The sequence below is a fragment of the Rheinheimera sp. WS51 genome (assembly GCF_050936095.1).
Classification (GTDB): domain Bacteria; phylum Pseudomonadota; class Gammaproteobacteria; order Enterobacterales; family Alteromonadaceae; genus Alishewanella.
In genome coordinates, this window is sequence record NZ_JBOTRC010000015.1 from 1 (window position 1) to 50,627 (window position 50,627).

General features: G+C 42.3%; 48 protein-coding genes, 1 tRNA gene and 1 pseudogene. 21 read left to right on the plus strand and 29 right to left on the minus strand.

What is annotated here, in order from left to right; genetic code table 11:
* Positions 1-216 (plus strand): hypothetical protein (locus ACRCA4_RS13290; RefSeq protein ID WP_433189504.1); only part of this gene is annotated, 216 nt, incomplete at its 5' end.
* Positions 213-458 (plus strand): GlsB/YeaQ/YmgE family stress response membrane protein, encoded by a 246-nt coding sequence (locus tag ACRCA4_RS13295; protein ID WP_313907618.1) that lies wholly within the window; start codon positions 213-215, stop codon positions 456-458. The genes ACRCA4_RS13290 and ACRCA4_RS13295, both read left to right, overlap by 4 nt.
* A gap of 17 nt (positions 459-475) precedes the next feature.
* On the opposite strand, the gene ACRCA4_RS13300 is transcribed toward ACRCA4_RS13295, so the two are convergent.
* Positions 476-718, minus strand: coding sequence for a DUF1289 domain-containing protein (locus ACRCA4_RS13300; protein WP_433189507.1), 243 nt, complete (start codon positions 716-718; stop codon positions 476-478).
* A 408-nt stretch (positions 719-1,126) separates the two neighbouring features.
* Between ACRCA4_RS13300 and ilvG the strand changes: the two genes are divergently transcribed.
* From ilvG to ilvA, 4 genes are all read left to right on the plus strand, one after another.
* A complete protein-coding gene (gene ilvG / locus ACRCA4_RS13305) occupies positions 1,127-2,779 on the plus strand; it encodes an acetolactate synthase 2 catalytic subunit (RefSeq protein WP_433189510.1) in 1,653 nt (550 codons plus the stop codon).
* Positions 2,779-3,033 carry an acetolactate synthase 2 small subunit gene (gene ilvM / locus ACRCA4_RS13310; protein WP_433189513.1) on the plus strand — a complete coding sequence of 85 codons (255 nt, stop codon included), beginning with the start codon at positions 2,779-2,781 and terminating at the stop codon, positions 3,031-3,033. Before ilvG ends, ilvM begins: the two co-directional genes overlap by 1 nt.
* A 40-nt stretch (positions 3,034-3,073) precedes the next feature.
* Positions 3,074-4,924, plus strand: coding sequence for a dihydroxy-acid dehydratase (ilvD, locus tag ACRCA4_RS13315; RefSeq protein WP_433189515.1), 1,851 nt, complete (start codon positions 3,074-3,076; stop codon positions 4,922-4,924).
* 125 nt (positions 4,925-5,049) lie between these two features.
* Positions 5,050-6,582: a threonine ammonia-lyase, biosynthetic gene (ilvA, locus tag ACRCA4_RS13320; protein WP_433189639.1), complete on the plus strand. Its 1,533-nt coding sequence runs from the start codon at positions 5,050-5,052 to the stop codon at positions 6,580-6,582.
* Positions 6,583-6,622: 40 nt separating this feature from the next.
* Here ilvA and ACRCA4_RS13325 read toward each other — a convergent pair whose 3' ends face one another.
* From ACRCA4_RS13325 to ACRCA4_RS13335, 3 genes are all read right to left on the minus strand, one after another.
* Positions 6,623-7,480 carry a hypothetical protein gene (locus ACRCA4_RS13325; RefSeq protein ID WP_433189518.1) on the minus strand — a complete coding sequence of 286 codons (858 nt, stop codon included), beginning with the start codon at positions 7,478-7,480 and terminating at the stop codon, positions 6,623-6,625.
* Positions 7,481-7,765: 285 nt separating this feature from the next.
* Positions 7,766-8,014 carry a GNAT family N-acetyltransferase gene (locus ACRCA4_RS13330; protein WP_433189521.1) on the minus strand — a complete coding sequence of 83 codons (249 nt, stop codon included), beginning with the start codon at positions 8,012-8,014 and terminating at the stop codon, positions 7,766-7,768.
* 2 nt (positions 8,015-8,016) lie between these two features.
* Positions 8,017-8,283 carry a hypothetical protein gene (locus ACRCA4_RS13335; RefSeq protein ID WP_433189524.1) on the minus strand — a complete coding sequence of 89 codons (267 nt, stop codon included), beginning with the start codon at positions 8,281-8,283 and terminating at the stop codon, positions 8,017-8,019.
* A gap of 222 nt (positions 8,284-8,505) precedes the next feature.
* On the opposite strand from ACRCA4_RS13335, the gene ACRCA4_RS13340 reads away from it, so the two are divergent.
* A complete protein-coding gene (locus ACRCA4_RS13340) occupies positions 8,506-9,348 on the plus strand; it encodes a co-chaperone YbbN (protein ID WP_433189527.1) in 843 nt (280 codons plus the stop codon).
* 57 nt (positions 9,349-9,405) lie between these two features.
* Here ACRCA4_RS13340 and ACRCA4_RS13345 read toward each other — a convergent pair whose 3' ends face one another.
* The gene (locus ACRCA4_RS13345) at positions 9,406-9,792 is read right to left on the minus strand and encodes a response regulator (RefSeq protein ID WP_433189530.1); all 387 of its coding nucleotides are present in this window, start codon (positions 9,790-9,792) and stop codon (positions 9,406-9,408) included.
* Positions 9,793-9,964: 172 nt separating this feature from the next.
* Between ACRCA4_RS13345 and ACRCA4_RS13350 the strand changes: the two genes are divergently transcribed.
* Positions 9,965-11,188, plus strand: coding sequence for a class I SAM-dependent methyltransferase (locus ACRCA4_RS13350; RefSeq protein ID WP_433189533.1), 1,224 nt, complete (start codon positions 9,965-9,967; stop codon positions 11,186-11,188).
* Between the two features lie 48 nt (positions 11,189-11,236).
* Here ACRCA4_RS13350 and ACRCA4_RS13355 read toward each other — a convergent pair whose 3' ends face one another.
* On the minus strand, positions 11,237-12,145 hold the full coding sequence (locus tag ACRCA4_RS13355; protein ID WP_433189536.1) for an acyltransferase: 909 nt from the start codon (positions 12,143-12,145) through the stop codon (positions 11,237-11,239).
* Between the two features lie 158 nt (positions 12,146-12,303).
* A complete protein-coding gene (gene speA, locus ACRCA4_RS13360) occupies positions 12,304-14,190 on the minus strand; it encodes a biosynthetic arginine decarboxylase (protein WP_433189539.1) in 1,887 nt (628 codons plus the stop codon).
* A 135-nt stretch (positions 14,191-14,325) separates the two neighbouring features.
* Here speA and speE point away from each other — a divergent pair, with 135 nt between their 5' ends.
* The 3 genes from speE (at position 14,326) to ACRCA4_RS13375 (ending at position 18,492) form a co-directional block, all read left to right on the plus strand.
* Positions 14,326-15,183 carry a polyamine aminopropyltransferase gene (gene speE / locus ACRCA4_RS13365; protein ID WP_433189542.1) on the plus strand — a complete coding sequence of 286 codons (858 nt, stop codon included), beginning with the start codon at positions 14,326-14,328 and terminating at the stop codon, positions 15,181-15,183.
* 111 nt (positions 15,184-15,294) lie between these two features.
* The gene (locus ACRCA4_RS13370) at positions 15,295-15,741 is read left to right on the plus strand and encodes a DUF4124 domain-containing protein (protein ID WP_433189545.1); all 447 of its coding nucleotides are present in this window, start codon (positions 15,295-15,297) and stop codon (positions 15,739-15,741) included.
* Positions 15,742-15,921: 180 nt separating this feature from the next.
* Positions 15,922-18,492: a TonB-dependent receptor plug domain-containing protein gene (locus ACRCA4_RS13375; protein ID WP_433189548.1), complete on the plus strand. Its 2,571-nt coding sequence runs from the start codon at positions 15,922-15,924 to the stop codon at positions 18,490-18,492.
* A gap of 95 nt (positions 18,493-18,587) precedes the next feature.
* Here the strand turns inward: ACRCA4_RS13375 and ACRCA4_RS13380 are convergent, their stop codons facing one another.
* Complete coding sequence (locus ACRCA4_RS13380) at positions 18,588-19,235, minus strand: OmpA family protein (protein ID WP_433189551.1); 648 nt, start codon at positions 19,233-19,235, stop codon at positions 18,588-18,590.
* A 202-nt stretch (positions 19,236-19,437) separates the two neighbouring features.
* Between ACRCA4_RS13380 and ACRCA4_RS13385 the strand changes: the two genes are divergently transcribed.
* The 3 genes from ACRCA4_RS13385 (at position 19,438) to ACRCA4_RS13395 (ending at position 22,201) form a co-directional block, all read left to right on the plus strand.
* Positions 19,438-19,950 carry a DUF4124 domain-containing protein gene (locus ACRCA4_RS13385; protein ID WP_433189554.1) on the plus strand — a complete coding sequence of 171 codons (513 nt, stop codon included), beginning with the start codon at positions 19,438-19,440 and terminating at the stop codon, positions 19,948-19,950.
* Positions 19,951-20,012: 62 nt separating this feature from the next.
* Positions 20,013-21,116, plus strand: coding sequence for a glutamate 5-kinase (gene proB, locus ACRCA4_RS13390; protein WP_433189557.1), 1,104 nt, complete (start codon positions 20,013-20,015; stop codon positions 21,114-21,116).
* A gap of 11 nt (positions 21,117-21,127) precedes the next feature.
* Positions 21,128-22,201, plus strand: a complete 1,074-nt coding sequence (locus tag ACRCA4_RS13395; protein WP_433189560.1) for an FAD-dependent oxidoreductase — start codon at positions 21,128-21,130, stop codon at positions 22,199-22,201.
* 35 nt (positions 22,202-22,236) lie between these two features.
* Here the strand turns inward: ACRCA4_RS13395 and argA are convergent, their stop codons facing one another.
* The 5 genes from argA to ACRCA4_RS13420 form a co-directional block, all read right to left on the minus strand.
* The gene (argA, locus tag ACRCA4_RS13400; protein WP_433189564.1) at positions 22,237-23,556 is read right to left on the minus strand and encodes an amino-acid N-acetyltransferase; all 1,320 of its coding nucleotides are present in this window, start codon (positions 23,554-23,556) and stop codon (positions 22,237-22,239) included.
* Positions 23,557-23,724: 168 nt separating this feature from the next.
* Positions 23,725-24,873 carry a glutathionylspermidine synthase family protein gene (locus ACRCA4_RS13405; protein WP_433189567.1) on the minus strand — a complete coding sequence of 383 codons (1,149 nt, stop codon included), beginning with the start codon at positions 24,871-24,873 and terminating at the stop codon, positions 23,725-23,727.
* Positions 24,874-24,876: 3 nt separating this feature from the next.
* On the minus strand, positions 24,877-25,515 hold the full coding sequence (locus ACRCA4_RS13410; protein ID WP_433189570.1) for a DUF1190 domain-containing protein: 639 nt from the start codon (positions 25,513-25,515) through the stop codon (positions 24,877-24,879).
* Between the two features lie 9 nt (positions 25,516-25,524).
* Positions 25,525-25,938, minus strand: coding sequence for a DUF350 domain-containing protein (locus ACRCA4_RS13415; protein WP_433189573.1), 414 nt, complete (start codon positions 25,936-25,938; stop codon positions 25,525-25,527).
* Between the two features lie 102 nt (positions 25,939-26,040).
* Positions 26,041-27,318 carry a hypothetical protein gene (locus ACRCA4_RS13420; protein WP_433189576.1) on the minus strand — a complete coding sequence of 426 codons (1,278 nt, stop codon included), beginning with the start codon at positions 27,316-27,318 and terminating at the stop codon, positions 26,041-26,043.
* Between the two features lie 286 nt (positions 27,319-27,604).
* Between ACRCA4_RS13420 and ACRCA4_RS13425 the strand changes: the two genes are divergently transcribed.
* The 5 genes from ACRCA4_RS13425 to ACRCA4_RS13445 all read left to right on the plus strand — a co-directional run bounded on the left by ACRCA4_RS13425 (position 27,605) and on the right by ACRCA4_RS13445 (position 33,547).
* Complete coding sequence (locus tag ACRCA4_RS13425) at positions 27,605-28,861, plus strand: DEAD/DEAH box helicase (RefSeq protein WP_433189579.1); 1,257 nt, start codon at positions 27,605-27,607, stop codon at positions 28,859-28,861.
* A 180-nt stretch (positions 28,862-29,041) separates the two neighbouring features.
* Positions 29,042-29,452, plus strand: a complete 411-nt coding sequence (locus ACRCA4_RS13430) for a hypothetical protein (RefSeq protein WP_433189582.1) — start codon at positions 29,042-29,044, stop codon at positions 29,450-29,452.
* Positions 29,442-30,629: a hypothetical protein gene (locus tag ACRCA4_RS13435; protein WP_433189585.1), complete on the plus strand. Its 1,188-nt coding sequence runs from the start codon at positions 29,442-29,444 to the stop codon at positions 30,627-30,629. Before ACRCA4_RS13430 ends, ACRCA4_RS13435 begins: the two co-directional genes overlap by 11 nt.
* A 3-nt stretch (positions 30,630-30,632) precedes the next feature.
* Positions 30,633-33,059, plus strand: a complete 2,427-nt coding sequence (locus ACRCA4_RS13440; protein WP_433189588.1) for a putative bifunctional diguanylate cyclase/phosphodiesterase — start codon at positions 30,633-30,635, stop codon at positions 33,057-33,059.
* 32 nt (positions 33,060-33,091) lie between these two features.
* Positions 33,092-33,547, plus strand: coding sequence for a GNAT family N-acetyltransferase (locus ACRCA4_RS13445; protein WP_433189591.1), 456 nt, complete (start codon positions 33,092-33,094; stop codon positions 33,545-33,547).
* Positions 33,548-33,640: 93 nt separating this feature from the next.
* On the opposite strand, the gene ACRCA4_RS13450 is transcribed toward ACRCA4_RS13445, so the two are convergent.
* Entirely contained in the window at positions 33,641-34,345 is a 705-nt protein-coding gene (locus tag ACRCA4_RS13450) for a 2OG-Fe(II) oxygenase (protein ID WP_433189594.1), read from the minus strand.
* A gap of 178 nt (positions 34,346-34,523) precedes the next feature.
* Here ACRCA4_RS13450 and ACRCA4_RS13455 point away from each other — a divergent pair, with 178 nt between their 5' ends.
* A complete protein-coding gene (locus tag ACRCA4_RS13455; protein WP_433189597.1) occupies positions 34,524-34,922 on the plus strand; it encodes an acyl-CoA thioesterase in 399 nt (132 codons plus the stop codon).
* Between the two features lie 85 nt (positions 34,923-35,007).
* On the opposite strand, the gene ACRCA4_RS13460 is transcribed toward ACRCA4_RS13455, so the two are convergent.
* From ACRCA4_RS13460 to ACRCA4_RS13520, 13 genes and pseudogenes are all read right to left on the minus strand, one after another.
* Positions 35,008-35,559, minus strand: a complete 552-nt coding sequence (locus ACRCA4_RS13460; protein ID WP_433189600.1) for an acyl-CoA thioesterase — start codon at positions 35,557-35,559, stop codon at positions 35,008-35,010.
* A gap of 31 nt (positions 35,560-35,590) precedes the next feature.
* Positions 35,591-35,944, minus strand: a complete 354-nt coding sequence (locus ACRCA4_RS13465) for a DUF2288 domain-containing protein (RefSeq protein WP_433189603.1) — start codon at positions 35,942-35,944, stop codon at positions 35,591-35,593.
* An 18-nt stretch (positions 35,945-35,962) separates the two neighbouring features.
* Positions 35,963-37,318 carry a sigma 54-interacting transcriptional regulator gene (locus ACRCA4_RS13470; RefSeq protein ID WP_433189606.1) on the minus strand — a complete coding sequence of 452 codons (1,356 nt, stop codon included), beginning with the start codon at positions 37,316-37,318 and terminating at the stop codon, positions 35,963-35,965.
* Positions 37,305-37,901, minus strand: a complete 597-nt coding sequence (locus ACRCA4_RS13475) for a hypothetical protein (RefSeq protein WP_433189609.1) — start codon at positions 37,899-37,901, stop codon at positions 37,305-37,307. Before ACRCA4_RS13475 ends, ACRCA4_RS13470 begins: the two co-directional genes overlap by 14 nt.
* On the minus strand, positions 37,898-39,259 hold the full coding sequence (locus tag ACRCA4_RS13480) for a sensor histidine kinase (RefSeq protein ID WP_433189612.1): 1,362 nt from the start codon (positions 39,257-39,259) through the stop codon (positions 37,898-37,900). Before ACRCA4_RS13480 ends, ACRCA4_RS13475 begins: the two co-directional genes overlap by 4 nt.
* A gap of 191 nt (positions 39,260-39,450) precedes the next feature.
* Entirely contained in the window at positions 39,451-39,660 is a 210-nt protein-coding gene (locus tag ACRCA4_RS13485; RefSeq protein ID WP_433189615.1) for a hypothetical protein, read from the minus strand.
* A gap of 353 nt (positions 39,661-40,013) precedes the next feature.
* Entirely contained in the window at positions 40,014-41,240 is a 1,227-nt protein-coding gene (locus ACRCA4_RS13490) for an adenosine deaminase family protein (protein WP_433189618.1), read from the minus strand.
* Positions 41,241-41,713: 473 nt separating this feature from the next.
* On the minus strand, positions 41,714-42,754 hold the full coding sequence (locus ACRCA4_RS13495; RefSeq protein WP_433189621.1) for a serine hydrolase domain-containing protein: 1,041 nt from the start codon (positions 42,752-42,754) through the stop codon (positions 41,714-41,716).
* Complete coding sequence (locus tag ACRCA4_RS13500) at positions 42,754-43,614, minus strand: S1 family peptidase (protein WP_433189624.1); 861 nt, start codon at positions 43,612-43,614, stop codon at positions 42,754-42,756. The genes ACRCA4_RS13495 and ACRCA4_RS13500 overlap by 1 nt, the downstream gene beginning before the upstream one ends.
* A 3-nt stretch (positions 43,615-43,617) precedes the next feature.
* Complete coding sequence (locus tag ACRCA4_RS13505) at positions 43,618-45,105, minus strand: amidohydrolase family protein (protein ID WP_433189627.1); 1,488 nt, start codon at positions 45,103-45,105, stop codon at positions 43,618-43,620.
* A gap of 122 nt (positions 45,106-45,227) precedes the next feature.
* Positions 45,228-46,736: a winged helix-turn-helix domain-containing protein gene (locus tag ACRCA4_RS13510; RefSeq protein ID WP_433189642.1), complete on the minus strand. Its 1,509-nt coding sequence runs from the start codon at positions 46,734-46,736 to the stop codon at positions 45,228-45,230.
* Positions 46,737-46,913: 177 nt separating this feature from the next.
* The gene (locus ACRCA4_RS13515) at positions 46,914-47,561 is read right to left on the minus strand and encodes an amidohydrolase family protein (protein WP_433189630.1); all 648 of its coding nucleotides are present in this window, start codon (positions 47,559-47,561) and stop codon (positions 46,914-46,916) included.
* 115 nt (positions 47,562-47,676) lie between these two features.
* Positions 47,677-48,033 (minus strand): annotated as a pseudogene (locus ACRCA4_RS13520) (IS4 family transposase); the annotation flags it as partial.
* Between the two features lie 349 nt (positions 48,034-48,382).
* Between ACRCA4_RS13520 and ACRCA4_RS13525 the strand changes: the two are divergent.
* The gene (locus tag ACRCA4_RS13525) at positions 48,383-49,078 is read left to right on the plus strand and encodes a hypothetical protein (protein ID WP_433189633.1); all 696 of its coding nucleotides are present in this window, start codon (positions 48,383-48,385) and stop codon (positions 49,076-49,078) included.
* Positions 49,079-49,108: 30 nt separating this feature from the next.
* On the opposite strand, the gene ACRCA4_RS13530 is transcribed toward ACRCA4_RS13525, so the two are convergent.
* A tRNA-Leu gene (locus tag ACRCA4_RS13530) sits at positions 49,109-49,195 on the minus strand.
* Between the two features lie 241 nt (positions 49,196-49,436).
* Positions 49,437-50,411, minus strand: a complete 975-nt coding sequence (locus ACRCA4_RS13535) for an integron integrase (RefSeq protein ID WP_433189636.1) — start codon at positions 50,409-50,411, stop codon at positions 49,437-49,439.
* Positions 50,412-50,627: the final 216 nt, after the last annotated feature.

The window sequence follows — 50,627 nt, forward strand, 5'->3', positions numbered from 1 at the left end:
GCCTTGACTAACGTTGAAAACTTAACCGGCTTTTATCAAAGCTGGACAACTGCAGAAGCATATAGCAAATTAACGTCGACACCCTTGTTAGAGGTGTTACAACAGTCTTTAGCAAAAAATATGCAGTACAAATATTTGTTTTTGTCTGAATATATGCTTTGCTTATGCTGCGAGCAAGAAAAAGCTGAATACATAATTGAAGAGGTTAGTATATGAATTTTCTATGGTTTTTGATTATAGGTGCTGTAGCGGGTTGGTTGGCAGGTTTGATAATGAAAGGGCGAGGTTTTGGCCTGTTAGGTAATATGGTTGTCGGCATTGTTGGCGCTTTTTTGGGTGGGTTTATTTTTGGTATGCTGGGCTTAGCGTCTTACGGTTTAATTGGAGCTTTAGTTACGGCAACGGTAGGGGCTGTAGTGTTGTTGTTCTTAATTAGCCTAGTGAAAAAAAGCGGTTAATAAGCACTGTAATTTAATTAAAATAAATCTAGAGATCCATCGTTAAGTGGTGGAGCTTGTGGCTTTTTGGTTTTAAGGGCTATCCGCATTTTACGCTGGGCTAATAGCTTTAAAATACGAGCACGCTCAGCGGCTGGTTTGGCATGCCAATTAAAGCGTTCTTCTCTTGAGCGTAAGCAACCAAGGCAGTAGCCTCGATTATTACTTTGGCAGACACCAATGCACGGGTTAGGCAACTCAAATAGCTCTAACTGATCCACAAAACAACCTCACCAATTAAGACTTAATCTAAGTGTACGTTGAGAATACTCGTTGGTGCAAATTAGAGCTATAAACTAGTTTTTTACTACCTTTTAAAAAAAGTATTGACTTTGCTTTAATAGACGGTTACTTCTAATAGTAATTCGGTCTGTACAGTAGACTTTTGCCAAATAAAAAATTATTTCAATTTTAAAATATTAGAGAAGTAAGAGTTATTTTATGCGTTTAGCTACCATTCTAAATATTATTGTCCTCGTCGTCGTGGTGATTATTAGTCGCCGCGGGGGCGCGTATTTGGAAAAAATAAGCTAACAGACAATGCTTTTCCAAAACCCCCGCTTCGTAAGAATCGGGGTTTTTTTTGTTTTAGGCCCCAAAAAACAGTGAAGGCTACAAGAGGATAGATAATGACAGGCGCAGAAATCGTAGTTCAGGTGTTGCAACAGCATGGTGTTGAAACCCTTTTTGGTTACCCCGGCGGTGCCATCATGCCTATTTATGATGCACTGTACCAAAGCTCGCTGAACCATTATTTGTGTCGGCATGAGCAAGGTGCTGCATTTTCGGCGATAGGCTATGCGCGATCTTCAGGTCAAGTTGGCGTTTGCATGGCGACCTCAGGGCCAGGCGCTACTAATCTTATCACCTCACTAGCTGATGCTTTGTTAGATTCTGTTCCTGTTGTCGCTATCACTGGTCAAGTATCGCAAGCGGTAATGGGCTCTGATGCTTTTCAAGAAGTTGATGTTTTAGGTTTAAGCTTAGCGGTGACTAAGCATAGTTTTATGGTACGTCATGTTGATGAGCTGGCCGATACCTTACAACAAGCTTTTGCTTTAGCGCGCTCTGGTCGGCCGGGGCCAGTATTAGTTGATATTCCGAAGGATGTACAGCTTGCTGCAGCTAAGCCACTTGCGCCTTCTGTTTGCGCTGTGCAGACCGCAGGCATGGCAACGTCACTGGCTAATGCGGCTAAAGCGCGAGAATTAATAGCGCAAGCCAAGCGACCTATCGCCTATATAGGCGGCGGAGTGCATATGGCTGATGCCATGTCTGAACTGCAGCTATTTTTAGAAAATAATGCTATGCCCTCGGTTACTACCCTAAAAGCCATGGGCTCAGTGGCTAAAGATAATCCATATTATTTAGGCATGTTAGGGATGCATGGTACTCAAGCTGCCAATATCGCGGTACAAGAATGTGATTTATTAATTTGTTTAGGTGCGCGATTTGATGATCGGGTGACTGGCAACTTAGATAAGTTCGCCGCTGGCGCTAAGGTGATCCATGTTGATATTGATCCGGCTGAAATTAATAAGGTGCGTTTTGCTGATGTTGCTTTGCTTGGTGATATGAAGCAAATCTTACCGGCTATTGCTAGTCAGTCAGACTGTCAAACTTGGTTAGCCCATTGCCTAGCCTTAAAGCAACAGTACGGCTGGCGCTATGATCATCCCGGTGAGCGAGTATTTGCCCCTTTATTTTTAAAGCAATTAAGCGAGCGCATGCCCGATAACACCGTGATCAGCTGTGATGTAGGTCAGCACCAAATGTGGGTAGCGCAGCATATGCGCTTTGATAACCCGCGTAATCATTTATCCAGCGGTGGTTTAGGCACTATGGGCTTTGGTTTACCTGCAGCTATTGGCGCTAAATTAGCTAGGCCTAATGACACTGTGATCGCCGTATCGGGTGATGGTTCTTTTATGATGAATGTACAAGAGCTAGCGACTATTAAGCGTTTTCGCTTGCCTGTGAAGATTGTCATTATTGATAACCAACGTTTAGGCATGGTGAAGCAGTGGCAGCAGTTATTTTTTAATCAGCGCTACAGTGAAACCGATTTATCCGATAACCCTGACTTTGTTGCTTTAGCTGCGGCTTTTGCTATTCCAGGGCACCGCATTAGCCGTAAAGAAGAAGTAGCAGATGCGCTTGAGGCCATGTTTACTTGGCCAGGGACGTATTTATTACATGTTTCAATAGATGAGCAAGATAATGTTTGGCCCTTAGTACCGCCTGGGGCAAGCAATACAGATATGTTAATGGAGGCAAATTAATGCAGCATAGACTAACAATTACCGCAATGAATACGCCTACTGTTATCGAACGTTTATTGCAAGTAACTCGATACCGCGGCTACCAATTGCTGGGCTTAGAGTTTACTAGCGGCGCAAACAGTACTGGTTTAGAAATTACCTTAACGGTGAGCAGTGAGAAGCCAATTCAGCTGTTAACTAACCAGTTAAATAAACTACACGATATTCAAAAGCTGCGCTTAGCTAGCGCTAATTTAGCGGTGTTACAAGCGTAACTTATTTATATTTTCCCTATTATTTCGGAGTGTTATTACTATGCCAAAATTACGATCCGCCACTGTGACTGAAGGCCGCAATATGGCAGGAGCCCGTGCCTTGTGGCGAGCAACCGGCGTTAAAGATACAGATTTTGGTAAACCTATTATTGCTGTAGTGAACTCCTTTTGTGAATTTGTGCCCGGTCATGTTCATTTGCGTGATCTTGGCAAACTTGTGGCCAGCAGCATTACTGAAGCCGGTGGTATTGCTAAAGAGTTTAATACCATAGCGGTAGATGATGGCATTGCTATGGGCCACGGTGGCATGCTGTATAGCCTGCCTTCGCGTGAGCTTATTGCTGACTCGGTAGAATATATGATAAATGCACATTGCGCTGATGCTATCGTCTGTATTTCTAACTGCGATAAAATTACTCCAGGTATGCTAATGGCTGCCTTGCGTTTAAATGTTCCCGCTATATTTATTTCTGGTGGGCCAATGGAGGCGGGGAAAACTAAGCTATCAGATCAAATTATTAAGTTAGATCTTGTTGATGCTATGGTCTCGGCGGCTGATGAAACAGTGTCGGATCAAGACAGCGAAGCGATAGAGAAAAACGCCTGCCCTACCTGTGGTAGTTGCTCGGGCATGTTTACCGCTAATTCGATGAATTGCTTAGTTGAGGCTTTAGGTTTGGCTCAGCCGGGTAATGGTTCTTTATTGGCAACTCATGCTGATCGCAAACAGCTATTTATTGAAGCCGGTTATAGCATTATGGCGTTATGTAATCGTTGGTATAAAGACGATGATGCTAGCGCTTTACCGCGCAATATCGCTAATAAAACGGCCTTTGAAAATGCCATGATGTTAGATATTGCTATGGGCGGCTCAACGAATACGGTGCTGCATTTACTGGCGGCGGCACAAGAAGCCGAAGTCGATTTTACTATGAAAGATATTGATCGCTTATCTCGCCTAGTGCCGCACTTATGTAAAGTGGCACCCTCTACCCCGCAATATCATATGGAAGATGTTCACCGAGCCGGTGGTGTTATGGCTATTTTAGCTGAGCTTAACCGAGCGGGGCTACTTAATCCGAATACTCCTCATGTTTCAGGAGCAAATCTAGGTGCTGTGCTTGAACAGTGGGATACTGCTTCAACGGCAACTGAGGCAGCTAAGCAAATGTATCTAGCTGGCCCAGCCGGGATCCGTACTACCCAAGCCTTTTCTCAACGTTGTCGTTATCCGTCTTTAGACGATGATCGCAAGGCCGGCTGTATTCGAAGCCAAGAGCATGCTTATTCTCAAGATGGTGGCTTAGCGGTGCTATTTGGCAATTTAGCGCCGCAAGGCTGTATTGTAAAAACAGCAGGTGTTGAACCAGAAAATTTAGTGTTTTCAGGCCGGGCACGTATTTTTGAAAGCCAAGATGAGGCTGTTGCCGCTATTTTAGGCGGTAAGATTATTGCTGGCGATGCGGTAATTATCCGCTATGAAGGCCCCAAAGGAGGGCCGGGTATGCAAGAAATGCTGTATCCCACCAGTTATTTAAAGTCGGTGGGTTTGGGTAAGGCTTGCGCTTTAATTACTGATGGTCGTTTTTCTGGGGGCACTTCAGGTTTGTCTATAGGTCATGTCTCGCCTGAAGCAGCTAGCGGCGGCGCTATCGCCTTAATCAATGAAGGCGATAGGATAGATATTGATATTCCACAACGAAAAATTGCTATAGCCGTTAGCGATCAAGAGTTAACCGCGCGTCGTCAGGCGATGCAAGCTAAAGGTAAACAAGCTTGGCGGCCTGAAAATAGACAACGCACTGTGAGTAATGCTCTAAAGGCTTATGCCTTGCTGGCGAGTAGCGCAGACAAGGGCGCAGTGCGAGATTTATCTAAGCTTGCAGATTAAGCCTGCTCTCTTCGCGGTTTGATAATTGAATTTAAAATAAAAGTGGTATAACAATGAGTAACTTAGCAGTAGAACAACAGGATCAAGATCTTAACTTTCAAGTAAGTCATCAAACCGATAGCGCAGTGATCCAGCAATATTTACCTGAAATTCTACTGTCACCTATTTACCAAGCCGCAGTAGAAACGCCGCTAAATACCATGCCAAAGCTAAGTCAGCGGCTAGGTCATAATGTGTTGCTTAAGCGTGAAGATAAACAACCTGTTTACTCGTTTAAGTTAAGGGGCGCCTTTCATAAGCTGCATAAAGTACAACAGCAAAACCCAGATAGCGAAGTAGTGTGCGCATCAGCGGGTAATCATGCCCAAGGCGTTGCCCTTTCTGCTAGCAAGCTAGGTTTAAAGGCAACCATCGTTATGCCTATTACCACGCCAGAAATTAAAGTGGCAGCGGTTAAAAGCTTAGGGGGCAATGTGGTTTTGCATGGAACGGCTTTTGATGAAGCTAACCGTTATGCCATTAATTTAGCCAATAGCCAAGGCGCTATTTATATTCCCCCCTTTGACGATGCGGATGTTATTGCCGGCCAAGGCACAGTAGCAAAAGAGCTACTAAGTCAACATAATAAGTTAGATACCGTCTTTATTCCTGTCGGCGGTGGTGGCTTATTAGCTGGCATGGCGGTGTATATTAAAGCAATCCAACCTCATGTGCGGGTGATTGGGGTTGAGCCGGAAGATGCTGCCTCTTTGCAAGCCGCGTTAGCAGCAGGGCAACCGGTGACATTAGAACGGGTAGGACTATTTGCTGATGGCGTTGCTGTAAAGCGGATTGGCAACGAAAACTTTAATTTAGCTCGTCGTTTTTGTGATCAGGTTATTACAGTGACTAGCGATGAGATCTGTGCTGCTATTAAAGATATCTTTGATGACCTACGCGCGGTTGCCGAACCGGCTGGCGCATTAGCTTTGGCCGGTTTAAAAAAATATAGCCAGCAACATAGGCCGCAACCTGGCCAGCCGGCGTTAGCTAAAAAACAATACGCCGCCGTATTAAGTGGTGCTAACTTAAATTTTGATACCTTGCGCTACGTGTCTGAACGTTGTGAGCTGGGCGAGAAAAAAGAGGCTGTATTTGCAGTAACAATACCAGAGCAAAAAGGCAGTTTTAAACGTTTTTGCCAGACAATAGGCGGCAGGGCAATTACCGAGTTTAATTATCGTTATGCCAGTGATCAACAGGCGCATATTTTTGTCGGTATTAAGTTACGCTACGGCCAAACAGAGTTAGAAACGGTTAAGCAACTCTTAACTGAGGCGGGTTATGTTTATCAAGACTTATCAGATGATGAGTTAGCAAAGCAGCATGTTCGTTATATGGTTGGCGGCCTGCCACCTAGAAAGCTGCAAGAGCAGGTGTATCAGTTTAATTTTCCCGAATACCCAGGCGCTTTAATGAATTTTTTGACCACTTTAGGTGAAGACAGCAATATTACCTTATTTCATTATCGTAATCATGGTGCGGCCACCGGAGACGTCTTAGCGGGCTTTGAAGTGACCAGTGACGATGACATAAAGCAGTACCTACAGGCTTTAGGTTATCAATACCAGCTGGTCAGTAACAATAAAAGCTACCAAACATTTTTAACTGCCGTATAAAAAGCGGATAGCGTTCAATCTAGAGTAAGGCTTGGCGCGCTTAGAGAGTAATTAACTTATTTATTTGCTGGCTAAGGGCGTTAATAATGCCTTTATCTTGCCAATATTGATTATGAGATAGCGGATTCCAGCTCGCAGCGAGCCAGCCGAAAAAGCCGTTAGCGGCATTAATGGTATAATCGGTCACTAATTGCTGGTATCCGCTTGATAAGTCGGCTAATGGCCAACCTAAAACATCGTCTTTATCGTAATAATTTAGCCAGAAAAAATGCGGATTAGGTTTGCTAAAAGGGATAATTTGTTCGCTAGCATGGGCCGCGACAAAAATAGGGATATTACAACCGGTAGTCATTAAACCGGCTAGGGCATTACCTTGTAAAAAAGCAATATCATCCTCTGTTAAGGGAGTATCGCCACTTATCGCTGCTTGATAAGCGCGAATGTTTTGCCAAATGCCGGCATTCACTTTCTTGCCTTCACTAGCACAAGCAGCATCCCATAAATAACAAGAAATAACATGGCCGCCTAACGAGTGGGCTAATAATAATACTTTGCCATTAGCATTAAGTTTTTGTTTAGCAAGATAAAGCGCCCGAGCAATTTTAATTTGAGCGAATAAATAGCTGCTATTTTCCGCTTCTTTTCGGTGCTCTAGCCCTGCAGCATCAGCAAAGCCAAATAAGACAAATTTGCGCAGTTTACTCCAACGCAAACGGTGGCCAGTAGCTTGCCAGACACGATCTTCATTATATTGCAGGATTTCTTGATAATAGACAGTTTCGATATATAACTGTTGCTGCTTCGCCCCTAGTTTACGCTGCACTAGCGCAACTAACTTATCGGCATAGTTTGGTTTAGTCTCTCCCATGCCGTGAAGAGTAATTAGTGCTGCTTGCATGGTGGCAACTCCAAAACAGTTTTTTAACTGATGATTAAGTTTAACCCGAATACAACTTTTAACATCTTCAAGTTAGCGGTTGGATAGTAATTATTATAGTGATTGCGTATGCTCTATTACCATTATAAACATAACAATAGTATAAATAATGGAAGTAGTCGCAAATAGCTGGATTAATAAAGTGCGGGCCCTAGGCCCCGGTATTTTAAGTTGGGCAGGCTTGTTCTACTTAAGTAGCTTTTCACTGTTATATTTAGTGTGGTTTTTTACTTTAAAAGCGTAAGACTAATTTAAAAAACGTTGCACATAGCTACAGCTGGCTTGAATGGTATATTGTTGCTGTTCAGCCCAGCTAAGGCCTGCTTTTACTAGTTTTTCGGCTAAGCCTTTACCGCGAAACTCAACAGGTACAAAGGTATGATTAAAGTCGATAACGTTTTGCTTTAGTTGGTAATCGAGTACGGCTTCATGGCCCTCGAGTTGTAATACAAAACGCTGTTGTTCTGGTTGGTGCTGTACTGTTGCTAAAGCCATTATTACTCCTCGTCTAACCAGGGTGTTTGTGGTAATAAATTTAAATGCTCTATATATCGAGTTAAATTAAAGCTTTGCTGATGCTCAACTACCGCAATCATTTCTGGAGCTAAAGCGCAGGCAATTAGCTCAATGGCTTCATCGCGACTATTACCGGTCATACATAAGCGCATTAATGTCGCTTTAACGTCTGTTGGGTTGTTATCGGCTAGTTGGTTTTCAACTATTTCAAATAATAAGTCTTGATCAAGCTGGTCATCGTTAGTCATAACTGTCTCGTAAACTATAAACTTTGCCGCAGTATGAAACATCTGTGCTTAATTGCCAATAATCAAGCAATGAATATTGCCATAGCTAGTAGAAGCATTAAGAGTTTGCTGGCTAATAACAGGTGAAATGGCACTAAGTTGCCGCTTGTAAAGTGAACTTAGCACCCACATAGTAGTAGCTATTAGAACAAATGAGTTTAAATAATAGGATATAGGTTTTTTATGGCTTCAATTATCGATGTCAGCATGAATAATGCCCGTGAGGTATTAGAGGCTTCACAACATAAGCTGGTGTTATTTCAGTTTTGGTCTGCTCGCAGCGAAGGCTGTACTCAGCTATCTCCGATCTTAGAAAAAATAGTGCAGCAATATCCGCAGCAATTAGTATTGGCTAAAGTTGACTGTGATAGCCAGCAAGATTTAGCCATGCAGTTTGGTATACAGTCATTACCGACAGTGATGATGATTAAAGACGGTAAACCAGTAGATGGTTTTGCAGGTGTGGAAACAGAAGAAGCAATATTAACCAAGTTAAGTGCCTACTTACCTAAGCCAGAAGATAGTTTACTTGAGCAAGCTCAAGCCTTTTTAGCCGAGCAGAATTATCAAGAAGCTTACCCTTGTTTAAAGCAAGCCCTATTGCTTGCACCAGAGCGAGTTGATATTAAGTTATGGTTAGCCGATACCGCCGTTAGCTTAGGCCAGTTACCGCAAGCTGAGGCTTTATTAGCAGAGATAAAACTTGCTGATCAAGATGCATTATTCAAGTCAGTGCAAGCAAAAATAGAATTAGCAAAAGAAGCGGCAGATTCACCCGAAATTCAAGCTTTAGAAGCCGCGTTAGCTGCTGAACCAGATAACTTTAGCTTAAAAGAGCAATTAGCTGTGCAATATCAAGCCGTGCAGCGCTCAGAAGACGCGTTAGCCTTGCTGCTGAGTATTTTGCAACAAGACTTAAATTATGGCAGCAGCAAAAAGCTGTATTTAGATATTCTAGCGGCTTTGCCAAAAGGTGACAGCGTAGCTACTAGCTATCGCCGTAAGCTATATAGCTTGCTGTACTAATACAGTAACCTTAAGCGATCTAACCTTTAGCAATGTTAGGGGCAAAGCCGTTAACGATTACTGATGAAAGTCGTGCCAAATTTGCTCTAATTGGCTCGACAGAGTCATAGGATCAAACGGCTTTACCACAACCTCTACAGCACCTAGCGCCTTGTAAGATGCAATTTCACTACTTTGTACTTTAGCTGTCATAAAGACAATAGGGATAGCGCTCAAATCAAATTGTTGTTTCAATTGCTGTAGCGTTGTTGGCCCATCCATACCCGGCATCATAACATCTAATAAAATAAGTTGAGGCTGAACATTGGCAAAATCAGTTAATGCTTGTTTGCCACTACTGCAGCTATGTACTGTAAAACCTCCGACGGCTTCTAGCGCTATTTTAGCCACTTGCTGAATTGAAGGATCATCTTCAATATGCATGATATTTTTTAATTCGTTCATTAAACGTCCTATTCGGGTAGCCGGTTAGGGTTAAGTTGTCGCATAATAAAGTGGTCGCGTAATTATCATCTGTACTAATTGCTTTTATACATGCAAAAAACAGTGTAATAAATAACAGCACTGTTTAATCATTATCAGTTTAGCCAATAACTGGATTTATTAAATCAAACCTATGGTTATATCTTTACAACAGGATAGCTTAAACTCACCTGAGCTAAGCCAACAATTTATCCAGTTAAGTCAGGTACTGCAAAGTTATCAAGCTTATTGGCGGTTAACGCCTTTTACTTGCCATCAATTGCCTTGGTCAGATGCTAAATTACAGCAAGTGCTTATGGCGCTGTCTGATCATGAAGTGAGTCTGATTGATCAAAGCAGTCAGCTTCAGCATGACCATTTTAGTCAGTTATTTCCACAGTTGTTTAGTCTGCCGAAAATAATAGCCGCTAACAAGCCACAAACTCTAAAACCCTTGCCGTTTTGGTTAACTAACGGTGTTAATGGTCGAAAATTGGCACAAATAGAGGCGTTATGCCAACACTGGGCCGACTCTAACTCACCTGTTGTTGAGTGGTGCGCAGGAAAGGGGCATCTTGGTCGCATGCTGGCTTATCGTTTTACTCAGCCGGTAACAAGTATTGAATGGCAGGCCAGCCTATGTCAGCAAGGTGCTGTCTTAGCTAAGCAGTTTGGTTTGCCCCAGAATTTTATTCAAGCTGATGTGTTAAAGCTTGAAGCGGCCGCTATTTTACAGCCTAAGCAACACGTTGTGGCCTTGCATGCTTGTGGCCAACTGCACATTAGCATGCTACAGCAAGCCGTTGCTGCCGGTTGTGAGCATATTCAGCTTGTGCCTTGTTGTTATCATCTTATTCACCATGAGTGCTATCAGCCGTTATCTGCTTTAGGCCAACAGCACAATCTTGGTTTAGATAAGCAACAATTAAAGTTAGTTGTACAAGGTCAGGTAACAGCGGGTGAACGGATAGAGCGATTGCGTAATACTGAGGTGCATTGGCGGTTAGCTTATGAATTACTTCGCCAAGAGCATAATAACGATAAAGAATATCGGCCTTTAGCTTCTGTAGCTAAGCAGTTATTTAGTGGCGACTTTAGTGATTTTGCTAATTGGGCAGCTCAACAGCATCAGTGGCAGCTGCCTGCTAATGTTGATTGGGCGTTTTATCTAAAGGTAGGCGCTAAACGGCAACAACTAATAAACCGAATAGAGCTGGTTAGGCACTTATTTCGCCGGCCATTAGAACTGTGGTTACTGTTAGATAAAATGCTATTTTTACAACAGCATGGTTATCAGGTACAAGCTGGGCAATTTTGTGACTATCAACAAACGCCACGTAATTTGTTACTCACTGCAAGAAAACAAAGTAAGTTATAGCCTTTAACTTACTTTGTTTATGCCATTCGACTGGTTAGGATTATGTTATTATTGGCTAGCGTCAGTTTTACTATACTGGCTTTTTAACTGGCTAATTTGTTGATCTTTATTTTGCCATAAGTCATTAATCCATAGCTGAAACTGCTTACGATAGTCAGGATCTTCATAATCACCTAGTAAGTCGGCATGAATAGGTTTCATTTCTACTTTTACTGTAACTTCACGTACCTTGCCTGAAATATAGTCCCAAAAGCTAGGAATGCCTTGAGGGTAAAAAATAGTGACATCTAAAATCTTGTGAATTTGCTGTCCCATAGTGCCGAGTACAAAAGCAACGCCTCCGGCTTTTGGTTTTAATAGGTTTTTAAAAGGTGACTGTTGTGTATCATGTTTTTCTGGCGTAAAACGGGTGCCTTCAACAAAGTTCATTATAGTTACGGGTTTAAAACGAAACTTGGCACAGGCCTTACGAGTCGTTTCAATATCTTTACCTTTTAAATGCGGGTTCTTTTGCAAAAATTGTTTGCTATAGCGTTTCATAAACGGAAAATCCAGCGCCCACCAGCAAACGCCTAAAAAAGGCACGTAAATAAGTTCTTTTTTTAAAAAGAATTTAATAAAAGGCACCTTATGATTAAATATTTTTTGTAGTACCAGTATATCAGCCCAAGACTGATGATTAGCTAAAATTAAGTACCAGTCTTTTTTAGTTAGGCCTTTTACGCCAGTAACCTGCCAAGAGATGCGTGTAAATAATCTTGTTGTAACATTGTTTAAGCTAATCCAAGCCACAGCGCAAGCATCTAATAAGTAAGTAATTAGGCGTTGCCAACTGGCTAGGGGCAAGAGCTTAAGAATGGCTAAAATAATAACGGGAACAAACCAGAATAGGGTATTAATAAGATATAACAGTAACGATAGCGTTCCTGTAATGGGGCTTGGCAAAAAATGAAACATAACGGCACCTAAAATATGGTTTCAATGCTAGCTGTTTTAAACAAATAGCTGAAAAATAATTAGTCGGCGACTGTGTTAGCAGCAAAAAATTTGCTGCTAACACCTCCGATGAGTGCCTAGTGTAGCTTAATCTTCAAAACTCTCAATCTGCAAAGCTGTCAATCTTCAAAGTAAGTGTAACCATAAACACCCGACTTTAACTCATCGAGTAGTCGATCTTTTTTGCTACTGTCTAAATCAAGTTTAGCTAGCTGCTTAGTATAAGACCGAATTAGCTTATTGGCATCAAATTGAACATAACGTAATACATCTGCAACGGTATCGCCTTTGATGATATTAGTTAGCTTATAGCTGCCATCTTCTGTTAGCTCAACATGCACTGAGTCAGTATCACCAAATAGGTTATGTAAGTCGCCTAAAATTTCTTGGTAGGCGCCAACCATAAACATGCCAAGTAAATATTGCTCATCTTCTTTATAAGCTGGAAGCGGTAAGGTGGTTTCAATACCGTTACCGTCGGCATAACTTTTTAGCTGACCGTCAGAATCGCAGGTAATGTCTTGAATAATAGCGCGGCTTTCTAAAGACTCATTCATTCGCTCTAATGGCATTACAGGGAATATTTGATCAATACCCCAAGCATCCGGCATAGATTGGAATAGTGAAAAATTAACAAATAGCTTATCGGCTAATTTTTCATTTAATTCGTCATGAATAGCACGGTGCGAGCGTGATGATAGATCTAAATTAGCCTTCACTCGATTAATAGTGGCAAAGTACAACTGCTCTAATAACGACCAATCTTGTAAGGTTAATAAACCATGTACATATTGCGAGTGAGCGTCAGTAAAGTAATGCACCGCATCATGATAGGCTTCTATAGCAGTGCGAGGCGTTACATTTTGATATGACTCCCACAGGCCTAAAATAACGGTAGGGGCATCATCACTAGGTTCAGGTAAGTTAACTAAACCTGGTGCGCGCTCAATATCAATAGCGTCGGTGACTAATACCGCATGGTGTGCGGTCATGGCACGGCCAGACTCGGTAATAATATTTGGATGCGGTAAGTCGTACTCGTCACAGACTTCTTTTAAGCCATTAACTACGTTACGCGCATATTCGTACATAGTGTAGTTCATAGAGCAAGCAGAGCGAGATTTAGAGCCTTCGTAATCAACGCCTAAGCCACCGCCAACATCAACTGTTTCAATAGGCACCCCTAAAGTGCGTAACTCAGCATAATGGCGGGCGCACTCACGTATCGCATTATGAATATCACGAATATTGGCAATTTGAGAGCCAATATGAAAGTGCACGAGCTGCAATAAATCAATTTTTCCTGCTTCGCGCAAAATTTCAATAGCTTGTAATACTTGGGTTGCGGTTAAGCCAAATTTGCCCTTTTCACCGCCGGTATTTTGCCACTTGCCCTTTCCAACCGAGCTTAATTTAATGCGAATACCAATGCGTGGCGCAGTGCCTAAGTTATCAATTTCACGTAATAAAGTTTTTAACTCAGACAGCTTTTCAACCACTATATATACCGTATGGCCCATCATATGGCCAATAGTGGCTAAACGTAAGAATTCGCTATCTTTATAGCCGTTACAAACAATTTGTAGTGGGGTTTCAGTAACCCCTAAAATGGCCATCAATTCTGGCTTACTACCGGCTTCTAGGCCAACCTTGCCACTTTCATGGCTAATAAGGCGTTTAACTACTGAAAACTGCTGGTTTACCTTAATAGGGTAAACAGCTGTGTATTGGCCTTGGTATTCTTTTTCAGCTTTAGCGCTTTGAAATGACTTAATTAAGGTGTCTACGCGATGCTGTAAAATATCAGTAAAGCGAACTAACACAGGTAGCGTTAGTCCCTCTTCTTTAAAGCGATGAGTTAGCTCAGGAAAACTAATCCCAGGCTTACTGTGATCTTGATCAGGATAGGCAACTAAATCACCTTGTTTATTGACATCAAAGTATCCTTCGCTCCAAACTGCAACATTATATGTAGAGCGTGCTTTTTCAGTACCCCAGTCAGACATTATCTTTCCTTTAAAAGTTGATTCTGTATAGTTTAAAGCCAATATCAATAAGCTGCAGCATAAATTGCTAAAATATTTGTCCTAACAGCTATCACAAGGCAAAATACACAGCTAAATGTTTTGAGGATATTACTTATGTCAGGCGATAACAATTGGTTCACGGAAATATTCGCAGCGAGCGGCAGTGCGTTTGGTTTAGAAATTACAAAAAAGTTAGATGAAGTTAAGTCATCATTTCAACATATAGAAATGTTTGAGACCACCCATTTTGGTAACTTAATGGTAATTGACGGTGTAATTATGCTCAGCAGTCGTGATAATTTTCTATATCATGAAATGTTAAGCCACCCAGTATTATTTACTCATGAAAAGCCGAAAAACGTGGTTATCATTGGCGGCGGCGACTGCGGTACCTTACGTGAAGTATTAAAACACCCAGAGGTAGAAACGGTAACGCAAATAGATATTGATGAACAAGTAACGCGGATGTCTGAAAAGTATTTCCCTGAACTTTGCGCGTCGAACAATGATCCGCGGGCAACTTTAAAGTTTGATGACGGCATTAAATATATGCGCGAAGCCGAAGCGGAATCAATCGATGTTATTATTGTTGATTCAACCGACCCTATAGGTCCAGGCGAAGGTTTATTTAACCGAGCATTTTATGACAGCTGTCGTAAGGCATTAAAGCCAAACGGTATCTTAGTGCAGCAAAGCGAGTCACCATTAATCCATATGCCATTATTAAAAGATATGCGTGATGCTATGTCTGATGTTGGCTTTTCTGCATTACAAACCTTATTGTTTCCACAAATGGTTTATCCGTCGGGTTGGTGGACTTGTACTTTAGCGCGTAAAGAAGGTGACTTTACTGGTTTTCGTGAAGTGGATGCAAAAAATGCTAAGTTCAATACCGATTATTATAACGTTGAAGTGCACAAAGCGGCATCGGCTTGGCCTAATTTTATGAAAAAAGCCTTAAAAGCTGGTTAATTATGGAATAAAGGTTTAACTTAGTGGTAAGGGGTAAATAAATGTAGATTAATGCTTGCTATGCTTGCTTGATTTTTGTACATTTGTTATTCGTTAGTGGAGAGGTGTAAAATGAGATTCGCATTATTATTATTATTTAGTGCATTTGGCGCTCAAGCTGCAGTGTTCAAATGTGAGCAAAATGGCGTAGTTGAGTTTAGTCAATTCCCATGTGCAAATAATGCTGAACAAGTTGATATGCGTCCGGTAGGCACTGCATTGTCAGGCACTCCAGGTGAATACTTACAGCAAGTTAATGCCTTGAAACGTAAAGCGCGTTACGTTGAATTTAAAATCAGTAAGCTCGAGCATGATAAAGAAAGCAAAGTAGATGAGCTTAAAGCAGAGCTATATAGATTACGTCGTAGTTTTCCTCGCTCAGAAGAGTTAACGGCTTTAACTAAAAAAATTGCTCATGTCGAACAAAAATTTGATGAGCAAATTAGTATGGAACGTAGCAACCTTTATAGTCTAAAAAGCAAAACAGATAATTTAGAGCGTCAATACGTTAAAAACTAGTTTCTTTATTACAAAAAAGCCTCGCAATGCGAGGTTTTTTTTCGCCTTTTATAATGATCACATTGTATTTAAAGTGATAAATATTTTACATAAGTAATTTTTTCATTATTTTCTCTGTTAATTTATGAAATTTATGCTACATATTTAATGCTCTTAAAATTAAAACGAGAAAGGAACCAGATGAAAACGTCTTTGAATTATTCACTATGTGCAGTAGCGGTTAGCGGTTTGCTAGGTAGTGGTGCAGTATATGCACAAGAAAATGAAGCAACGGTAGAGCGGATTGAAGTAACAGGCTCACGTATTAAGCGTAATGATTTAGAGGGAGCATCGCCTGTAGCGGTAATTAGCCGTGATGATATTGCTAAATCTGGCTTTTCAAATTTACAACAAATTATGGAGCGCAACCCTGCAACGGGTGTAGGTACCTTCTCTACTCGAGGTAATAGCCAAGATTCAACCGCGAACGGTGGTGCGGCTATCAGCTTAAGGGGTTTTGGTTCTGATGCAACCTTAGTGTTAATTAATGGTCGTCGCGTTTCAGTAAGTGCCTTTGCAGAAAATATTGCTAACTCATTTGTTGATATTAACTCAATACCGGTTGCAGCCATTGAGCGGGTAGAAATATTAAAAGATGGTGCATCGGCTGTGTATGGTTCAGATGCTGTTGCCGGTGTTGTGAATATTATTTTACGTAAAGATTATGAAGGCGCTGAATTAAGCGTAAGTCATGGTGGCACTACAGGCCCTTCTTATGATGAAACTGCGGCAAGCTTTGTTTGGGGGACTCAAACAGATACAGCTAGTGCAACTTTAATTTTAGATTATTTTAAAAATACATCGATTTCAGGCGCTGAAATGGGCCGTTTTGGTACCGCCAATCAAGAACCTTATGGTGGCTTAGATCAGCGTTCTTCTCGTGGCTTCCCTGGTAACTTCGTTGTAAATGGCGAAGTAACAATTGATCCAGATTGTCCAGCAGATCGAGCTTTTGGTCAAACTTGTGTGTATGACTATGGTCCTTATGGCTTGATGATGCCAGCAGCAGAGCGTATTGGCGCTATTTTTCAGGGTAGCCAAGAATTATCAGATCAAGTTGAAGGTTATTTAGAGCTAGGAGTTCAGCATAACCGCTCTGAAGCCGGAGGTGCCGCGACACCATTAGATGGAGATGCTGGCTTAACCGTGCCTGCCTCACATCCTAATAACCCTTTTGGTACTGATATTGAAATTAATCGCTTAAGAACTGTCGATGCTGGACCTCGTCAATGGGATATTGAGTCTGATACCTTGCGCTTAGTTGTCGGTCTGCGTGGTAATATCAACAATTGGGATTGGGATGTTTCTGCTCAAAAAGCACGTAGTGAATCGATGCAGACAGGTAATAAAAATCAAGGTTGGGTGAGAACTGATTTTTTACAAGAACAGATTAATCTAGGTAATTATAACCCCTTTGGTGGGATTTATAATTCGCCTGAAGTTATTGATGCTATAACAACTAGCTTAGTTCGCCGTGGTGAGTCGCACTTGACAGCTTATAGTGCAAGTATTACAGGTGACGCTTTTAGTTTAGGCGAACACATGGTATCAATGGCTGCTGGTGTTGAGTATCGTGAAGAAGATGCTTTTGACCAGCCAGATGATCAGTTTCAACGGGGCTTGATTTTTGGTACCGAATCAGTCTCGGCTCAAGCAGCGCGTGATCAATATGCAGCTTACTTAGAGTTTTTAGTGCCATTAACTGACACCTTAGAGCTTACTTTAGCTGGCCGTTATGATCATTATAGTGACTTTGGTTCAACTACAAACCCACAAGCAGCAATACAATGGCGTCCGCGCGAGAACTTTACACTTAGAGCCTCATATGGCCAAGGGTTCCGTGCACCCTCACTGGCTCAAATCGGCTTAGGTCCGTCGCAAGAGTCTAATTTCTTTACTGATACTTATCGTTGCCCTACTGCTGATCCAAGTAATCCAGCATGTGCCGCAACTGACTATACAATTGTCTTTGTTGGTAGTGAAGGATTACAACCTGAAGAGTCAGAAACATGGAATATTGGTGCTGTATGGCAAATCTCTGATGCTTGGGATATAAGTGCAGATATTTGGAGTATTACGCAAGACAATAAAATTGATAAGAATGATTTCCAATCGGTATATGCCGCAGAGTGTAATAATCAAGCCAGTACAATTTGTGTGCGTTTAGATCCATTACCAGGGCAATCATTAGGTGAATTATCTAGATTATATAATAGCTATGTCAATATTAGCTCTCAAGAAGCGAATGGGGTTGACTTATCAACAGCATACCGCATGAACTTAGAAGATATGGGCTTATTGCGTTTATCTCTAGATTGGTCATACCTGAATGAGTTTGAAAAGAACGGAATTGATTACACTGGTGAGTATAACTATCCACAGCATCGTTGGGTTGCTTCAGCTGATTGGACTATAGGTGACTGGGGGCTAGTAGCAAGTGTTAACTATATTAGTGAATTTGAAGACTATGCTGAACCTAGTGAGGTAGAGTCGACTAAAACACGGAGTATTGATGCTCAATGGTTATTAGACTTACAAGCCCGTTATAACTTTAATGACAAAACTCAATTTGTGCTGGGTTTAAATAATGCATTAGATCAAGACCCACCATTTGCAATTGGTGACAGTAACGGTGACTTATACGGTTATGCATCTAGTGTTCATAACCCGCGTGGACAATTTATTTACGCTAAAATGACATACCGTTTTTAAATAAACGCTGAGTAAAAAAATAGCGCCTTAAGGCGCTATTTTTATTTGTGCTTAAAGTAATCAACTACATTTAATACACTTTAATCGGCACAACTTTATTCAACAATAGGTTCAATATGAATTTCAACCCGGCGATTTAATGCTCGGTTGCTATTTGAAGTATTAGGTACTGCTGGGTAATTTGGGCCATAACCTTGGGTTTCAAGGCGAATACTCTGCACACCTTGGCCTAATAAATATTGTTTAACACTATCAGCTCTGGCTTGAGACAAGTTCATATTATATTGATAGGGGCCAGTATCATCTGTGTGTCCAGCAATAACTAACATGGTTTTTTCGTAATCACGTAATACTTTAGCAATATCATTAAATACAGGGTACAAACTGGTTTTAACATCTGAGCGGTTAATTTCAAATGTTAACTCGGCTGGAATATCTAGCTTTAGAATATCACCATCGCGGATTACTTTAACACCACTGCCGGATAGCTCTTCTTGTAAGGCTTTTTCTTGATTATCCATGTAGCTACCCACTGCGGCTCCTGCTAAGGCACCAACGGCAGCTCCTATCACTAAGCGTTTATTTTTATGATTGGCTGTAGATTTACCGGCAATGGCCCCAACAACGGCACCAATGGCTGCACCTTTGGCGGTGTTGTTCGAGCCGGTGCCATTTTGTGTAGCACAACCTGAAATAACTAAGCCTGAGGCCAGTAGTGTTACCATTAAAGTAGAAAATCGCATAGCTAACTCCTTTGTTATAGGGTCGATAATAACTAATGCATATGAATTACCGCTGAATTCAAGCGGCTAATAGGTAATTCGGAATTATCCCTATTGTTAATGAATGGATCATTTACCGTAAACTTTGTTCAGTATGTGTTCGTTTTTATGTATAATATAGCAGCTTTTGTTGGCTATTATTTTTGTTAGAAAGGAATCAAGGATGAAGATGAATCTCTATATAGGATTATTTGTTTTAGGCTTAACCGGTTCTGGTTTTGTCCAAGCGACCGTATACAAGTGTACATATGATACAGGTAACATTGTTTTTCAAGATGAACCTTGTTTACATGCTGAAGAGAAAAAACTAGATCTGCGTTTTGCAGATAAGGGACCAGAGCCTGTCGTTAAGTTGATACAAGGTAGTTGGTGTGAAGTGGGCACTTCAGTCGAGCCTGATGGCAAGTTGCAACGCGATAGCGCCATTACTAAAACTTGGCAATTTAACGAAAATGAAATGGTACAGTATATTGCTCAAGGTCAATTTGAAGATATGGTTAAGTATGCCATTCGTCAGCAACCGGGAAGTTTTATTGTTGATAACGTCTCTTTTAAAAGCCCCGTTAATTGGCAAGTGAAAACGTTAACGGATCAGCGTTTAATTATTTCTACTTCTGGTGACTATACCCATTTAGTTGCTGGTAAATGTGATTCTGTGATGGCGCGCTCAAATTAATATAGACACTTATTGCGCTAATCTTTAAGCTGCTGCAACCATTATTATTTTTTAGGTTTACTATGTTAAGTCTGCGCTGGCGTCGTTTGGTTTTAAAAGTTGGCAGTGCGTTAATTTCCCCCACTGCCAACGGATGTTCTACCCGCTATTTATTAAGTATTGCCCGCTTTATTAGCGAGTGTCGGGCAAAAGGTATAGAGGTAGTTTTAGTCTCATCTGGTAGTGTTGCTGCAGGTAAATCTGCTATTGCTTTCTCTCATCAACCCTTACCTATAAATATTAAGCAAGCTATGGCTGCGGTTGGTCAAACTGACATGATGGCAGCATGGAAACATTTATTTGATTTTCGCTGTGCTCAAATATTACTAACCCATGACGACCTAGCAAATAGGCGACGATATCTTAATATTGACAATACCTTACGTACCTTACTCTCTAACCAAATATTGCCAATTATCAATGAAAATGACACTGTCGCAACGGCAGAGCTTAAAGTTGGCGATAATGACAATTTAGCCGCTATGGTGGCTATTTTAGTCGATGCAGACGCCTTAATTATTTGCTCTGACATCGATGGTTTATATACAGCCAACCCTAAAACACATGTTGATGCCACTTTTATCCCATTAGTTGAGAAGATAACTGCGGATATCTATGCCATGGCTGGAGCCAGCCATCACAGTATTGGCACAGGAGGCATGGTGACTAAGCTGCAAGCGGCAGAAAAAGCCACCAAGCAAGGCGTAGACACCCTTATTATTAATGGCCAAAAAGCAGCAAGTTTTGATTGTCTTTTAGCCGGGCAAGCTACGGGAACCTTATTCCAGCGCCAGCAAGATCGCATCAGTGCTAAAAAACACTGGTTATTTCATAGCCTGAAAACGGCTGGAAGCATAGTGCTTGATAACGGAGCCACAAATGCAGTACAGCAAAAAGGCGCTTCTTTGCTAGCTAAAGGCGTGATGAGCTGCCAAGGCCAATTTGATAAAGGTGATGCTGTTTGGTTATGTAACGAGGCGGGTGAGCAATTAGCAAAAGGTATTAGCCAATATAGCGCAATTGAGCTACAACTAATCAAAGGGCAACATAGCCAAGATATTGAGCGTATTTTAGGTTTTTGTCCTAGTGAGGTTGTAGTGCATCGCGATGATATCGCTTTACGATAAGTGGAGTAAAAATGCAAATTGCAGTGGTTGGTGGTGGAATTAATGGTTTAAGCAGTGCTTGGCAATTAGCGTTGGCAGGCCACCAAGTCACTCTTTTTGAGCGCGATGCTTTAATGCAGGCCACGAGTAGTGCTTCATCAAAATTATTACACGGCGGTTTACGCTATCTAGAGCAGGCCGAATTCCGACTAGTTTATGAAGCCCTACAAGAGCGGCGTTGGTGGCTTAAAAAAGCCCCTAAGTTAACTCGACGCTTAGCCATATTATATCCTTTTTATAGCCACACCCAGCGGCCACGTTGGCAGGTTAAAGTGGGTCTTTGGTTATATGATAAGTTTGCTGGTCGAAAAGGGATAGGCCAGCATCGCTGGTTAACAGCTGAGCAGACTCTACGTTGTTCTTCGCAATTAAAGGCCGATGGTTTACGAGGCGCTTATTTATTTTTTGACGGCCAAATGGATGACCATAAATTAGGTTTATGGATGGCCGAGCAATGTAAAAAAGCCGGTGTCACTATTCAAGATCATACTGAAGTGCAGCAAGTGACTACAGATGCAAAAGTGCTACTTGCAACTGGCTGGCAGCAGTTTGATCGGGTAATTAACGTAGCAGGGCCATGGAGCCAGCACTTATTAGAACAGTCAAATATTGAGCCCAAACAAAAGCTAGACCTAGTTCGTGGTAGCCATTTAGTGCTGTCATCAATTGGCCGTTATGGCCATATGTTGGAAGTGCCTAATGAAACACGGCTAATTTTTGTTTTACCTTATCAAGGCAATACCTTAGTCGGTACAACTGAAGTGCGGCAAAAGCTGGACCAAGCAATAGCGTGCTCAGAGCAAGAGCGCGATTATCTATTAAATACATATAATCATTATTTTGCCTCAAACAAGGCAGCAAAAGATGTTTTGGCTGATTTTGCTGGCGTAAGGCCGCTACTCGCAGGCAGTGACAATGCCAGCCGCGCCAGTCGAGAGTATCAGCTTAATTGGCAAGGCCAATTGTTAACAGTGTCTGGCGGTAAATGGACTACAGCACGCGCCCTAGCAAAACAAGTGCTGCAGCAAATACAACAGATAAAGTAGTTAGTTGCTACTTAATAGCCCAAGTTTGTTACTCTTTATAAGGTTAAAGCCAGAATTTTCGAGCGACGTTGATAATTGTACATCTGCTTTTTTTGTGCTGGCAAATCATCTACAGTTAATAGCTCAAAGCCCTGCTCTAAAAACCAGTGAATACTTCGCGTTGTTAAGGCGAATAGTTTATCAAAACGTTGTTGGCGCGCTAACTGAATAATGCTGTTTAATAATAAACTACCGCGGTCGGCATCCCTATAATCGGGGTGTACTGCTAAACAAGCAAACTCGGCTACATTATCTTCAGGGAAGGTATATAAAGCAGCGCAGCCTATCACTAAGCCATCGCGTTCAATTAAAGTAAATTGGTTAATTTCCATCTCTAACTGCTCACGAGAGCGTCTTACTAATAAGCCTTGTTGTTCCAGTGGCCGAATTAAGTCTAAAATACCGCCTATATCTGAAATGGTTGCTTGGCGCAGCTTTTCTGCTGACTCAGTAACAATTTGTGTGCCTATACCATCGCGAGAAAATAGCTCTTGTAATAAGGCACCATCATCGGCAAAGCTGACTAAGTGGCAGCGAGGTACACCGCCTCTACAGGCTAAGATAGCAGCTTGTAAAAATGCTAAAGTACTAGGGCAAGCAGCTAAAGTAGGCTGGATATTTTGTACTAACTGTTCAGCATAATTAGGCATCATTTCGGCAATAATACTGCCATCTTCTGCTGTAATGCCGCCAATTTCACTAAAGCCAATCATTTTGTCCGCTTTTAACTTAATAGCAACCTGAGTTGCGATATCTTCAGCGGTTAAATTAAAGCTTTCACCGGTAACAGAAGCGGCAACAGGGCCCATTAATACAATGCCATTGTTGTCTAGCTGGCGACGGATACCCGCAGTGTCAATACGCCGAACACGGCCGCTATGAAAGTAATCTACGCCTTCATCTACCCCTAAAGGTTGGGCAATAACGAAGTTACCGCTAACCACGTTTATTTGCGCGCCTTGCATAGGGGTGTTGCTTAAACTCATAGATAAGCGAGCAGTAATATCCAATTGCAGCTCACCGGCGACTTGTTTAATTATTCGAAATGAGTCGTCGTCAGTAATGCGCACCTGCTGGTGAAAGTTGGCTGCTAAGCCGGCATTGTGTAAAGCTTGGTTAATCTGGGGGCGAGCACCGTAAACCAACACTATTTTGATGCCTAGACTATTTAATAGGGCTAAATCGTTAATAATACTGCGAAAACCTGTTTGATTAATGGCTTCACCGCCTAGCATTACGACAAAAGTTTTGCCACGATGCGCATTAACATAAGGCGCAGATTGACGAAATCCAGAAACAAGTTCAGTGGTACGCACAGGCGAAGGCTTCCTTAATTAAAATGAACAGGTTAAAGATGGCAGCTGTAAGATAAAAATGCCAACCTTTTTGCTAAATTGGTTGGCATTTTATGGCTTTAGTGACTAAATATCGAGCTTTATTGAATATAAATTCATGTTGGATCGAGTTTTATTAATCGCGTATTGCTAGTCGAGTATAATATGAGGTAAAAACCGTGAACTGTCTTTCGTAATTAGGCTGTTGTCTTCGCGAATACAAATACCCGCTGCGCTGTCGCCAACGACCCAACTACCAATAAGGCTGTAGCTATCAGCAAATTTAGGTAAGGGCTGTAAAGCTTGCAGAATATAGCCACTGTCGTCGTAAGGCCCTGTTTCTTTAACCGTTTTGCCTTGCGGAGTCATTAGCTCAATATTAGCGCCTTCGCGAGAAAATAATGGTTTTTTAACCCAGCCAGGTTTTAAGGCTTGGCCTTGCTCAAACATGGCAGGCAATAAGTTAGGGTGATTAGGATACTTCTGCCACAGCAAAGGCAAAATGCCTTTATTTGAAATAATAGATTTCCAAAGTGGCTCTAACCATTGGGTTTTACTGCTAATAATCGTGCTGGCAAAGTCTTCTTGTAGCATAAACTCCCAAGGGTAGAGTTTAAATAGTCCTTCTATAGCATAGCCATCTAAATCGACCAGTTGGCCATCGGCTTCACCGAGTTGCTCTATTGCGATATAACGAGCATCTAGCCCGCTTTGTAAGGCGATATCCATTAAATAATCAACGGTGCCTTTGTCTTCTATGCTGTCGGCCACGCTGCTAAAATAAAAAGGCTGTGGTAAGGCAAGTTCAGCAAAAGCTTGCTGCAGCTTGTCTTGCAGCGAATTAAACTGATCGGCGTGTTGCGGGATCTCGCCGCGCATTAACTGATCTTCAAGCCAAACCCATTGAAAAAAGCCAGTTTCAAATAAAGAGGTTGGCGTATCGTAGTTTAATTCCAGCAGTTTAGCTGGGCCTGTACCATCATAACTAAAGTCCATCCTGCCATATAAATGCGGCTGGGCACTGTGCCAACTATCGCGCACAGCTTGCCAATAGGCTTCAGGAATAGCTAATTGTTGTAATAGCTGCTCGCTTTGCACTACATCATCAACCACAGCTAATGCCATCTGATGTAAGTCTTCGGTGGGCTGCTCTAAATCCTGTTCAATTTGTTGTAAGCTAAACTGATAATACGCCGTTTCATCCCAATAAGGCTCGCCATCAAAGGTATGAAAGTTAAAACCAACACTTTGGGCAAACTGCTGCCAGCCCGGACGCGGACTACAATTAATTTGCTTCATGGTTTAGCCACCAAAGCTTGAGCGGGTGCGTCTAGCTGCCTGAGCACCAAAGCCGCCACGACGTGCTTTAACCGCAGGTTTAGGTTTAACGGCTGAAGGTTTTACCCGTGTAGGTCCAGGTTGGCTGGCAACAGGCGTGTTACTTGCGGTACGGAAGGTTTGCCTGTCATCACGAGACTTATATAAAGGCTGTGAAGCAACAGGGCTGGCATTTTTGCTTGCCGCTTGTGGCGCTTGACCAGCTAAGCCACCGCGATTAAGCATTTGCCCAGCCATAAAACCCATCATCATGGGCATAAAAAAGCCACTGCTTTGCTGGCTTTGCGCTTGAGGCTCAGATTGAGTTGCATTATTTTCTACATTTGCAATAACCGGAGCCGCTTCGCACTGGCCGGCACCAAAGTCGGTTTCGCATTCCCTTTTATTGCTATACCGCGGAGCAACTTTAGGATGCAGTGCTTTAGCTTCAGCGAAAGCGGCTTGACATTGTGCTGGCGGGTTATAATAAGCCGCACATTCATCTGGGGTATTATAAACCTGTACTTCAACTGGCTCTTCACCACAGCCGGTTAGCATTAAACCCGCAGCTGGCACCATCATAATTAAGCGTGCTGTTTTACTTCGTTTAAATACGCGTGACATTGTTTCTCCTTAGTAGCTCATACAAGCGGCGTTAAGCATACCTATAGCAATAGAACAACCGGCTGAAAAAATACCGGCAGCCAATTCGCCATCACTAATACGTTTTGGTAGCTGCTTTAACAGCAAAGAGCTGATAAAAAAGGCAATAAGCTGAACCAATAACGCCACGGCTCCCCAAATAGCACAGTCTAATAATGATAATGAATTGGTAATGGCACTAGATAGCGGCCATGCAAAGCCAATAAAGGCACCGGCAAAGGCGATAGCGGCAGCAGGGTTGTTCGCCCTAATTAAGCCAAATTCGTCATGTGGCGTTAGCCAAGTGTAACAACGAACAAAAATCATCAATAGTAGTAAAGCGAGGGCAAAATAAGTAGCAAAGGCCGGTAGGCCATGCAATGAATTAAGGGCTGTATCAAGCATAATATTTATCTAGTTAAGCTAATGAGGGCTTGATCCTGCGCAATAATGTTACTGAATTCAAGTGATTTATTATTAAATGACTATAGCCAGTTAATTTACCTGCTAGTTAATTACTCTAGGCGCTTGGTTCCAGAGATTTTGCTGATCAGAATGACTAAAGAATTCAGATGGCTGCCAATAACGGGGCACTAAACGGCGTAATTCTCCTGGATGCCAGTCTGCGCTAAGTTTACTTAATATTTCTCGTAGTCGCTGTTCTGGCATAATGGTCAGCTTATCGCGTGCTGGCTTAAAGTAGAGGTTATAGTCTACGCTAATTTGGCAATTTTGACCGCCTCGACGATATTGCAAATTGCGCGTTACAACACGACACAACGGTTGTTCTGGCGAGGGGGGGTATAATTGGTTAACAATAGCCAATTCATACTTCTCTTGGGTGCTCAGATCTAACTGTCTTGGTAAAAATGCAATGCCATAGCCTTGCGGGAAAATACCGGTGATACGTAATAGTTGATCTACAAGACGAGCGTCTACTTCTTGTCGTTGAGCCGCTTGTTTTAAAATAAGGGCTACTTTAGGCAGTGACTGGTAACGGAACCGATTACGGCCAGGTAACACTACAGAGCTATAGATTTGAGGTATTTTGGCAATACTGCCCAACATGCTTTTACCGTTTTCAACTTGCTGTAATAGCAATAAAATAAACTTAATCTGTTTTAACTGGGTTTGTTCAGAAAGCAATTGTTCATTTTTACAATTACCACGGTAGGCAGATGGCTGTAAGCCTAATTGGGCTAAGTCGAATCTAGAAGTTTGATTAATTTGATTAAAGTCTTTTCGTTCATCACCCGTCATCGCCCGTAGCGGATCTAAAGAATGTATTTTCTTACCATACAAAATATCGGCTGTTTTTGGATTATGTAAGCCAGCATCCAGTAAGAAAATAGCAATAATTAGCGGTATCTGTACGAATAGTCGAAACTGACAGTCGTCATTTTTAGCTTGTCGGTTTTTATAATAACCTTGTAAAGTTGGATCTGTAATTAAGTTATGCTCGAGGGTATGATCTAATAAGCGCAGCGCTAATACGGCCCGATAAATAGGTTTATAACTAAACTGCACTTCTCGCCAGCGACGAGTCGAAGTGGGTACTGTTAATTGCAAAGAACCCAGAATCTTGGCTGAACGCGTTAGCGTTTCGGCGCTAGAGGCACCTTCACTTAAGTTTAACAGCCGCTCGGCAGTAAATTGTAAAGAGTGAAACAAACTATCTGATTTCGTTGCAATTTCAGTATCCGTTTGAAAAAACTGTTCAGCCTGCACAACTGTACTATTTTCTGCCAAATATAAGTCAGCCATTATGCGCTTTAAATTGCGCATAAAAACGGTCTCGTTTGCGTCAGGTCGGTTTGATTTCAAAAGTGGTTCCCAGCGTTGAAAATTAACGATAATTTAGCTTAAGTTTATAGCGCTGTTAGTGATAAAAAGCAGCAACCCCTAGTTAAGCGCAAAGCTAATAATAAGTAAATGCTTATTCGTATTTATGCTTATATGAAGATGTTAATTCGCTTTGTGGTAACTTTTACTGTAAGCTTCGCGCCCCTCTATTTTGGAGGTAACTGCAGCTGCGGCAGATGTTCCTCGCAGCAAAACTGCGAGATTACGCATGCAATTTACAGAGTTAAACTTAGCGCCTGCGCTATTAAAAGCTATAGCCGATAAAGGTTATACTTCACCATCACCTATTCAAGAGCAAGCTATTCCGGGTATTTTGGCTGGCCGCGATTTAATGGCCGCAGCTCAAACGGGCACCGGTAAAACCGCTGGCTTCACTTTACCTTTATTGCAGCTATTAAGTGATGGCAGCAAAGTGCAGCCGAACCAAGCTAGAGCCTTAATTTTAACCCCAACTCGAGAGTTAGCCGCGCAAGTTGCACAAAGTGTTGCGGATTATAGTAAGTATTTACCGTTAAAAAGTACGGTAGTGTTTGGTGGTGTAAAAATAAACCCACAAATGATGGCACTGCGTCGTGGTGTTGATATTTTAGTGGCAACGCCAGGTAGGCTATTAGACTTATACCAACAAAATGCGGTACGTTTTACTCAATTAGAAGTTTTGGTATTAGACGAAGCCGATCGCATGCTAGATATGGGCTTTATTAATGATATTAAAAAAATCATTGCGTTATTACCGAAAAAACGACAAAACCTGCTGTTCTCAGCCACGTTTTCTGCCGATATTCGTAAGCTAGCTAAAGGCTTGGTTTTTGATCCTTTAGAAGTATCTGTTAGCCCTGAAAATAGTACAGCCGAACGCGTAGAGCAGTGTGTTTATCCGGTTGATAAAGGGCGTAAAGCGGCTTTGTTAACTCAGTTAGTGTTAGATAATAATTGGCAACAAGTGCTTATTTTTACTCGTACTAAGCATCAAGCAAATAAATTAAGCACCCACCTTGGCAACGTCGGCATTAATGCAGCGGCTATTCATGGTAATAAAAGTCAAAACGCTCGCACTAAAGCCTTAGCTGACTTTAAAAAAGGCAGTATCCGAGCGCTAGTGGCTACCGATATTGCCGCAAGGGGTTTAGATATAGACCAGTTACCTCAAGTTGTGAATTATGAACTGCCTAATGTCGCTGAAGATTATGTTCACCGCATAGGTAGAACCGGTCGGGCTGGCGCCGCAGGTCATGCTATATCATTAGTGTGTGCTGACGAGTCTAAAGAATTAGCCGGAATAGAGCGTTTAATAAAACAATCTTTACCGCGTGAAACCGTGCCAGGTTTTGAGCCGGTTAATAAAGTGCCAACCTTACCGGTTAACACTAAACCCTATAAACCGAAAAAACCTAAACAAAAGAAATTTGGTCCAGCAGGTACTGCAAGGTCCAACCAGTCGATAAGCAAAACAAGAACAAATTAAACATAAATAATAAGTTAGCTTGAGTATTCTTAGTTTTGTGGCGACATTTTTGTTTCTATAATGCTATATTAATATTACTTACTTACTTGCTTTGATATGTTGCTTTCTTTATATGAAGATAAAAAATATAGCTAACAACAAGAGGTACTTTACTTCCTCTGTGCAGATGTTAGAGGGGCTATGCGGTTAGTCGGCTTATTGCTGTTAATACTTACCGCATTGCCTTTATCGGCTTCGAAAGTGCTGGTGCATAGCTCTGTCTCTTTAGATTCTTTAACTCAAGCTCAACTTCGCAGTATTTTCACTTTACGCCAAACCCAGTGGCCAGATGGCTCGCCAATTAAAGTCTACGTTTTACCCGAAACGGCGGCTCAGCATCAGAAGTTTAGCCGCGAGCAATTACACTTATTTCCTTACCAATTAAATTTAATGTGGGATCGACTAAGCTTTTCTGGGGCGGCTGCAAGGCCAAGCCAAGTTGCCGATGAGCAGGCGATGTTAAAGCAACTTAAATTGACCCCAGGCAGTATTGGTTATAGCAGTTACACAGATAAAGACGATAGGGTCAAGGAGCTGCACATTGAACGTTAACCCTCTTCGATTACTGCCAACATTACAGGCATTTATATTGTTTTTTGCTAGCACTTTAATGGTGCAAGCTGCAGAAATTCACTGGCAAGGCTTTGTTGCTCAAGGCCTAATACAAACTTCAGACGATAGCTTTGTTGCCTTTGATGATGATATCTCTACTAATTTAACTGAGCTTGGTATTAATAGCAGTATTCGTTTAGCGCCCGCTTGGCGCCTAGCTGGGCAAGTCATGTATTTAGATGGCGGTAATCGGTACCCGCAAGGTGCTAGGCTGGATTACTTATTTGTTGACTGGAACTTTCAAAGCTCATTAGATTGGCAAGCTAATTTATATTTAGGCCGAATTAAAAATCAGCACTGGTTATATTCAGCAACTCGAGATGTTCCTTTTACTCGGCCATCCATAGTGTTACCGCAATCAGTATATTTTGATGCCTTTCGTGATATCGCAGTCAATAGCGATGGTTTAGCTATTCAATCAAGACACAGTAATCGCTATGGTGATTTTACTTTTAACTGGAGTTACGGTACTTCGCCTATTTCTAAGCAGCAGCATAAATTGCTGTTAGGGGGGAATGTCAAAGGCAGTACTAAATTAGATTTCGATCATAAGGCCAGTTTGTATTGGCAACCAAGTTTAAGCCGATTAACTTTTGGCGTGTCACTACTTGATTCTGAGTTTCATTTTAACCGCGAGCCAACAGAAGTGTTTCGCGATGCAAACTTCCAGGTGCAACGCGTTATGTTAAGTATGCGTTATCAACAAGAATTATGGGATCTGGCATTAGAAATCCAGCAAGAGCGATTACAAATTGATGGCTTTTTTGCCCCTGAATTTAGCCAAGCTCAGTTTGCTCAAGGCGGTTACCTATTAATGCAATATCGGCCTAGTTCGCGATGGCGCCTGTTTGGTTTTGTTGATTACTCAGTGAATAATAAAGATGATCGACAAGGCAAAAGTGCCGAAGCAAGCACCCAAGTACCAGATTATTTTGCTTACCAGCACACTGTAGCGAGCGGTTTTAATTATGAATTTACCCCGACTCTAAGCCTAAGTGCAGAGGTGCACTGGGTAAAAGGCGTTGGCAGGTTATCCCCCGCAATTCTGCCAGATATAGCGAATAACCCTGCAGAGTATTGGCAGCTGTATACCTTACAATTAATGTATCGGTTTTAAGTTATGCGGTATTTAAGCTTATCTTGGAAAATGCTGCTAATGATGCAGCTATTGCTGATATTAGTATTAGTCTGTTTTACCGGCCTATCTTTATTGCATGTTAATGAGCAGTTTAATCGCCAGCAACAGGCAAAGCGTGCTCAGGGTCAGCAATACTTTGAACAATATAGTCAATTGTTAGAGCAGCGCTTATTAACTTGGGTGCAAACATTTTCAGACTTACAGCCGTTAGGCGAAAAAGATGACTTTAGTCATTTAGCGGCTAAGTTAGCCACCCAGAGTGAGTCTTTGCAAATGCACTTTGGTGTTAAACGCCTAGCTTTATTTGATACTAAGCAGCAACTGCTGTATCAATTTGGCTTAGAAAAGTTGGCCAGTCCTGGCCAGTTAGTGCAACAAGTTATGCAATTGCAGCAGCCTAAGTCAACTACGTTTTGTGTTGAACAGTGCTATAAGCAACTCGCTTTACCCATACTAAATAAACAGGGTGAAGTCGCCATTTTAGTGATGACCATTGATCTGACCGAAGTCTTATATAACTTGCATCAGACACTAAACTTAGATGTTGCCATTATTAATTATCAAGCGAACAAACCGCGTATGCAGCGAATAAGCATAGTTCAAGCATCAGATCTTGAGTTAGTTACAGGTTTATATCGGTATACAGACAACGACGTCCAACTAAGTGATGTGCAGCAAGATGGCTTAATTATAGAGCTGAATAATGTTTTTTATTATTTGCAGCTTATTGCTTTAGATATCGATACAGATATTAAGCATCTGTTAGTTATGGTTGAAGATATTAGTACGGTTATTGCTGAAAACCGTCGTTATCAAACGCAAATTGTATTGATCGCCTTAATAAGCTTTATTTTATTGTTGCTGTTAATTTGGTTTACAACTCGGCGTATTAGTGGCCGAATTCTTCGTTTAGCTCAGGCACTACCTTTATTAGCTAAACGGCAATATAAAGAGTTTCATCAACAGAATAAATTAGAGTCGAGTTTGTTTCAGGATGAAATAACTACTTTCCAACGCTCGGTTACCTCGCTAGCGAATGAGCTAGAAGTTTTAGATGAAAAGTTACTAGAAAACACTAGCCAACTACGAAAAATGGCTATGTTTGATAGTTTAACTGGCTTAGCTAATCGAAATAGTTTGCAGCAAGACTTAAGCCAAGCGCTAGTAAATGTTAAAGAAAATACTGCTTATGTTGGTTTAATTTTCTTTGATTTAGATAACTTTAAAAATGTGAATAATAGCCGCAGTCATATAGTGGGCGATCAGCTATTAATTGCTGTGGCTAACCGATTGCAGCAATTTAGAAAGCGAGCTCAAATATATCGAGTAGGTGGTGATGAATTTGCTTTAGTTTTAACCGAAATTGCCCAAGCTAATATTGCAGAAAAAGTAGCTGAGCAAATACAAAATTTATTTAAACAACCTTTTATTACGCCATCAACTCAACTTACTTTAAGTGTTAGTATTGGCATCAGCTGTGCTTTTGATGACAGTATTAGTGGTGATGAATTAATACGCCAAGCAGATTTAGCTATGTATCAAGCTAAACAAAAAGGGCGTAACCGTTACTTTTTATTTGACGCTAAAATGTCATACGATTTAGCAACACGCTTGCAACTAGAAGCTGAACTTAAGCAAGCCATAGTAAAACAGCAATTTAGTTTAAGTTTGCAACCCAAAATTTGCCTAACAACAGGCAGGTTACATAGCTTTGAAGCGTTAATTCGCTGGCAGCACCCAGAGCGAGGTGTAGTGGCACCAGATTATTTTATTGATGCTTTAGAGCAAGCACAATTGATGGTTGATGTTGGGTACTGGGTATTCGAGCGCAGTTGTCAGTTGTGTGTTGCTATGGTTGCGCAGGGTTTAACTGACGTGGTTATCGCGGTTAACTTATCAGCTACGCAGTTTTTAAAAGCAGACTTGGCTGAGAACTTTGGTAAAATTTTAGAAAAATATCAGTTAGATGGCAAACAGTTTGAATTAGAGCTCACTGAAAATACCTTAGTGGGTAATATCTCGCAAACGCTCGATGTTATGTACCAATTAAAGGCCCTTGGTTTTAGCTTTGCTATTGATGATTTTGGTACTGGGTATTCGTCTTTAAATTATTTAAAACGTATGCCAGTCGATACCATTAAAATTGATAAAAGCTTTGTTCAAGGCATGCAAGAAAATGAGTCTGACTTGCAAATTGTTATTTCTACTATTGCTATGGTACATAAGTTAGGCTTAAAAGTGGTCGCTGAAGGCGTCGAGACCCTAGAAAATGTTGTACAATTGCGTGATTTCCAATGCGATATTTTACAAGGCTATTATTTCTCTCGGCCTATACCCGAGGCAGAAATTAATCAATTTGTGCAAAAAGTATTAACAGAGCAATGGCCAAAGTCATTGCTTACAGAATGAAAATAAATTTATTTATAGCGTAGGGTTAATAGATGCAGTGGCAAGTTTTTACATTTTCTCAATTAGATACATTAACCTTATACAGCTTGTTACAGCTAAGAGTTGATGTTTTTGTTGTTGAGCAAAACTGCCCTTATCCTGAATTAGATGACCGAGATTTAGACCCAGAAACACAGCACATTATTTTACAAAAGGGCGATAAAGTTATTGCCTATGCAAGAGTTCTCGCGCCGGGCGTGGCTTTTGATGACTATCCTGCTATTGGCCGGGTGTGTGTGTCACAAACCGCAAGGCGGCTGGGTTTAGGTGAGGCCCTGGTTGAAAAAAGTATCGATGTTATTAACCAACTTTGGCCAAAAAAAGATATCTATATTTCGGCGCAATGCTATTTAGAACAGTTTTATCAGCAGCTTGGGTTTAATGCGGCTGGCGAATCTTATTTAGAAGATGATATTCCTCATATCATGATGATTTTACCGAAAAGCTAAAAAATTACAGCTTTAACGTCGCCGCAATCTTTTTGCTCGATTTGCAGCGACCTAGTTATAGCGGCTAAATAGTAAGGTTATAAGAACAAAGCGTTATTGTTGTGGTGCCTGATATAACTGCTCTGCGGTGTTAAATAAAATCCAGCTGGTTAGAATATATTTATCATTAGAAATAGGGATACAACCCCTATGGGTGTGGGTAAAGTAAGCTGGTGCTATCACCATCCGCCCCGCTTTAGGCTTAATGCTTTTTTTCTGGTAATAGAATTCGGTTTGGCCACCTTCGGTAACGTCATTTAAATAAAACATAAACAATAAGGTGCGATGCAAAGGTTCAGTGCCGCCTTGCTGTGGGTAAACCTCTGAATGCCAATAATTATAATTACCTAAACCGGCTTGATATTTCTGAGCTTGGATAGGGCCCAGTCGGTAGAGTGTTCGCATAAAGTCTGCCGCTTTAGGGGCACCAAATTGGGCATAGTTATCTTGCGTTATCGGCAAAGGTTGGCCCGTTTGCGGATGCTGAATCGTTAAACCAACAGGACCAATTAATGCAAAATGATACTTTTTGAAGTACTCAGCCGCATAGTGTGTAGTGGCTTGCCAAATTTGTTGCAGTTGTTTTTGATATTCTGGAAATTGATTAAGATATAAGTCCGTACTGTGTTTTTTATCCAAATCAATTCCGCCACCGGTGCGGCCTGTTGTGGTATGCGGGCTGGCATCAAAGGTTTTAATTAACTGCTGGCAAAATTCAGGGCTTAACGCATTGTCATAAATTTCAATAAAGTCGGTCATTAATATTATCCGGTAAGGCAAAAAGCATTAAGCTACCTTACTTTATTTACTCGCCAGACGAAAGCGTTTGCCTGCTTAGCAATAGCGAAAAAGTGGTGATAACTTCTGATGTTATAGCGAAAGATTGCTTGTTATAGTTAGGCCAATATTTTTGTATTAAACTGATTTAGAGGTTTCCATGTTTACTGAAAAGCTTCAGCCCCGTTTTGCTGATACAGACGCCTTAGGCCATATTAATAACACTGTTTTTGCGGTTTGGTTTGAAGGTGCTCGCCAAGGTGTTTTTCGTATTTTTACACCAGAACTTGATGTGAAAAATTGGCCCTTGATCGTCGCTAGCGTTAAATTAGATTATCACGCTCAAACTCACTATGGCACTGAAGTAGAGCTGCGAACTTATATTAGTCGTATTGGTGGTAGTTCTTTTGATGTTTATCAAGAAGCTTGGCAGCAAGGCGTTAAAACGGTGTCGGGTACGGCGGTAATGGTGCAGTTTGACTATGCCAACAATAAAGCCAAGCCTTTGTCAGCCGAGCAAATAGAGCAACTAACTAGCCACTTGTTGCAGCCTAACTAATAAGCTTGTTTTTTTTAAGCCAAACAAGCTTAAATACTTAAATAAAGTCACTAAAGTAAATAAAGTAGTAAATAAAAAAGTACAGCTAGCTTAGCTGTACTTTTACATCATCATGTTGAGTAATATTATTAATAGCCTGCTGTATATCGCCATTAAAATCAGTGCATAATTCTGCATAGCTGTGACGAAGTTTCAGCCTTTGGGTGGTTTTCATATAACGCAGAACGTCTTCTTTGCTGGTTAAAATAAGCCTTGGCACTCGTATATTGTTACCTTGTTCATCTTTAGCAATCATAGTGAAATAGGATGAATTACAATGCTTTACTTTACCGGTTTGAATATTCTGTGCATCTACCCGAATGCCGACAACCATAGAACTATTACCAACATAATTAACCGATGCTTTTAAGGTAACTAATTCACCTACCTCGATTGGGTTTAAGAAATCAACCCGATCAACCGAAGCGGTAACACAGTACATGCCGCTATATTTTGAGCCGCAAGCAAAAGCAATTTGATCCATTAGCGATAGTAAATAGCCGCCATGAATTTTGCCGCTAAAATTAGAATGTGAAGGCAGCATTAATTGCGATAAGGTAACGCGAGAGCTATTGGTTTTTTGATAATGGTCGGTCATATTTTGCTCTTAATAAAAGCCGAGTTGGCTATTAGTTTAATGCTGTTGCGTCTGGTTTGTCTTGGACTAAAATCCACGGTGAAATAACCACCGCCCATAGCTGGGATTCTTGATCAAACCATTGCTGTGCTTGCTCTTTACTGGTGCGATTAATGCTGCCGCTAGCTAACCAGCTGGCAACTTGGGCTTTATCATCTTGGTTAAAGGCAAAGGCGACATCAATTAAGTCTAATGCTGGTTGCACGGTAATAACAGAGCCCGCAGCATAAAACTTTTGTAATTCTAGCCAGCTTATCTTGGCTGTTTCGCTAACTATTTTCGCTCTTATTAATGCCGGATCTTCTGCGTCTTCGGCTAAGTGGGCGTCAGGTGGTGTAATACTCATCTGGCTCTCTTTTTATAGTTAATCTAAATCAGTGCTTGCATCTTGCTCGGTAACTTGTGCGGCACTTAAATCGTGTTTTTTAAGTAGTTTATACAAATCTGTTCTATTACGCCCAGCTAATTCTGCAGCCCGAGTAACATTGCCTTCGGTCATTTTTAGCACTCTAATTAAATACTGGCGCTCAAACTGATCTCTAGCCTCGGTTAATGAAGGCCAATATTGGCTGTTTTGCGACAAGGCTTGCTCAACCTGAGCCGCGCCAATAACGGGGCTGTTAGTCAGTGCGACACATTGTTCTACTACGTTAACTAGCTGGCGCACATTGCCTGGCCATTTAGCGGTAGCCAGTAGCTGTAGGGCATCATCAGAGAACCGATTTACATCGACTTTATGCCTTGCCACGCTTTGTTGCAACACATGTCGGGCCAGTAAAGGAATATCTTCAGGCCGCTGCTGTAAGCTAGGTAATTGTAGGTTAACAACATTTAAGCGGTAATATAAGTCTTCACGAAAGCTACCGTCTGTCATGGCGTGCTGTAAGTCGCGATGAGTGGCAGAAATTACCCGCACATTAATGGCAATGGTTTTGCTGCTACCCACAGGTCGAATTTGTCGCTCTTGCAAGGCGCGTAATAGCTTTACTTGTAATGGTGTTGGCATATCGCCAATTTCGTCTAAAAATAGCGTGCCACCATCGGCCTCACGAAATAAACCGCCATGCTCGGTTACCGCGCCAGTAAAGGCACCTTTAGTATGGCCAAATAGCTCGGACTCTAATAAATGCTCGGGTAAAGCGCCGCAGTTAATTGCCACAAAAGCTTGTTTAGCCCGAGGGCTGGCTTTATGTATGGCTTTGGCCAGCAATTCTTTACCGGTACCGCTTGCGCCGGTAATAAGTACGCTAACATCACGCTGTGCCACACGATAAGCTTGCTCTAACACATCTTCCATTAGCTTGGCACGAGTAACTATTTCAGCGCGCCACTCGGCTTGTTCAGGAACCGATTGGCGTATTGCTCTTTGCAGAATGTCTCGCAGCTCAGTATGGTTTAAGGGTTTAGTTAAAAAACCAAAAACACCACGCTGGGTAGCGGCAACAGCCTCAGGAATAGAACCATGGGCTGTCATTAATACAACGGGTAAGCTGGCGTAACGCTTGGCAATTTCATCAAATAAGCTCATGCCATCTAACCCTGGCATGCGTAAATCACTTAATACAACATCAGGTGTCTGCTTCGGTAATAACTGCAACGCGGTTTCAGCACTATCAGCACAAAAAACTTGATAGCCTTCTCCTTCTAAGCGGAGGGTTAATAAGCGTAAGAGGCTTGGGTCATCATCAACCAGCAGAATGCGGGGCTTAGGGTTGGCCATTATTAACCTCAATGGTCGGTTGGTTAAGTTGAGCTTCTATTTGAGTAAGGGCGTCAATTTTCTTTTGTAATTCTTTATTGGTTTTACGTAACTTATCAATATTGTTTTGCTGTTGGGCATTAAGCCGAGTTAAGGCGCTCACTGCAGACTCAGTTTCTAATAATTTTTGGTTAAAAGCGAAATCCCAGCTTAATAAATTGGCCAAAGGACTAGGTAATAATGCTAGCTTTTCGCTTAGTTGCATTTGCAGCCTAAGCCGAGTTAAGTAAGGCGTATCTGGGTGTAGCTGTAAAATAATGCGTTTTAGCTCAGTCACATCGTCAGTAGTGTCTAACTGGTTTAATTGCTCCCGCTCGTTAGCTGCTTGGTTTAGTAGTTGAGCGCGAAACTCAACCCAAGCTAATAAGGATTCTGGACTGTCAGAAATAGTTAATGAGCTGATTTGTTCAATTTCAGGTTCAGTAGTGGCTGTTAAATCAGGCAGATTACTGGCAATCTCAGGCGTTGAATTTGTTGGCTCTGGCTGAGTGATTTGGCAGCCCATCAGCATAAATACCGTTAGCAGCGGTAATAAAAATTTCATCCGGTTTTTTCCTCTAAAAGTGGCAAGCGCACGCGAATACAGACATCAGCATAAATAACATCCACGATATCGGCATGGCCACCTAATAATCTGGCGCAGTCAGCAACAATAGATAAACCTAAGCCAGATCCTTGCACGGCATCATATCTTGGTGTAGTTCCTCGCTGAAAGGGTTCAAATAAAGTGCGCTTTAATGCTGTAGGTATCGGCGTACCGTTATTAGATACATCCAATACTAACTGATGCTCTTGTTGGTATAACTTCACCCAAACTGGGCTACCTTGACTGCCGTAAGCTTGAGCATTATTAATTAAGTTATCTAGTATACGTCTAAATAGGGTTTTGTCGGTAAAAATTGTATTAAGTTGGCAGTCTAATTCAACTTTTTGCTCGCGCTGCTGTAATGAAAGAGCGTGATCAGCAAAACATTCAGTAAACAACTGCTGGGCATTAAGCCAGTCTGGCTCTGGTTTGGCTTGTTGTAATAATCGGTTGTAATCTAATAGTTGTTCGGTTAGTAAGCTAAGCCGCTCTGCACTGCCATTTAATAAGCCGACGACTTCTAGTTGCTGAGTATTTAAGGGACCAACGAGCTGCTCTGTTAATAAAGCGCAACCTTCGCGAATACTCGATAAGGGAGTTTTTAGCTCATGCGAAGCGTGGCGCAATAAAATCAAGCGTAAGGCTTCTAGTTGTTGTAAGCGAGAGCTTAACCAGCGCAGTTGCTCTCCTAGTTCGGTAAGCTCACGGGGGCCAACCAGTTTTTCATCCGGAAATTGATGCTGCTGGCCAATGGCACGGATCATAGTATCAAGCTTTTTAACCGGAGCAGTAATGCGCCCAGAGGCCCATAACACGAGTAATAAAGTAATAATGACTAACACAACTGTTTGCCAAGCAAGTTGTTGTTGGCTTTGTACAACAAAGTTTTGTTGAGCTTGTAAATTTTGCTCGAGCATAGACCAGACAGACTGGGTGAGGAGTTGTTGCTGTTGCTTAAACTGCAAAATTATCGGCTCAAGCTGTTTACTATTTAAGGTTTGAAAATCGGCTTGCAGTTGTTGTAACGACGCGTATTGCAGCTGGCACAATGTAGCTTGTTCTAAGCTTTGACAAATAGGCATTAATATTTGCTGATAATTATCTAAATGATTAGCGGCTACTTGTGCTAACGCTGGGGTTTTCACAATGGCAAACTGACGCACAGCACGTTCAATATCGACCACTGTATTTTGCATGTTTTCTACTCGGAGCACACTTGAAACGGCCGACTCTGCTTCAGCAACAGCATGGCGACTAACGCCATTAAGGGCGGTATAGCTTTGCCATAACAATACTGCGACCGGAATTAACGCCATAAAAAAACTTAATATTACTAATTGCCTAAGCGAGGCGGTTTGCAAAGAAAAGCGCATAAAAAAAGTTCATTATGATTGTTGTGTGTAGCATAGCGCTTTTTTGCTATGGAACAAATGGGCAAAAAAAAGGCCAGCGGGGAACTGGCCAAAAAAATCCAACCCAAAGGTTGAAATATGGGAGTTGTTACAGCTTAAGCTGCTTCAGGTAAATACACAGCTGAATGTTGAACGGGTACTAATGCCACAGGGTATTGCAGTACCGGAGCGGCAACTGGAGTAACTTGGCTTTGTTCCCAAGCGATAACACTTTCATTATGTAAATTTACCCGACCCAGCATATTTATTACTACCGCTACATTGGCTAATAGAAATAAAACTGTACCTAATAAAAATAAATCCATGCTTTCCTCCAAAACGACGCTTGCCTTATTGATGAAAGCAGCTTTGGCTAAAGGGGTGAAACAAGGTTGATAACCTTAAACTTTAGACTTACAACTTGCTGCTAGGCTGTCGTTACTTTTGATACTACTAGAGTAATAGCAATGCTTGTGCCAACTTTTGTTTCTGTTATATTTTTGTTTTAAAACAGTGAGTTAGCTTTGTATTGTGAGGAGTTAAAGCGAAACTGAACCTAAGCCTTAGCTTTACTGTCTCCAAAAGGAGACAGTAAACTAGGTGCTTTTTAAATATCTTTTTATTTCAATTAGTTAGCGTGTATCTAAATGGCGACAGTTGGATTAAGTTATTGTTTTATTTATATAAAACCATAACGGCTGGCGACGCGATCAAAATACTCTAAGCTTTGCTTAGCATATTGGCGTTTTTCTACATAGCTACCGGGAAAAAAGCTTTTCTTAAAGCCGTAAGCAACAATGTCTTTTAGCCGCTTAATAGGCACATCAAAGTTATCTAAAGCGAGTTGGTACTCATTGCTTACAGTCGTGTTCGAGACTAAGCGGTTATCAGTACAAATTACGGTTGCTATTCTGTTTTCTAGCATATCTTTAAATTTATGCTGCTTAATGTCGGTGATTAGCGGGTTAGTTTGCAAGTTGCTGGTTAGGCATACTTCAACGGCAATGCGTTTATCGGCAATATAAGAGGCTAAGTTGCGTATATAAGCGGCTTTATCGGTAATGGCTGGATCTGAAATCATATCGGGGATAAACATTGAATAACCATGACCAATTCGGTCGGCATAGCATTCAGTAATGGCTTCAAACACGCTTTCAGCACCATAGGCTTCACCGGCATGTAAGGTTTTTAATAAAAAATGCTGATGAGCATATTCATAAACCTCTTTAAATTTACTGGCAGGATAACCTGACTCTTGGCCAGCCAAGTCTAAGCCAACAATAGGAATGCCCGCCTGATCACGTAACCGCACGCTAGCGCGAACTAGCTCCATAGCGGCAAGTTTAATGACATCTATTGGGGCAAAGTCGCGCATTAATTGAAACAAGTTAGTGTAATAAGGCGAAAAGCCTTTATCGCCAAACATGCGCATAGCACAGTTAATAATGCCGTAGGCAAAAGGCGGCTTCTGGCTGCTTAATACTGCTTCGCTGCAATTGTATTCTTGCTTTGCTTGGTTTAGGCCGTTATTCACGGCATGCATCACGCGGTCAAAATCAATACCGCTGGCTACATCAATTAGCAGCTGAGGTGCAAAACGCACTTCAATATAGTTCACGCCCTCATTTTGGTTATCAATGGCAAGTTCATAAGCGGCTTGTTCAAGGTTCTCCATGTTGCGCAACACGGCACAGGTATATTGAAAACAATGTAGGTACTCAGCTAAATTGGCGTATTTCTCTTTAAATACCAACTGCTTCATACCCTCAACCGTATTGGACGGCAGCTGAGTTTGAGTACGCTTTGCCATGTCAATTAAACTGGTTAAACGTAAACTACCATCTAAATGCAGATGTAAGTCAGATTTGGGCATTTCTTTAATAAATTCAGCTGAATAGCGCGACATAAAAGCCTCAAGACAATAAACAGGTAAGATAAGTTTATCGCAACATGCTTAATTACAGTAGTTTTAGTCAATAAATAGCACTAGTAGGGTAGGTTTAATTGCATAGCGCAAAGAAAGCCATGCTTTAAGTAGTTGATAAGATAAAGAGTTTTATTATTTAATAAGGAGATAAAGCAGGAAGATAAATGGTGCCCGGGGCCGGACTTGAACCGGCACGCCCTTTCGAGCGAGGGATTTTAAAACGCTTACAAACATCATACGAAATGCCTTGTGTAAGGATTTTTCTTCCCAAGTTTCGTTCTACATTTCAGTCAAAATCGACTGTTTAAATGCGAACTACTGCACATGATTTACACACTGAAGACGATTTGTTGCTGCAAGGCAGTTAAGATGTTGTTTTGTGGGTAGAGATGTTTTCGTGTGTGCCCTTTAGCCAGTTGCTTTAGATACGATAACGTGGCTTATCGTTATAGCTAGCCGCTATGAGCAATTTTCTTAATTCTGCCTAGCATCAATTCAAATATTGCCCAATGGCTGTCGTCAGAAAAATCGGTGGTATTAGCAAATAGTACTATTACTGTATCGCTGTCGCGGTCGTAATGTGCCAAACTTTGGTAACCAGGAATAAGCCCAGAATGTTGGTATTGATAAAGCGAGCTGTAGATCTGCTTTTCATCTTCACTTAGCAGCGAGCCATCGTTTAATGCGCGTAAAAATACGCCGACATCTGCTGCCGTCGCCACCATAGCGCCATAGTCAGCATGCTTGATATCCTCTTTAATGCCTACGTAGTAACCACTCATCAGGCGTGCTGTATCAATATCCTTAATTGAGCGGAAAGTTGCATCAAGACCAAGTGGCTGAAGTATCGTGTTATTTATAAAATCGAACTGATCACACTGGCATGCTTGTTCGATAATACGCTGCAGTAGCAGGTAGTTAGTGTTGGAGTACTGATATTGGCTATCCGGTGCAAAGTTGGCTGGTAAACCATATATCAGTGCTAGCCGCTGTTGGTCGGTAAGCAGATACCCTTTCTGCCAATATTCCGCAGTGTCGGTAAAGTTTGCCAGGCCGCTGCGATGTTGCACCAACATTCTAAGCGTAATGATGTCAGCGTTTGGTAAGGTGTCGGCCAGTTGCGGCAGTAGCTCACTCAAGCGGCTATCAGCTGACAGCGTGTTTGCGCTAATCAATTTAGTGATTGCCACCGCATCGTACAGCTTACCAATACTGGCAATTTTAAACAGCGCATCCGGTCTGGCGGGTTGACGCAAATCTCTGTTGTGCCAACCTGCCGTGTAGGTAATAGCAGCGTGGTTTTTGATGTCGACATACGCAATGATGCCATCAAAGCCATACTCAAGTGTTTGTGTTAACTGACCGGGAATATCCTCAGGCAATGGTTTTAGCCAGGCAAAAACTAATTTTACCGGGGCAAAAGCGCTGATAGAACCTACTACAACCAGCACCGCCAGTAGCCTTAGCATGTTAACACTGGGTTTAAGTGCCACTATTGTTCTCCTTTTGAGGTTTCATCAAAGCCGATCATGCTACACACCTCGTCTAAACGCTCTGCAATATTGGGCTGCGCAAAACGATTTTGCGTAGTGTAGTTTGCAATAAAGTCGCTATTTCCCGCCATAACAGACTCTATCCAGGGCGCATGAAATGACACTCTGGAGTACACTTCTTTTACGCCATACTCGCCTAATTGCTTAAACCAGGAGTCTGCCCTTGAACTGATACCCAGCAGACTATAGCCTTCAGCGGTTTTTACAAAGGCAGGCCCACCGCTGTCACCATTGCCCGATACCCCCTCTAATGGCAGGGCATTGTCGCCCTGATTAAACACAAAATGAATTTCATTGTCTGAGACAGACTTGACGGTATTTTGTGCTTTACGTAGCTGGCCTTTGTTGGCTTTGTAGGAGACAACCTGACCTTGCTTGCCGTTGCCGGTACCACCGGCACCGATAAACCAAATCTGCTTGCCCTTTTCATCAGTATTACGATACAGCCGTGCCGGAGCTACTGATGTTACCGGCGTACTGAGTTTTAATAAGGCGATGTCGTTGTCACTGCCTAAGCTGTAGTTTCTGTGCGCGTAACGCGCGGCTATCTGTGCGTAGCTATCACCTACTTTTACGGTGTCGCCGGGCTCCAGACAGAATACCGTATGCGCAGCCGTGAGAACCCACTGCGGGTCGATCAAAGTGCCATGTGCACCCACTTTATATAAGGTCACCAAAGGTGGAAAATCCGCCTGCGTTGCATGATACAGTGTGTCGTCGACATCGTGGCGGATAACAATAGCCTGAGCTTGTAATGTAATGCCTGCCAACAGCAGCGTGATACCAGCGTTAAAATGCATGGTTTACTCCTCGTTAGTCAGTGCAATGTTGCCACGAATTACCACCAACTTAGGTGTCATAGTGGCAAAACTATCGCTAACGGGGTTGGTATCATAAACACTAAAGGTGGCATCTTTACCGCTGGTCAACGAGCCCAGAGATTGGTCTATATGATAGGCCCTGGCGTTGCCTAGCGTCATGGCGTGTATTACCTGTTGAATAGAAATACCCGCCTCTAACCAGGCTTGTGCTTCGCCTAACATGGCGCTGCCATGCACTGTGCCCGGGTTTCCGGCATCCGTACCAATAGCGACAGCAACGCCGGCCTCTAAAACGTGTCGTAAATTTTGCTGCTGGTACAGCGCAATCTGATCGGAGAACAGCTGGCTTAGCTGAGCGACAATCGCCTGCTCTTGCGGCTTCAGTGTAGCTTTAGCTTCTGTATCATCAACATAAGGCAGATACTTTGTTAGCATCTGAAACATTGGCGCAGTGTCAGCGTGCCGCAGCTTTAGCTGTTGAAAAGACTCGATAATAGCGTGGTCGGTCAGCGCGAGTTCCAGAACGCTAAAGCTAAGTTGCTGCTTAAAGATATCCCGGTAATGGTTGTAAGCGGTTAGCGTGGGTAAGTACACCACCTGATGCTGTTTCGCCAAAGCAATAAACTCGTCATCAACGGGCGCGGTCATGACACCATGCACCAGAATATTGGCGTGGGCTTTTATCGCCATTTTGGCATAAGCGAGATCTTCAACATGCACGGCGACTATTTTGCCTGCCTTGCGGGCATGCTGCATGGCATCAGCATAGATAGTAAACAGTTGCTCAGGGCTGTGGCCGGCTTCATCCGTCCAGACAAATTTAACCACCTGTATTGGTAATCCCAGTTGCATTTTAACGGCGGCTAATGCCTCCTTTGCCGAGCTTACCGCTAAAAAGGTATGGTCTTCGTGTTCAAGCTCAGGCACGGCTGCGGTTGAGATAAGCTCTGCCGCAGCATAAATGTCAGGTGATGGCTGTAATGTTGCAGCATCTGCATAGTGTTGTAGCTTGCCTGACGGGCCGCCCAGATCGACTACTGCGGTAATGCCAACCTTAAGGTAGTCAGACAGTAAATCCTGCCTGTGTTGGTTTAGCCACGCCTGATCTGACTGATACGGCTGTATCTTGGTTGCGCCAATCATATCCGGCCGGGTAAAGGCCGATGCTGATTGCGCCAGATGAATATGAGCATCGATAAAACCTGGCATAACATAACTATTGTTCAGATCCACCTGTTGATAGCCTGCAGGTATTTGCGCATCCGGCGGTAAAATTTGCGTGATTTTGCCATTTTCGACCAGCAATGAACCTTTGACGGCAGGCGCTTTAATAGCGTCAACAACGATGTTGCTGTTGGTATACGCTATCTGCCCGCTGGCATAGGTAATTGGATTTAGTGTTTGTGCCGCAATTGCATCGACGTTCAGTAGCGCCAGTGAAATCAGGCCAATGGGTGTTACTTTTCTCATGTTGTTGATACTCCGCAGATGTTGCAAACTAAACGAATATCAGTGTGCAACATGCTGTGCTAAACATCTTATAAGCTGGCTATAATGTCGCTATAAGCTGTTTAGTTATTGAATTATATCAACTAAATTGATGCTAATTTTTTGGTGTAAACGGCAATAAGGGGGTTAACTTTAACCAGTTGTTTATCTTCTACCAACCGCTTCGCTTGTTGAAAGCTCGCCTTTGCTGCAGCGTGCTGCTTGGTTGCCAGATAATAATCAACAAAATCTAAATGGCCCTGAACAATGCCCATCGGGCATTGCAGCATTTGCTGATATAACAACGCCTGCTCAAGTAAAGGCAAGGCCGCGGCCGGGGATTGTTGCCGGATAAAATACTGTGCCAGCATCGATTTGGCATACGCCACATACAACCAGTCCTGATTTTTTTCTGCGGCTAACAATGCTTGATTGAGCGTTGCATGGGCTGTTTCTGATTGCAGCATCAGCAGGGTGCTGCCCTTAAGATAGAGCGTGCGAGAGTATAGCAGGCGGTGTTTTTCTATGAACGGCCGTGACGTCAGGTGTTCTAATACCGTTAGTGCTTGTTGCCAGTCATCCAATGCCATCAAGGCTTTTGCCAGCCAAAAGTAAGCATCGGCTTGTTCAGGCATCGCGACTATTGCAGACTGTAAAAAAGACACTGCAGATTTTGCATCGCCAGCATTCAGTAATTGCATGGCATTAAACAGCAGGGTGTTGTTGAACTGTTGCTCAAACGTCAGTTCGTGCTCAGCATTGCTAAGCGATAATCTTGCGTTAAGCGTTTGTGCCACCTGGCTAAACAGTGACTCAAGCGATGTGGCATGTATTACATTATGTTGCTGTGACTGGCGGCTGTATAACGTATAGCTGAGGTGGTAGTCGCCGGGGACACCACTAAGCTGACCGTCGACAATTAACGTTGCTGCCGATACCGCGAATAAACTTGTTGGCGCATTTTGCCCTGCTGACGAGCGGTTTACGATATCCAGCACGTCATCCGGTTGAAACACCGTTATATTATGCTGGCCGTTAAACTCAGTTATTACCGCATCCATAGCAGCGAATCTGAGCCAATGCATGTTGTTATCCAGCTGTGACGTATCAAACGGCAACACAAGCAACGCATGTTGCGACTCAGGCGGTGATATTGGCTGGGTGTTGCCCTCCGGCGAATGTCCCGACAGCCAGTAGCCTAAGCCGGCGATGCTTAACACCGCGCACAATAACAGCGATAACATGACGTTCTGCCGGTTGTTGCCGGAGGCGATGTCTGTGGGGGCGGTCTCGGTGCTTTTGCTCAACGGCAGCTGAGCAGATTGTGGCTGTGGTGTGGAGGGTATCAGCCAGGTGTAGCCCCGGCGGGGGTGGGTTTTTATTACTTCATAACCGGTAAAGGCTTTTCTGATTTCGTTTACCGACTGAAATATCGCCTGATCTTCAACGATGCTGTCGGCCCAGACGGCAGCCATAATGTCGTCTTTACTGACAACCTGACCACAACGCTCAGCTAAAAATTGCGCCAGTAAAAACGTTTTTGGCCGTAAAGTCTGGCTAATCCCGCCGATACTGACGTCTCCTGTGCCCGCATCGAAATTAACGTATGGCATTGTCAAACTGTCTCCTTCTTCAACTTGTCGTCTGGCCAGGCCGGTTAATCAAAATCTTAGACCAAGGCAAGGTGGTGCACCGTCTTACTATGCTACAGAAACCAGCCTGATATTGCTTTAGGTTAAGTGTTAACAATTATTATGCTATGGCCGTTGACTAGCCAAACAACAGATAGCTCAGATGACGGCTAATGCTGAGTAACCAGCTGGAATGCTGAGTAACCAGCTGGAATGCTGATAAGCCTCCTGCTGTAATGTGTTCAGATCAGCACGATTAAAGTAATAGCCGTTTTGTACCACGGCCTTTGGTGTATTAAGTGTTGTCAGTGTCGTTAACGGGTTGTCTGCCAGCAGTATAAAATCAGCCTGATAACCTGTAGCAAGTTTGCCTATTTTCAGGGTTGGGCCCAACAATTCGCCTGCTGTGACGGTGGCAGTACGTAACACGCTGTAGTTATCCAGCCCGGCTTCGGCCAGCAACTGTATTTCGTCCAGCGTAGCCGGCCCGGGTAAGCCGGTTAATGCGCCGGCATCTGAGCCGACAGCGATTTTTACACCCTGCGTAGCCATAAGCTTAGTGAGCTGATGAAAGTATTGGTCTGTTGCAAGGTTATATTCTCCCAGTCCGGCGCTGGCGTTTAGCCATCTTTTATAAGACGTATTTTCATAGATGGTACGAACAAAGGGGTTGATGGCAGCCTGATCAGTCTGCTGCAAATACTGCAGTTTTTCTGTGCTCAGGCGGGTCAATTCGCGGTTTACTGCCAGCGTTGGCACCAGAGCAATGTTATAGTTTTTTAGAAATTCCGCTGCAGATTGTGCCATGTCAGCATTTTGCTGTTGTTGCAGAAAGCCGTCATAAATCTCTTCGGTATGCTCGAAGGTTTGCAGCGCGCTATGCTTTTCCGGCGCTTGTTGCAGCAGGTCGTAAGAAGGGTGGCCGGCCTTCTAATGCCAGACTGGCGCGCAGGATATGATGGCGTTTGGCTTTATCAGCATTGCTCCAATCCACCAGAATGAGGGGCTGTTTACCCTGGCGCAGCAAACGGGTCATTGCACCGTAAATTAGCGGTGTTTCAGCCTGGAGTGCCGTATTGCTAAGCAGGCGATCAGCACGTTTAATGCCGTGCTTCTCATTATTTTGGTTCTCATATTCACGGCCAATAGCGGTAACCGTGCAGCAGCCTTTTTTCATAAGGCTTTGTGCAGCAGCACTTAGCGCAGAAAGTCTGGCTTTATGCATACTTTTAGGGGTGACAAATGAGAGAAAATCGGCGAGCATTGTTTTTACATTCATGGCAGCATTCATGGTTAGGTGTTTTTGGCGAAAGATCAGATCGGGAACTGCCATGAATGTTCCCTTCGCCTTTAACTATTTGTTTTATCTACGCCATTCGTGGGGATTCGTCAGACAATCTAGTCAGGTGGCGCAAAATCTTTGCGCCACTACAAACAGACAACAATCTGCATAATCCACACCTGATGGCACCTGCCAATCATTGCAAAACGGAGTCACACTAACACCTGCTAAAATGAGCGTATTGTCGACATTTTTTAAAAAAATGGCGCTACAAGTTGACATTTAGTCTTTTTTATCCTAATTTTGTCGACAATCTGATGGGCGACAAAGTAGGGGGAATAGTAATTTGGATTCATATAATATTTTCGGAACGATCAATACGGTTTTTATTATTGTTAGTTTGTATGGCGTGTTTTCTCAATTAAGAACGATATGGAAGAGAAAAGAGTCTGGTATTGAAAGCGAAAGGCCAACTGCACTTTTATCATTAAACCAATTTACAGTTAGCTACTTGGCATATTTGTCGTTCTTTATATATGGGTATTCAATAGAACCGTTTAATCACTATATAGTCTGGCCTAGATTACTTGCTTCTGTATTAGTAGCGTTTATTCTGTTTGAAATTTGGCAAGACCGAAAATCTAAACACGCTAGGTACTGCTTTAGCATAGCCAGTGCAACTTTGCTAATTGCTATCGCAGGATTATTTATGAATGAAACAATAATCGATCAAGGAAAAGATATTTCGACAACGATAATTGTTTTAGTAACTATCTTGATAGCTCAAGGTTATTACCACCAAATTAAGCTAATTATAAATTCAGGTAGTACAGGAGCTGTCGATTTAAAGATGAGTCAATTCATCTTTATGATGGATATTTCGACTATAGTTTTTGCTTTAAGTATGGGGCTAAACATAGGATGGCCGTTGCTAGTGTTGGCGATTACCAGCGGTATTACTAAAGTCATTATTATGTTTTTATTCAAATGGGTAAAAATCAGTCCAACAGCGAAAAAGCGTAGAAATGTTGTGGTGGCTTAAAATACGTTGGACGACGGTTATTACGTAGTATGGTGCCCGGGGCCGGACTTGAACCGGCACGCCCTTTCGAGCGAGGGATTTTAAATCCCTTGTGTCTACCGATTTCACCACCCGGGCAGAGTCGCTGCGTAGATATACGCTTGGTCAGACGCCGCACATAGTATTTAACCTTGATTAAAGATGCAAGCAGTTTTCTGCATAAAATAGCCTTGTTGCTATCAACTGCCTATTTTTTGATAGATTTAACTGATTTTAAGCTTAATATCTGATAAATAATTTTATAATTAGCTAAATTAGTTGCTGCAAACTTATTAGGTTAGCAGTAGACAGGTCGCGGTTAGTTTGTTTTGTCGGTATATTAAAGCCCTAATTGCGACAACGGGCTTTTTACTGCATTGCCGCCTTGTTTCAATACATGGGTATAAATCTGGGTGGTTTTTACATCAGAATGGCCAAGTTGCTCTTGCACGGTGCGAATATCCATACCTGCTTCTAAAAGATGCGTGGCAAAGCTATGGCGCAAAGTATGGCAGGTTACGTTTTTGGCTATGGCAGCTTTTTTCGCAGCAGTGCGTACGGCCTTTTGTAAACCTGACTCATCAATATGATGCCGTCGCATAAAAGTGGTTCGCGGCTCAATGCTTAAACGCGCTGACGGAAACAAGTATTGCCAGCCTAATTCTTTTGGTGCGGCGGGGTACTTACGCGCCAACGAAAAAGGTAACCATACCCCTGCAAAGCTATCCGTTTGCATATCCTGTTGATAAAAAGCGTCGACCAGACTAATTTGCCGGCGTAGCGGTTCTATTAATTCTGGCGCTAGCGTAACCCTACGGTGTTTACCGCCTTTACCATGCCATACCATTAGCGATAAATAGTCAAAATCAATGGCATTTACTCGCAATCTAATAGCTTCCATTAACCGCAAGCCACTGCCGTATAGTAGCTGCGTTAATAGCAAATACTGCGGATCAATAGTAGCCAATAGCCGCTTAACTTCGGTTTGGGTTAACACCACGGGTAATTTTCGGGCTTTGGTAGACTGATTAAAATTAAGGTTCAACGCCAGCGGCCGCTTTAATATCTCTTTATAAAGAAAGCTTAACGCATTAAGCGCCAAAGCTTGCGTTTGCACTGCAACGTGTCGCGTTACGGTCAAATAAGTTAAAAATTGCTCTACATGCTCATTCGACAGATCTTTGGGGTGCTGCTTTTTATGGAATAAAATAAAAAACTTAATCCAATACAAGTAAGTTTCTATAGTGCGTTTAGCATAACGACGAATATGCATTTCTTCAGTAATATACTGTAAGAATGGTGACGAGGCGGGCATAACTTACCTCCTAAGGTATGCTGTTTAAATAAACAGTATAGCTGAAACTGTTACTTGTGCCTTGTTAGATGGAAATTTCCGTATTTCACACCAAACAAAAGTTATTCTAAGCATTTAATCTATTGTAAATTCGTAAATTATTACGTAATGTTCAAGACAATAAATTTACAAAGGCGGAAAAGTCCGTGTTTAAATACGGATATTTCCGTCTAATAA

Bases quoted from the DNA above. Each gene is read 5' to 3' on its own strand.
- ACRCA4_RS13465 (WP_433189603.1), bottom strand. From the start codon at position 35,944: ATGAGTATTACACCACCTGACGCCCACTTAGCCGAAGACGCAGAAGAT.
- ACRCA4_RS13460 (WP_433189600.1), bottom strand. From the start codon at position 35,559: ATGACCGACCATTATCAAAAAACCAATAGCTCTCGCGTTACCTTATCG.
- ACRCA4_RS13355 (WP_433189536.1), bottom strand. From the start codon at position 12,145: ATGTTTCATTTTTTGCCAAGCCCCATTACAGGAACGCTATCGTTACTG.
- ACRCA4_RS13510 (WP_433189642.1), bottom strand. From the start codon at position 46,736: ATGCCATACGTTAATTTCGATGCGGGCACAGGAGACGTCAGTATCGGC.
- ACRCA4_RS13490 (WP_433189618.1), bottom strand. From the start codon at position 41,240: ATGTCGCGCTATTCAGCTGAATTTATTAAAGAAATGCCCAAATCTGAC.
- ACRCA4_RS13420 (WP_433189576.1), bottom strand. From the start codon at position 27,318: ATGCGCAATTTAAAGCGCATAATGGCTGACTTATATTTGGCAGAAAAT.
- ACRCA4_RS13375 (WP_433189548.1), top strand. From the start codon at position 15,922: ATGAAAACGTCTTTGAATTATTCACTATGTGCAGTAGCGGTTAGCGGT.
- ACRCA4_RS13475 (WP_433189609.1), bottom strand. From the start codon at position 37,901: ATGAAATTTTTATTACCGCTGCTAACGGTATTTATGCTGATGGGCTGC.
- ACRCA4_RS13535 (WP_433189636.1), bottom strand. From the start codon at position 50,411: ATGCCCGCCTCGTCACCATTCTTACAGTATATTACTGAAGAAATGCAT.
- ilvM (WP_433189513.1), top strand. From the start codon at position 2,779: ATGCAGCATAGACTAACAATTACCGCAATGAATACGCCTACTGTTATC.
- ACRCA4_RS13370 (WP_433189545.1), top strand. From the start codon at position 15,295: ATGAGATTCGCATTATTATTATTATTTAGTGCATTTGGCGCTCAAGCT.
- ilvD (WP_433189515.1), top strand. From the start codon at position 3,074: ATGCCAAAATTACGATCCGCCACTGTGACTGAAGGCCGCAATATGGCA.
- ACRCA4_RS13330 (WP_433189521.1), bottom strand. From the start codon at position 8,014: ATGGCTTTAGCAACAGTACAGCACCAACCAGAACAACAGCGTTTTGTA.
- ACRCA4_RS13425 (WP_433189579.1), top strand. From the start codon at position 27,605: ATGCAATTTACAGAGTTAAACTTAGCGCCTGCGCTATTAAAAGCTATA.
- ACRCA4_RS13450 (WP_433189594.1), bottom strand. From the start codon at position 34,345: ATGACCGACTTTATTGAAATTTATGACAATGCGTTAAGCCCTGAATTT.
- ACRCA4_RS13500 (WP_433189624.1), bottom strand. From the start codon at position 43,614: ATGCATTTTAACGCTGGTATCACGCTGCTGTTGGCAGGCATTACATTA.
- ACRCA4_RS13440 (WP_433189588.1), top strand. From the start codon at position 30,633: ATGCGGTATTTAAGCTTATCTTGGAAAATGCTGCTAATGATGCAGCTA.
- ACRCA4_RS13430 (WP_433189582.1), top strand. From the start codon at position 29,042: ATGCGGTTAGTCGGCTTATTGCTGTTAATACTTACCGCATTGCCTTTA.
- ACRCA4_RS13345 (WP_433189530.1), bottom strand. From the start codon at position 9,792: ATGAACGAATTAAAAAATATCATGCATATTGAAGATGATCCTTCAATT.
- ACRCA4_RS13480 (WP_433189612.1), bottom strand. From the start codon at position 39,259: ATGGCGTTAATTCCGGTCGCAGTATTGTTATGGCAAAGCTATACCGCC.
- ACRCA4_RS13340 (WP_433189527.1), top strand. From the start codon at position 8,506: ATGGCTTCAATTATCGATGTCAGCATGAATAATGCCCGTGAGGTATTA.
- speE (WP_433189542.1), top strand. From the start codon at position 14,326: ATGTCAGGCGATAACAATTGGTTCACGGAAATATTCGCAGCGAGCGGC.
- ACRCA4_RS13470 (WP_433189606.1), bottom strand. From the start codon at position 37,318: ATGGCCAACCCTAAGCCCCGCATTCTGCTGGTTGATGATGACCCAAGC.
- ACRCA4_RS13405 (WP_433189567.1), bottom strand. From the start codon at position 24,873: ATGAAGCAAATTAATTGTAGTCCGCGTCCGGGCTGGCAGCAGTTTGCC.
- ACRCA4_RS13325 (WP_433189518.1), bottom strand. From the start codon at position 7,480: ATGCAAGCAGCACTAATTACTCTTCACGGCATGGGAGAGACTAAACCA.
- ACRCA4_RS13380 (WP_433189551.1), bottom strand. From the start codon at position 19,235: ATGCGATTTTCTACTTTAATGGTAACACTACTGGCCTCAGGCTTAGTT.
- ilvG (WP_433189510.1), top strand. From the start codon at position 1,127: ATGACAGGCGCAGAAATCGTAGTTCAGGTGTTGCAACAGCATGGTGTT.
- ACRCA4_RS13295 (WP_313907618.1), top strand. From the start codon at position 213: ATGAATTTTCTATGGTTTTTGATTATAGGTGCTGTAGCGGGTTGGTTG.
- ACRCA4_RS13395 (WP_433189560.1), top strand. From the start codon at position 21,128: ATGCAAATTGCAGTGGTTGGTGGTGGAATTAATGGTTTAAGCAGTGCT.
- ACRCA4_RS13410 (WP_433189570.1), bottom strand. From the start codon at position 25,515: ATGTCACGCGTATTTAAACGAAGTAAAACAGCACGCTTAATTATGATG.
- ACRCA4_RS13415 (WP_433189573.1), bottom strand. From the start codon at position 25,938: ATGCTTGATACAGCCCTTAATTCATTGCATGGCCTACCGGCCTTTGCT.
- ACRCA4_RS13505 (WP_433189627.1), bottom strand. From the start codon at position 45,105: ATGAGAAAAGTAACACCCATTGGCCTGATTTCACTGGCGCTACTGAAC.
- ACRCA4_RS13485 (WP_433189615.1), bottom strand. From the start codon at position 39,660: ATGGATTTATTTTTATTAGGTACAGTTTTATTTCTATTAGCCAATGTA.
- ACRCA4_RS13455 (WP_433189597.1), top strand. From the start codon at position 34,524: ATGTTTACTGAAAAGCTTCAGCCCCGTTTTGCTGATACAGACGCCTTA.
- speA (WP_433189539.1), bottom strand. From the start codon at position 14,190: ATGTCTGACTGGGGTACTGAAAAAGCACGCTCTACATATAATGTTGCA.
- ACRCA4_RS13335 (WP_433189524.1), bottom strand. From the start codon at position 8,283: ATGACTAACGATGACCAGCTTGATCAAGACTTATTATTTGAAATAGTT.
- ACRCA4_RS13515 (WP_433189630.1), bottom strand. From the start codon at position 47,561: ATGGCACAATCTGCAGCGGAATTTCTAAAAAACTATAACATTGCTCTG.
- ACRCA4_RS13385 (WP_433189554.1), top strand. From the start codon at position 19,438: ATGAAGATGAATCTCTATATAGGATTATTTGTTTTAGGCTTAACCGGT.
- proB (WP_433189557.1), top strand. From the start codon at position 20,013: ATGTTAAGTCTGCGCTGGCGTCGTTTGGTTTTAAAAGTTGGCAGTGCG.
- ACRCA4_RS13350 (WP_433189533.1), top strand. From the start codon at position 9,965: ATGGTTATATCTTTACAACAGGATAGCTTAAACTCACCTGAGCTAAGC.
- ACRCA4_RS13445 (WP_433189591.1), top strand. From the start codon at position 33,092: ATGCAGTGGCAAGTTTTTACATTTTCTCAATTAGATACATTAACCTTA.